The organism is Lentzea sp. NBRC 105346, from assembly GCF_030269605.1.
Taxonomy (GTDB): Bacteria; Actinomycetota; Actinomycetes; order Mycobacteriales; family Pseudonocardiaceae; genus Lentzea.
In genome coordinates, this window is record NZ_BSTQ01000016.1 from 1 (window position 1) to 56724 (window position 56724).

Consider the following 56724-nt stretch of genomic DNA (forward strand, 5'->3'; position numbering starts at 1 on the left):
CGCAAACAACGCAGGCCCAGCAAACCCAAGACAGCAAACAACAAAACGGGCCGCCGCTCACGCGACGGCCCGTTAGGGAACTCACCCCTGGTTAAAACACCAGCGCTTGGAAAGCTCCCCCCATAGCGTTCATCAGGGTGTCCAGCTCTGCACTGCCTCACCCGTGCGCGAGATCCACGACGGCGCGCCGGGTTCGCTGTTGCGTCCTTTGTGGATGAACGCGATGTTGTGATGGAACGTGATCGAGTCGATGTTCAGGTCGGTGTGCCCAGGTGTCACCGGGTGCACCTGTTCCTGGTGGTGCAGCCCGTCGAGCAACGTCTTCAGCAGCCCCATCGACTCCCCGGCGCCGTAGCCGGGCCAGTAGGACGTCTGCAGGTCCTCGATCACGTACAGCCCGCCCGGCCGCACGTGCGGGAACAGCGCGTTGAACGACGTGACGACGTGCTCGGTCAGGTGGCTGCCGTCGTCGACGACGATGTCGATCGGCCCGATGCTTTGTCCGAGCTGCTCGAGGAACACCGGGTCGTTCTGGTCGCCCTTGATGGTCTGCAGCCGTGGCTGGTCGAGGCCGGTCTTGTCGTAGATGTCCAGGCCGTAGACGAGCCCGCGACGGAAGAAGTGCTTCCACATCAACAGTGATCCACCGCCGACGTCCGGCAGGTCGTAACCGCCGATGCCGATCTCCAGCACGGTCACCCGCTTCGCCTGGTAGGCGGCGAAGTGGCGCTGGTAGTGGGGCGTGTACCAGTGCCCGCCCCACTTGTCCGTGTCGAACCGCACGGCCAGCGTGTCGAGATCCGCGTGGTAGACCGAGCACGCCTTGAGGACCTGGTGCGCGGCCTTCGTCGCCTCGGCGCGCGGGCCGAGCCAGGGGTCGTCCTGCTGCCACGTCGTGGGACCCGGTTCCTCCTTGAAGAACACGTCCCTGGTGACGTGGTCGCACGACGGCCCGAAGACCGCCTGCACCAGCTCGGCCAGGTCCTGCCGGATGACCAGCCAGGGCTCGTCGAGCCGGCCGGGCTCGATCTTGCCTTCGTTGAGCGTGACGAGGTAGCTGTTCGCTCCGAGCTCGAACTGCACCACGAACGGCTCCGCGGGCCCGTCGAACTGCGGTGCCCTGGCCAGCACCTCGCCGAGGACCGCCACGGCCACCTCGGCGGGGTCGAACTCGCGCAGGCCTGCCGCGATCTCGTCGAGCGTGCCGTCGGTCGCGGCGATGAGCCGGCCGACGAACTCGTTGCTGGCCATGAAGGTTCCTCCCGTCGCGCTGAGTTTTCCCACCGTCTCGCTTTTCGATGGTGGTGTCGTGGAGGAACGCTGAACTACGCCTCGTACGCCTTCACGCCCAGGCGCTCGCCAACGCGCTTGGCCTGGTCCTTCGGCGCCCCCATGCTCTTCTGGAACGAGCGCCACACCAGCGGCACCATCCAGCGCCGCACCTTGGCGACGTTGAGGATGCGGTAGACCAGCAGCGCACCCTTGGGGTGGTCCTCGACGGTGTGCTCGCCGCGGTACCACCAGCCGCCCTGCACGGCGAACAGCCGCCGCTTGCGGTCGACCTCGACGCGCATGCCGCCACCGTTGGGGTTCTGGTTCCCGACGTGTGCTCTGAAGACCTCGGGTCCCCCGGTCAGCGTCATGTCGGTGTTGTCACCCGCGTAGAGCATGAACGCGTTGTCCTTGCCGACCTTGCCGGGCTTCACGTTGAGCAGCAGGTCCGCGACGACGTTCGCCGCCGCCTCGACCACGATCTTGGACTGCCACAGGGGCTTCCCCACCGCACTCACCCTCTCACTATTACTCGTTATGACGCGATACTACGCGAAGCGTTCCCTCTGCGCGAGTCTCTTCTTCGCCGATTCAGCCGCGTTAGAGGAGTCTTCGAGCCCCGGGATAGAGCGTGTCCGCCGACCTTTTGTTTCGGCTTCGGCTTCGAGGAGAACTCATGCAGGACATGAACCGCCGGCGTTTCCTCGCAGTGGCGGGGGCGGCCGCCGCGGTCCCCGCGCTCGGCTCCGGGGTCGCCTCCGCTTCCGCGGATACGTTGCGAGCGGCGACCGTCCGTGTCGTCGTAACCGAGCAGAAGATCACCATGACCCCGTCGCGCGTGCCGGCGGGTCTCGTCAGGTTCGAGGTGAGCACACCGGACGCCGCGTCCATCGCGCCCGGCATCTTCCGCTTACGCGGCAGTGCCGGAATCGACAAGTTCCTCGAGTACTACGTCGCCGCGAACTCCCGCGACCTGCCGACCAAGCAGTGGGCCACCGGCATGATCGACAAGGAGGCCGAGTTCCTGGGCGGCGCCGCGGTGACGAACGTCAGCCCGATGGTGGTAACCGCGTTCTTGCGGCCCGGCAGGCACTACGTGTTCAACTACAACGCCGCGCTCACGCCGTACCTGCGCGACAGCATCCTGCCGCTGGAGGTCGGGCCGCGGTACGGGTTGTCCTGGCCGCCCGCGGTCGACGATGTGATCGTCATGCGCAACAACGCCTACGAGATGCCCAGCCGGATCCGGGGGCGTAGCACGTTCCTGGTCCACAACGCGACCGGGCAGGTCAATGAGGTGATGTTCCTCGGGCTTACGCCCGACGCTACTGCGGATGACGTTCGGGCTTTTTGGGCTGCCGTGCTTGCCGGGAAGAAACCGCCGAAGGTTGTGGTGACCAGCTTGCCTGAGGGGTTGGCGCCGCTTTCCGCTGGTGGGACGGGGATTGTGACTACCGCTCTGCCGCCTGGGAAGTACATGGTCACTACGTTCATGTATGACCGGAACACTTGGTTGAAGGGGATCTTCCAGGACTTCTGGAAGATCGTGACGGTGTGCTGAGGGATTTCGGGTTGGGCGGTGCGTGTTGCTGACGGCGGCGCGCATTCCGCTTCCGGGTGCTGGTGGACGGATTGGTCGGCGCGGCGCACCTCGCTGCGGCCGGCCGCGCGTCGGGTGACTCGCACCCCTGCAGCCAGTGGCCGGATGGCTCGTCCTGGCACCGCACCAACCAGTCACAGCGCAACCGGCAGCGCCCGGCGGACAGCTCGTCCGGGCCCCACCGCCCGCATCGCGACCACCCCCGGCGGCTCCACCTGCCAGACAACGCCCCCGCACCTCACACCCCGCGCCCCAGCACGACTGGCGCCCGGCGGCTCACGCCACACCACCGGCCAGACAACTCGCCGCCGCACTCCACCGCCCGCGCCCCGACCAGCGCCGGCGGCTCACACCCCTCACCACCAAATAGACAAGCCATCCCACACCACCGCCCCAGCGCAACCGGCGCCCGGCGGCTCACACCCGACACCAGCTGGCAAACAAGCCGCCCGCACCGCGCCCGCCTCACACCCGGCACCACCCGGCGGGCAGCTCGTCCGCGCCCCGCAACCCGCACCCGCCACCCCGTCCAGGGCCCATCGCTCTCACACCTCGTGCAACGTGCCCACCTCCGCGGCGAACAGCGCATCCGGGTCGAACCCCATCCCGTTGAAGTGCCCGCAGATCTCCAGGCTCACGAACCCGTGCACCCGAGTCCAGAACGCCAAAGCCCGGCGCCGCGTCCGTGGACTCGTCCCAGGCGCCCACTCCCCCGACAGCGCGTCGTCCTGCAGGGCGTCCCTGCCCTTGGCGACGTCGAGCGCGGCGAACGTCTCCAGCAGCACGGCCATCGCCTTGCGCGCGGCGTCCGTCGTCGTTTGCGGGGCCTCGTACCCCGGCACCGGCGTGCCCCACACCAGCAGGTAGCGGTGCGGGTTGCGCTTCGCCCACGTGCGCAGGCCGTTGGCTACCGCCGCCGGGCGCTTGCGGTCGTCCTTTTCGCGGACCGCGGCCGCGCGTAGGGCGGCGGCGATGTCGGTGTACGCGTCGGAGATCAACTCGGTCATGAGCTCGTCGCGACCGGCGAAGTAGCGGTACAGCGCCGGGCCGCTCACGCCCATCTGTTTGGCGATCGCGTTCAGCGACAGACCGGACGCCCCTGACGCGCCGATCTGCTCCCAGGCTATGGACTTCGCCTCCGTGCGGACCTGCTCGCGATAGCGATCGCGCGGTGTGGTCGTCGGCACCTTCTCGCTCCTCTCACTTGACTTCGCGAACGTTAGTGCATCAAGCTTCTGTTAGAGGTTCTAACAACAGTGAGAGCTTATCACGGAGGCGAAGGTGTCTAACGAGTGCGTTGAGGTCGTGCTGCCGGGAGTCGTTGAACCGGAAGGTCTGCAGGTCAACCGCAAGGAGCTGCCCGTGCCGGGGCCGGGCCAGGTGCGCGTGCGGGTTGAAGCGACCGGGGTGTCGTTCGCCGAACAGCAGATGCGTCGCGGGCGGTACTACGACCAGCCGCCGTTCCCGTTCGTGCCCGGCTACGACCTGGTCGGGGTCGTCGAGACGACCGGCCGGCGCGTCGCGGCCCTCACGAAGGTCGGCGCCTGGGCCAGCCACGTGGTGCTCGACGAAGCAGATCTGGTCGACGTCCCCGAAGGAGTGGACCCGATCGAGGCCGAGACGGTCGTCGTCAACGGCATCACCGCGTGGCAGATGCTGCATCGCGCCGCGAAAGCCAAGCAGGGCCAGACGATCCTCGTCCACGGTGCGAACGGCGGCGTCGGATCCGTTCTCACGAGGCTCGCCAAAGCCGAGGGCATCCACGTCATCGGCACCGCCTCGCCGCGCCACCACGAAGCAATCAGGAAGCTCGGCGTCACGCCGATCGACTACCGGGACGACGTCCCCAGGAAGGTCCGGGAGCTGGCGCCGGAAGGCGTGGACGCCGTGTTCGACCACATCGGCGGCCGCAGCGTCGTCGACTCCTGGCGCCTGCTCCGCAAGGGTGGCGCGCTGGTCGCGTACGGCAGCGCCGCCACGAAGGAGGACACCGGCGCGAAGGCGTTGCCAGTGTTGAAGATCGTGGCCAGGACGCTGCTGTGGAACGCCCTCCCGAACGGCCGCACGGCGACCTTCTACAACATCTGGGCGAAGAAGTTCAAGGCGAAGCACAACGAAGACCTCAAGGCGGTTCTCGCCCGCCTCGCGAGCGGCCACATCGACGCTACGGTCGCCGAGGTCTTCCCACTGGAGCAGGCCGCGGCCGCGTTGCGTCTGGCCGAGGAGCGCACCACCGCCGGCAAGATCGTGCTGAAGCCCTAGTCCACTTCGTACACGGCGTAGTGCGGGCCCTGGGAGCGGTCCTGGAAGGGACGCACGGCCGAGGGGTTGCCCTGGTGGTCCGGACCGTTCTGCCAGTCGCGGAACGCCTGCAGCGACGCCCATTCGCTCAGCACCGCGAACCGCGAGTCGTCTTCGGCGTTGCACAGCAGCTCCGCGGAGAGCAGCCCGTCGATCGGCGTGGTGACCCAGCTGATCTGACGGTAGGCCGCGGAAACGGCAGCCACATCGCCCTTGAGGTACACCACGACCCTCGCCCGCTTCGTCATGGACCGCACTGTCCGGCACCGCACTCGAAAGCCGATGGAGACGGTCTTTAACCGGCTTCGAGCCTTGGCGGGGACGATTTTCCTTACCTGACAAGGCTTTCGGGAGGAGATCGGGATGGAATGGTCAGCCGAGCGTGGCGTCGACCTGGGTGGCGTCATGGCGATGGCCCGCTCGTTCTACCAGTCCCAGCTGCTGCTCAACGCGGTGAAGCTGGGCGTGTTCACGGCGCTCGGTGAGGGCCCCGCGTCCGCCGAGCAGCTGCGGGAGCGGCTCGAGCTGCACCCCCGCGGGGCGCGCGACTTCTTCGACGCGCTGGTGTCGATCGGGCTGCTGGTCCGCGACGGCGAGCTGTACAGCAACGGGTCGACCGCCGCGAACCACCTCGACAAGAACAAGCCGCAGGCCTACCTCGGCGGGTTCCTCGGCCTGTCCGGCGACATCTACCCGCTGTGGGCCAACCTCGCGGAGTCGCTCAAGACCGGCAACCCGCAGGTCAACAAGGACCACATCTTCGAGATCTACTCCGGTCCCGAACAGCAGCAGCGCGAGTTCTTCGACACCATGTCGACGGTCACGCGGATGTCGGCCCCGGACGTCGCGAAGGCGGTCGACTGGTCGCGTTACAAGTCCTTTGTGGACGTCGGAGGCTCGATCGGCACACTCGCCGCGACGATCGTCCAGGCGCACCCGCACCTGCAGGCCACGTGCCTCGACCTGCCCCTGATCGAGCCGCACTTCACCCGCACGGTCAACGAGCTGGGCGTCGCCGAGCAGGTCACCTTCCAGGGCGCGGACTTCTTCAACGAGCCGCTCCCCGAGGCGGACGTCCTGATCCTCGCGCACATCCTGCACGACTGGGACATCGAACAGCGGCGCACACTGCTCAACAAGGCGTTCGAGGCGGTCCGTCCCGGCGGCGCGGTCGTCGTGCTCGACACGATGATCGACGACGAGCGCTCCGACCGCGGGCACGCGCTGCTGATGAGCCTGGACATGCTCCTGTTCTCCCCCGGCGGCAGCGAGTACACGTTCGGCGAGCTGTGCGTGTGGTTCGCCGAGGCCGGTTTCGTCCGCCCCTCCGCCCACCTCATCGCCAACGGCTTCGAGTGCCTCGCGATCGCCCACAAGCCGGCGTGAGACGTTCTAACCAGCGTGAGGCCTTCTAACAGTTCGGGCCCCTTGTCACGGTGACAAGGGGCCCGAGCTGTTAGAGGGTCTCACGAATACGACAAGGGCAAACTCTCCCACTGGGCGGCGTCGTGCCCGTGGATGATCAGGGCCTTCTTGCGCGCGGCCAGGTCGACCAGCTTGCGGGTGCTCGACCGCACGGCGTCGCCGTCGAGGTCGAACGGGAAGATCGGCCGGTTCTCGGGATCGAGAGCCACGCTCATAGGGATCGCGTCGATCGCGAGCAGCACGGGACCGGTCTCCGGCAACCGCACGAGCACCGACTGGTGCCCGAGAACGTGCCCGGAAGACTCGATCAAAGAGACCCCCGGCACGAGCTCCACGTCGCCGTCGACGAGTGTGTACTTCAGGTGCGGCAGATCCCACCGCGACCGCCCCTGCTCGAGCCGCGGCACCTCCCCCGAAACCGCGAGCTCGTAGTGCGACCGCTGCACGACGAACTCCGCGTACGGGAACAACGCGTGGTTGCCGCTGTGGTCCGGGTCGAGGTGCGAACACACCACGTACCGCACGTCCGAGACGCCGATCCGCGAAAGCTGGTCCAGCAACGAGTGCTCGGGACCGACGTGGATCGGCCCCTCGACGCCGGCGGGAAACCCGGTGTCCACCAGGATGTTCTCACCCGAGTCGGTCTCGATCAGATATGCGGGCACGGGCGCACCGAGCTTCGCCATCACGCCCAACCGCAACAGATGCAGCTTCATGAGTCCTCCGGAAGATGGCCGCTCATGGTCACGCCGAGCGCGACCAGCAGCCAGAACACGAAAACGCCCGCCGAACGCCAGCGACGGCGGAGCGCTTCCTCGCGCTCCGCCTCCGTCAGCACTGCTGTCGCCATGTCAACACGTCCCCAGAATCAGTAGTGGGCAGCGACCTCGTAGATCCCGAACGGCCGCTCCAATCGGGTATCCCGGAAGCGCCGCAGCGGCGAGGTGCTGTCCTTGTGCGACACCCCCTGCTCCCACTCGTTGAACGTGTCCAGGTCCTTCCACCGGCTGATCACGACGAACGCGAGCGGGTCGTGCACCGACCGGAGCAGCTCGTTGCCGAGCTGCCCCGGAACCGACGCCAGTTCCCGGCTCACCTGGTGGTAGGCCTCGGTGACGCCGGTGACGTCGTCGGTCGCGTGGTAGAGCACGACGCGAACTTCACCACTCATTGGGCCTTTTCCCACTCGGCATGGGTCGACGCGGTCCCCGAGGAGGGCAGGTGCGCGACGACGTTCATCGTGGTCATCGAGCCGCCGGACCGGTACGGGTGCAGCTTCTGCCGGTGCTCGAGGTGCCGGTCGGACGTCTCGAACTCACGGAAGCGCGGCTCGTCGACCCAGTCGCTGACGATGTAGTAGATCTCGCCCTCGTCCGAGGACTCCTCGGCGTGCGAAAGCCACTGCCCGAGGTTGGCCGGATGCGACGTGACGGAGTCACCGACCTCGGTCCACACCTTCTCGAACTCGGCGGCCAGGTCGGGCTTGATCGTCATGCGCAGCATCACGCGGAACATCAGGAGATCCCCCCGTCGACGTGGATGGTGGCGCCCGTGACGTACCGGGCGAGGTCGCTCGCGAGCCACAGCACGGCACCGGCCACCTCGTCCGGCGTGCCGAGCCGGCCGAGCGCGGTCTTCTCGCTGTACCGCTTGCGCATCATCGCGGCCTGCTCCGACGGCATCGCGTCGAGCGCCTCGGTCTCGATCACGCCCAGCGCGAGCACGTTGAACCGCAGGCCCGTCAAGCCGAACTCCTTGGCCAGCGAACGGGTCAGGCCACGCAGCGCCGCCTTGGTGGCGGTGTAGTGCGCCCGCCGCGGGATGCCCACCTCGGACGACTTCGAGCCGATGCTGACGACCGACGCGCCCTCGCTCAGGATCGGCAGCGCGTGCTGGATCACGAGGTGCGCGGCGGTCAGGTTGGTGTCGATCACGCGCCGCCACTCGTCGAGCGGCAGCTCGCCGTACGGCACGTGACTGATCGCGCCGGCGTTGTTGACCACCAGGTCCAGGTGGCCGAACCGCGTGCGGCACTCGCCGAGCAGCGTCTCGATCTGCTCGGGGTCCGCGATGTCGGCGCGGATCACGTGGTGCTCGCCGCCGGTCTCCTTGAGCTCACGCTCCAAAGAGGACACGAGCTCGCTGTCCTGGCGATAGCACGTGATCACGTCCACGCCCGCGTTGGCGAGCGCGAGCACGATGCCACGGCCGACGCCGCGCACACCGCCCGTCACGAGCGCCTTCTTGCCCTTCAGGCCGAGGTCCATCTCAACTCTCCTTAGGAATTCACAGCACGACGCCGAGCGCGACGCAGTTCGCCAGCAGCGCGGCCACGGCGAGGCAGCTGCGGGTCAGGTTCCAGCGCCCCCAGCTCGATCGCCTCGAGGACGGGTCGAAGCCGTCGGGCAGCCGCTCGGGATCGAGCCGCTGCACCCACTTGTTGATCGGCACGTTCTTTGTCACGGACACCAGCACCGTGATCAAAGCCAGCAAAGCTCCAACGGCGTAAAGCGCGCGCGCGTCAGGCGAAAGCACCGCCAGCGCGGCATCACCGACGACCGTCCCGACCAGACAGATCGGCATGAACGGGTCGTAGCGCGTGGAGAAGAACGCGTGCGTGTACACGTACCGGTCCGGCGGCAGGCTGGCCATCAGCGGGAACCCGCCGAGCTGGCTGCCGACGAGCACGCCGGCCGAGAGCCCGTTCATCAGCAGCACCAGCGGTACGAGCAACGCGCTCACCGGGTCACGGCGACCCGTGCCGCCGCCTCCACCTTGGTCTTGATCAGCGCCATCTGGATCGCGGTGTTCTTGTTCAGCCGCTCGGTCATGCCCGCGTCGTCGAGCGGCGCGCCGGGCTTCATCTCGAAGTCCTGCACCCACCGCATCCGCACCCCGGACTCGGTCTGCGTGTACTCCCAGAACAGCGACATGTACTTGAAAACGCCCGTCTCGACGCGCGCCGAACGGACCGTGCGCGTCACCGGATCGATCGTGCGTTCCGAGACCCAGTCCCAGATCTTGCCGTTCTCGTCCGGGTGCAGCGCGAGCCGGAATCGCACGGTGTTGCCGCGCTCCTCGATGACGTCGGCGGCGGAGTACTCGCTGAACAGCTCCGGCCAGCCCGGGACGTTGTTGGTGATGTCCCAGACGACGTCCATCGGCGCGTCGATGACGATCGAGTTGTCGGTGTGCCCTGACATGTCAGACCTCCGCGCCCACGAGCTGCCGGTTGATGTACTCGACGGCGATCCGCGGCGTCGTCATGTCGACCACGTCGTCGTCCGGAATGGACACGCCGTACTTGCGCTTGACCTGGATCGCCAGCTCCAGCAACGCGAGCGAGTCGTAACCGAGCTCGATGAACTCGATGTCGGTGATGTCGGCGTCCAGGTCGACGCCCGCTTCGACCCCCGCGCTCTGGCGCATGATCTCGCGCAGGTCGTCCAGGCTGAACGTGCTCATTGCTCTCCCCTTCGCTTGTCGTCAGGCCCGGTCGCCCCGGCCGAGCACGAGTGCGGCGGTGAACCCGCCGTATCCGCGCGCCACCACGAGCGCGGTGGACAGCGGCTGCTGTCGTGGCTGCCCCAGCACGAGATCGATCTCCATGCCGCGGGCGAGCCGCTCGGTGCCGGCGGTGTGCGGGATGACGCCGTCGCGCAACGCCAGCAACGCCGTGGCGACGTCGAGCGGCGCACCGCCGCCGTAGAGCCGGCCCGTCAGCGTCTTCGGCGCGGTGACGGGCACACCCCGTGGTCCGAACACCGCGGCCAACGCCTCGGCCTCGATCCGGTCGAGCTCTGGAGTCCCCGCCGCGTCGGCGAAAACGACGTCGACGCCGGACGGGTTGAGCCCCGCGTCGTCCAGCGCACGCCGGATCGTCGCCGCCAGCACCGGTGGCCGGCCGGTCCGTTCGGACTGGTCGAAGCCACTGGCGTGTCCCAGAATCGCTCCATACCCGCGTCCTTCAGCGCCTTCAGCTCGTTCGGCGATCAGGATCGCGCCGCCCTCACCGGGCACGTACCCGCGGGCGTCGGCGTCGAACGGCACGTACGCGCGCGCCGGATCGTCCGAAGTGGACATCAGGCCGTTGGCCATCTGTGCGACCAGGCCGTACGGACACATCGCGCTGTCCGTGCCACCGGTGACCACCAGCCGCGACTGCGTGCGCAGCAACCGCCGCGCCTGCGCCACCACGTCCAGGCCACCGGCCTGCTCGGCACAGATGACGCCACAGGGACCGCGCATGCCGTGCTGGATGGAGATCTGGCCGGTGGTGGCCGCGTAGAACCACGCGATCGACTGATACGCGCCGACCCACGACGGCCCCTTCTGGTACAGGCGCTCCATCTCACCCTGACCGAACGCCGTCCCACCCGACGAGCTGGACGTGACCACGGCCATCTCGTACTCCGGCAACGACTTCGGGTCGGCACCGGAGTCGGCGAGCGCCGCCTCGGCCGCGGCCAGCGCGAGGTGCGTCCACGTGTCGGTCTGCGGGATCAGCCGGCCCGGCACGTGTTCCCGCGCGTCGAAACCGGGCACCTCGCCCGCGAGCACCACCGGGTAGCCGCTCGCGTCGAAGCGAGTGATGTGCCCGATGCCGCTCTTGCCGTCGAGCACCGCGGTCCAGTGCTCCTCGGCGCCGATCCCGGTCGGCGCGAAGACCCCCAGACCGGTGATCACCGTGTCGGCCATGACAGACCTTCCTTCCCCAGTTCCTCAGACCCTGGTGAGCAACATCGCGGTCTGGAATCCGCCGAAACCGCTGCCGACACTCAGCACGGCGTCCATGGCGTGCTCACGCGCGACCAGCGGCACGTAGTCCAGGTCGCATTCGGGGTCCGCGTGGTGCAGGTTGGCTGTCGGCGGAACGACCTGGCGGTCGAGCGCGAGCGCGCACGCCGCCACCTCGATCGAGCCGATCGCGCCCAGCGAGTGCCCCACCATGGACTTGATCGAGCTCACCGGCACCTCGTAGGCCCGGTTGCCGAGACTGCGCTTGAACGCGGCCGTCTCGTGCCGGTCGTTCTGCTTGGTGCCGGACCCGTGCGCGTTGATGTAGTCCACATCGGACTTGTCCAGCTTCGCCCGCCGCAACGCGACGGTGATCGCCTCCGCCATCTCCCGCCCGTCCGGCTTCAGCCCCGTCATGTGGAACGCGTTGCTACGGCTGGCAAATCCGGCCACCTCGGCGTAGATGTGCGCGCCGCGCCGACGTGCCGACTCCTCTTCCTCGAGCACCATCACCGCCGAACCCTCACCAAGGACGAACCCGTCCCGCCGCTTGTCGAACGGCCGCGACGCGTGCGCCGCGTCGTGGTTGCTCGGCGAGGTCGCCTTGATCGCGTCGAAGCAAGCCGACGTGATCGGCGAGATCGGCGCGTCGGTCGCCCCCGCCAGCACGAGGTCCGCGGCGCCCTCCTGAATCAGTTGCGCGCCATGGCTAACCGCGTCCAACCCGGACGTACAGCCGGTCGAGATCAACCCGACCGGCCCCTCCGCACTGACCTCGTTGGCAACCTCGACCGCGAGCGTGCTGGGCACCATGTAGCCGTAGAGGTGCGGCACGCCATACGTGTGGTCGACAAGCCACTGGCGGCCGCCGTCGGACAACACGGCGTACTCCTCTTCGAGCCCCATCGTGCAGCCCACGGCGCTGCCGATGCTCACCGCGATCCGGCCGGGGTCGACCCCCGTGATCCCGCTGTCCCTCAACGCTTCCCTGGCACTGACGACCGCGAACTGCGCGGCCCGGTCCATCCGCCGAATCTCCCGCGCGGACAAACCAGCAGCCACCGCGTCGAAGTCCGCCTCCGCCGCGATGCGGGACCGGAACTCCGACGCGTCGAACAGGGTGATCTCCCGCGTGGCGGTGCGCCCGGCGGTGAGCGTGTCCCAGAACGCCTCGCGCCCGACACCACCGGGCGCCACCACACCAACGCCGGTGATCACGGCCTTTCTGGTCACCTCGGTCCCCCGACCTCGGGGTGCGGCTGCTCGGGCGCGGGAATGTCCTCGGTGTCCACGTGCCCCAGCTCGGGTCGCGGCGCGAGCGGCGACAGGTGGAACACGACGTGCGCGTCCTCGTTGCCCACGTTACGAAGCCGGTGCCGCACCCCGATCGGGACGAGCAGCGAGTCGCCCGGACCGAGCAGCACCGGCCCGTCGTCCAGCGACATCTCCAGCTCGCCGCGCACGACGTGCAAGAACTCCTCGGAGTACGGGTGGTAGTGCTCGGCGACGAACTCGCCCTGCGGCAGGTGCAACACACCACCGAAACCGCTGCAGCTGCCAACTGTCTTCGGGCTCAGCGTGACCCGGATGTCACCGCCGCGACGCTTGTTCGGAAACGCGTCCTCGACGTTGACCTTCTTGGACTGGAACGTGGTCACGCGATCCTCCCCTGCTCGGACGTCCAGACGTAGAACGGCGACGCCATCGCGTCCTTCGGCTCCTTCCAGTTCGGGTCGTAGGGCGACACGAAGGAGGTGAGCTTGGTGTTGATGTTCCCGTACAGCGGGTGGCTGCGCGCCTTGTAGAGGTTCGCGTTGATGTCCTCGTCCGCCTCGACCAGGTGGAAGTACAAGTCGTGGAACGAGAACAGCGTCCGCCGGGAGACCCCGATCATGTGCGGCAGCTCGGTGGCGTCGGACTCGGCGAAGACCCCGGCGATCTCCTGTGGGTCAGTGGTTTTCAACCTTGCGACGATCAGCGTGCGGTGCACGACAGGCCTCCCCGGTGTCTTTCGTTACGCGACCGCCGCAGCCTGCCAATCTCGAATGGTGACGCGCTCGAAGCGGTCTCCAGCGCGACTCCAGTGTTTGCGTTGGCTGCCGGTTCCGTGCGTGGTTGCTCGCTTGGCTGCCGGTTCCGTGGTGTTCGGTTGGCTGCCGGTTCCGTGCGTGGTCGCCTTTGTCGGCTGCCGGTGTCGTGGGGCGCTGCGTCTTCCGGGGGCGCCTTCGGCGCCGCGATTGGGGCTTGACTTGGGGCCCCTCACGGCGTGGTGGGCCGGCTCCGCCGGCAGATGCAAGATCTGCCGGCCCAACAAGGGCTACCACGCCGCACCCCAAGTCAAGCCCCAATCGCTTCCGTACGTGCCCACCAAACGCGCCCCACTCTGGGTGCGTGGTCACCTCCGATGCGGTCGCCGAACACGATGCGCGAAGCGCGAGCCACGGGACCAGGACCACAGCGCAACCGGCAGATACAACGGCGCGCGCAGCGCGCAACCAACCGGTGGTGGGCCCCTCCCGTCGCATCGCAGGCGAAGCCCTGCCGCATCCGAGACCCCAGGTCAAGCACGCTTTTCGCTTGACCTGGGGTCTCGGATGTGGCTGCCTCAGGTGCGATGCGACGGGAGGGGCACACCACCCCCACGCAACCCACTACGAAACCGGACCCCAGGGAGGGCCCCTCTTTGAGCTGAGCCGGGGTCCGGGGCGGAGCCCCGAGCACGAAAGCCACCGCGTCAACACAAACGCAACCCACCACGAAAGCCGCCGCGTCACCCCAAACCGGCAGCCGAGTCACCTATACCCGGTGGTATCCGCCGGCTTCCCAGCGTCCTGCACCTCCACGATGTACCGCCAAGCATCAGGCTGCGACCCGTCCACATCAGTAAACCCGTACACCTGAGCCAACTGCCCACTGGACAACGACTGCCCATTCCACCGAGCCACCGAAGGATCCGCAGCGAGAGCCGCCACCGCCCGCCCCACATACGCAGGCGACTCAGAAATCGCAAAGTGCGGCTGGAACCGACAGGCATCCCGCCAGTTCTCTTCAGTAACCCCGAACTCACCGAGCATGAACTCCGACCGCAACCACCCAGGCGTCAACAACACCGCAGTAGCCCCATGCGGCGCCACCTCATGCGCCAGAGCAAACGCCATCCGACTGACCGCCCCCTTGGCCAGGTCGTAGAAGAACGAGTTCCGGTAATTCACGGAGTTGTACTCGTCCGTGCCATCGGTGATCTCCACAACGAGACCACCAGGCTCCTTCAACAACAGCGGCAAAGCAAAGTGGCTGGTAATGGCGTGCGTGTCCACGGCCAGCCGCATGGTGTGCAGCCCAGCCTCCAGGTCGCACTCCCAAACAGCCTTCTGCCACTCCATCTTGGTTGTGCCCCAGATGTCGTTGACGAGCACATGCAACGCCCCCTGCTCGTCCGAGATGCGCGAGACCAAAGCCCGCACCTCCGAAGGCACCAGGTGGTCCACGCGAACCGGAATCCCCTCACCACCAGCGGCAGTGACCAGAGCAGCGGTCTCCTCAATCGTCTCCGGCCGGTTCATCTCGGAGCGCTGCGAACCGGAGCTGCGGCCGGTCACATACACGGTCGCACCCAAGGCGCCCAGCTCCACCGCGATGCCCCGGCCGGCGCCTCGCGTGCCGCCCGCCACCAGTGCGACCTTGCCCGACAACGAATCAGTCATACCAGGCACCGTAGCCCCGATCTCTCAAGCCGGACTTGAGCCGGGCGAGGCACGCTGAGCTGCATGGATGAGCGGACGATGCGCGCCTACCTCGATCGACTCGGCATCGCTTCACCCGAACGAGCTGATCTCGACACGTTGCGGCTGCTGCACCAGCGACACCTCTTCACCGTGCCGTTCGAGAACATCTACACGCGCATCGGCACGCCCGTCGAGCTCGACGAGGACGTGTACGTCGACAAGATCGTCAACAAGCGCCGCGGCGGCGGCTGCTACGAGCTCAACGGCGCGTTCCGGGCACTCCTCGAGAGCCTCGGCTACCGGACCACCATGCTCGGGGCGGCGCCGTTCAAGCCGGACGGCGTACCGATGTTCGCGCTCGACCACCTCGTGCTGCGCGTCGACCTCGACCACCCGTACCTGGTCGACGTCGGCTTCGGCCAGGGCTACGTCTTTCCCATCCAGATGGATACCGACGAGGGCCAGCAGGATCCCGCGGGCACGTTCCGCGTCACCAAGGCCGAGTACGGCGATGTCGACGTGTGGTTCGACGGCAAGCCGAAGTACCGCGTCGAGGAGCACCCGCGGCGGTGGGTGGACTTCATGCCGTCGTGGGAATGGCACCAGGACGCGCCCGAGTCGTTCTGGAACACGATGGACCTGTGCTCGCTCGCCACACCCAAAGGCCGTGTCACGTTGCACGGCAACCGTTTCCTCGAAACCGAGGACGGCGAGACCACAGAGCGCATCCTCCACGACGACGAGCTGCTCGAGGTCTACCGCACGGTGTTCGGCATCGACCTCGAGCAGACGCCGGCTAATCAGCGACGTACTTCCTGAGGTGCTGGGCGGTGAGCGTGTCGGCGGACGCGACCAGCGAAGCAGGTGTGCCGGTGAACACGACCCGGCCGCCGTCGTGACCGGCCCCTGGACCGAGGTCGATCAGCCAGTCGGCGTGTGCCATGACGGCCTGGTGGTGCTCGATCACGATCACCGTGTTGCCCGCGTCGACCAACCGGTCCAGCAACGCCAGCAGCTGGTCGATGTCCGCCAGGTGCAGGCCCGCCGTCGGCTCGTCCAGCACGTAGACGGCGGTACCGGAAGCCATGTGCACGGCCAGCTTCAGCCGTTGCCGCTCGCCGCCGGACAACGTGGTCAGCGGCTGCCCCAGGGACAGGTAGCCCAGACCGACATCGACCAGGCGATCGAGCACGACGCGCACCGCGCCGGACGGGAAGAAGTCACAGGCATCCACAACAGACAGAGCAAGAACCTCGCTGATGTCCTTGCCGCGCAACTTGTATTCCAGCACCGAAGGCGTGTAGCGCTTGCCCTCGCACTCCTCGCACACCGACGAGACACCCGCCATCATCGCGAGATCCGTGTACACCAGGCCCAGGCCCTTGCACGAAGGGCACGCGCCCTCGGAGTTCGCGCTGAACAACGCCGCCTTGACGCCGTTGGCCTTGGCGAACGCCGACCGGATCGAGTCCAGCATGCCCGTGTAGGTCGCGGGGTTGCTGCGCCGCGAGCCGCGGATCGAAGCCTGGTCCACGATGATCACATCGTCCAGAGCGGACAGTGATCCGTGCACCAAGGAAGACTTGCCAGATCCCGCCACACCGGTCACGACCGTCAGTACTCCGAGCGGGATGTCCGCGCTCACGTTGCGCAGGTTGTGCAGCGAAGCCTTCTTGATCGACAGCTTGCCCGAAGCCGAACGCACAGAAGACTTCACCGACACCCGGTGGTCGAGATAACGGCCGGTCACCGTGCCGGACGATCGCAGCCCGGCCACATCGCCTTGATAACAGAGCCGTCCACCCGAAGTACCGGCACCGGGACCCAGGTCGACCACGTGGTCGGCGATCTCGATGGTCTCCGGTTTGTGTTCGACCACGAGGACGGTGTTCCCCTTGTCCCGCAACCGGAGCAGCAGCTCGTTCATCCGCTCGATGTCGTGCGGGTGCAGTCCGACCGTCGGCTCGTCGAACACGTACGTGATGTCCGACAACGCGGAGCCCAGGTGCCGCACCATCTTCACGCGCTGTGCCTCACCGCCGGACAACGTGCCCGACTCGCGGTCCAGCGACAGGTACCCGAGGCCGATCTCGACCAGCGACTCCAGCGTCGAGCTCAGCATCGCGACCATCGGAGCAACACCACGAACACCGCGCAGCCACGCCAGGAGGTCGTCGATCTGCATCGCCGAGCACTGGGCGATGTTCTTGCCCCGGATCTTCGACGACAGAGCCAGCGGATTCAGGCGGGTTCCGTCGCAAGAGCCGCAGTGCGTGAACGTGACGACCTTGTCCACGTACGCGCGCATGTCGGGGCGCATGGAGTCGCGGTCCTTGCTGAGGTAGATGCGCCGCATCTTCACCAGCAGACCCTCGTAGGTCGTCTTGCCGTTGCCCTTCTTCTGCTTGGTGGCCTCACGGTTGAGCAGGTCGTCCCACTCACGAGCACTGAAGTCGCGCAGCTTCTTGTCCGGGTCGAAGTACCCGGACTCGACGATGATCTGCCAGTACCACGAGCCCACACCGGTGTGCGGAGCCGTGATCGCGCCCTCGTTCAACGACAACGAACGGTCGAGGATCCGATCGACGTTGATGTCGGACACGTACCCGCGGCCCTCGCACGCCGGGCACGCGCCCTCGGGCGTGTTGAAGCTGAACGCCGAGGACGTGCCGACGTGCGGCTTTCCCAGGCGGCTGAAGATGATCCGCAACATCGTCTGCGCGTCGGTCGCGGTGCCGACGGTCGAGCGCGAGTTCGTCCCCATGCGCTCCTGGTCGACGATGATCGCCGCGCTGAGGTTGTGCAACGAGTCCACGTCCGGGCGGCCGATCGACGGCAGATAACCCTGGACGTACGCGGTGTACGTCTCGTTGAGCAGCCGGCGCGACTCGGCCGCGATCGTGCCGAACACCAGCGACGACTTCCCCGAGCCGGACACGCCGGTGAACACGGTCAGCTGCCGTTTGGGAATGTCCAGCGAGACGTCGGCCAGGTTGTTGTGCCGGGCGCCGCGCACCTCGATGAAGTCGTGACTCACCGTTCTACCAGCGCCAACACTCTGGTCGGACTCCCCGATCCGCGGACGATGGGCAGCGGGGACGCGATGATCACCGCGCCGGCGGGTGGCAGCAGCGCCAGGTTGCGCAGCTGCGTCAGCCCGTACTTCCCCGCACCATGAAGGTACCAGTGGCACGGGTACGGCGGCTCGAAACCGCCCGCGAGCCCGGCGTCGGTGCCCACGGTCTCGACCCCGACGCCGACGATCGGCGTCTCCTCGGCGAGCCACCGCGCGCACTCGACGGCGATGCCGGGCGTGTGGCCCTCGTTCAGGAAGTTCTCCCGGCCGTCCCACCCCGTGCGGTACAACAACCAGCCCTCGGGCAGCGGGCCGTGCACCGAGACCCACTGCTCCACGTGCGAGCGCCGCAGCAGGAAGTCCGGGTCCGCCGCCGCCTCGGCCGAAAAGTCGAGCACCACCGCGGGACCGACCAGCCGAGCGGGTGGCACCTGGGACACGTCCTGGGATCCCTTGCCGGACAACCAGTGCACGGGCGCGTCGAAGTGCGTGCCGGTGTGCTCGGAGAGCCGGATGTTGTTCCAGTACACGTGTGGCCCGAGCGCGTCGTAGTCGCTGATCACCTCGCGGGAGAACGGCCACGGCTGGCCCCGCTCCGGCGGCAGGTTGATGATCGGTGTCTCCTCGGACAGCGGCGCGGTCAGGTCGATCACCTCGATCGACCCGCTGCTCAGCGCGGCCACCAACCCGGCGAGCACGTCACACCGCCTGGATGTCGTCGCCGTCGACCTTCAGCCCGAACTCGGGCAGCGGCTGCTTCGCCGGGCCGCTGGTGACCGAACCGTCCTTGATCGCGAACACGCTGAAGTGGCACTCGCAGGTGATCTGGCCGTCCTTGACGCTGGTCACCTTGCAGCCCCGGTGTGTGCAGATCGCGCTGAACGCCTTGAACTTTCCCGGTTCCGGCTGACACACCACCACCCCGGCGTCGGGGAAGATCTCCCCGCCACCGACCGGAATGGCCGACACCTTGCCCAGCGGCGTGCCGGAGGGCGGCGGGTCCGCGGTGCGCACGACCTCACCACACCCGGCCGCGGTCGCGGCGATCGCCGCACCGGCCCCGGCGATCACGGCTCGTCTGCTGTATTTCATGGTGCGAGTCCCTTCACGAGGTCGGCTCCGACGATGCCCGCGGCTGCTCGAACGGCACTTGAGAACTCGGTCCCATCACTGCTGGTCGCGGCCAGATGGCCGTCCGGGCGCACCAGCCACCACGACGGCAGCCCGGCGCCGTAGAACCGGTGCAGCGTGTCGTCCTCGGCCACCGCGACCGTGATCTCCGGTGACAGCCCCGAGACACCGTTGGGCACCACGGCGACCAGGTGCACCGGCAGCGCCCACGGCCGCGCCTCCATCGCCGAGACCAGCTCCTCGACCTCGTCCCGGTCGAACGCGACCACGAGACCGATGAACTCGTCGCCCAGCAGGCGCCGCAGCCGCGTCGGCGTGCCGTTGACGTACACGGGACCGTCCGGCGCGAACGCACCGAGCAACGGATGTCCCTTGTGGACGATCGGCGAGTCGGTGTAGTGGTACGGCTCGGCCATCTTGCCGCTGTTCACGTGCTTGCGCGCGATGCCGAGCAACGTCGAGAGGCGCAGCAGCACCGAGCGGGCGAGGCGGCGGACCCGGTTGGGCGGCACCATGAACCGGATGGTGGCCTCGGTGACCCGCAGGTTCTCGCGCGCCGCCGCATAACGTTCATCGTGGTAGGTGTCGAGCAACGAGTCCGGCGCCACCCCGTCGAGCACGAGCGGAATCTTCCACGCGAGGTTGTCGGCGTCCTGGATGCCGCTGTTCATGCCGCGCGACCCGTACGGCGGCAACGCGTGCGCTGCGTCGCCGGCGAAGAACACGCGGCCGACCCGGAACCGGTCGACCACCCGCTGGTGGAACCGATAGGTGCTGACCCAGTCGACCTCGTACGGAATGTCGCCGATGACGCGGCGGACCCGTTCGTCGAACCTGCCGTCAAGACGTTCGGCCTCGATGTCGGCGTCCGGCGGCAGCTGCCAGTCGATGCGCCAGATGTCGTTCGGCTGCGGGTGCATGACGAGCTGCCGGCCGGGGTTGAACGACGGGTCGTAGTGGAAATGCCGCTCCTTGGCCAGCGGCAGCTTCGCCCGGATGTCCGTGATGAGGAACCGATCCTGGTGCGAGTACCCGGTCCAGTCGACTCCGAGAAGCTCGCGCAGTCCACTTCGGACACCGTCGCACGCGATCAGGTACTGGAAGGCGAACTCGCCACCGGCCTGCACGCGCACCAGATCATCGTCCTGCGAGACAGCGGTGACCCGGTGCCCCCACCGCAGGTCGATGGCCGGTTCCGCCTCGGCGGCCTCGACCAGGATCTGCTCGATCCGGTACTGCGAGATGTTGACGAACGGCCCGAACCCGAGCCCGCGCGGGAACCGGGCCGCGCGGATCTCCTGGTTGCGCACGTAGGTCCGTGCGACGGTCCAGGTCACGCCCTCGTCCGCGATCTGCTGCGCGCAGCCGAACTTGTCCAGCACCTCGAGCACGTCGCCCTGGATGAGGCACGCCTTCGAGCCCTGCTTGACCAGGTGCGGGTCGGCCTCCAGCACGACGCTGTGCACGCCGAGGCTCGCCAGTCTCAACGCGGCGACGAGCCCGACCGGGCCGGCACCGACGATCCCGACCGGTGCTGTCATGGTGCCCCCGTTTTCTCGTTGGCCCGGAACACGGGGATGTCACGGACCGCTGCCAGGTAAGGAGTTCCTTCGGTGTAGCCGGTACCGGATGCCTCGCCGAGCATGCGCACGGCGAGCCGGTAGTGGGTCTGCCGCCAGCGCAGCAATGCGCGTTCGAAGGCGTTCATCGCCTCCGCCAACGGTTTCAGCGCGTCCCCGGCCACGACGTCAGAGTCGCAGAGCCTGCTGTAGGCCTCATCGAGCGTCGGCTGACTCCCGAGCACACGGGTCCGCACATCGGGCACCGAGTGGTACGCGGGCGAGTCGACACGGTCGGAGTCGGGCTTGCGGCACAACGACTCCACGAGCTTGTAGTTGCGCGACTGGATCGCGCTCGCGCCCTCGGTGAACTCGCGGAACGTCCGAAACGCCTCGATCTGCATGGTCGCGAGCATCGAGAACAGCGGCGCCGACTCGCGCAACGCGGTCTCACAACTGGTCACGAAGTGCACGGCCCGCTCGATCTCACCCTCGTCCAGTGCCGCGATCGCGCCACGGATCTGCGTCGAGAGCAGCGAGAACGTCGTCTCGAACGCCTGCAACACACGCAGGAACAGGTACTCGTCGTGCATCGTGTAGACGGGCAGGATGCTGAGCTCGACCGCACGCCGTTCGGCGTAGGACATGTCGCCGTACACCGCCGCGCACGCCTGCCGCGCCAGGTCGCCGGGATCGGTGGCGGTGAGCCCGGCGTCGAGCGCCATGCGCTGCAGGGCGGGCCGGATGACCCGCATCCCGTGCCGGAACCGCTTGCCCACGGCCGTCGGGTCCGGCCGCAGCAGCGGCAGCAACGTCGTTCGTCCGTCCAACGCGGACAGCTCGAACCCCAGCGCGTCGCAGACGAGCTGGGCGGTGAGCCGGTCGCACCGGGTCCGGGCGAACGGCGCCTGCTCGACCGGGTCGTCCGGGCCCGGCAGCTGTAACAGCGACAACGCGAGGTAGGTCGGGTAGTCGTACCGCTTGTCCGGCTTGTCCAGCGCGGTGCTCAGGAACGACGCGAGCGTCTGCACGTGCGGCCACGGCCCGCTCAGCTCGGGCAGCATGTCCCGCACCTCGGCGAGCAGCTCCAGCAGCTCCGGTGCGACGAAGTGCTTGCCGACCCCGTGGTACTCGCGGACGACCGCGCCGTACGGGAAGCTCTTGACGGCCGGTGTGCGCAGCCAGGATCTCAACTCGGCGGTGGACATCGCGTCACCGCCCGCTTCGGAGATCGGCCAGCGCGTCGCAGAGTGCGGCCACGTCGTCGGCGTTGTTGTAGTAGTGGAACGACAGCCGCACGAGGTCACCGCGCGGGCTGACCGTGACGCCCCGGCTCGCCAGGCCGCGCGCGACGGCGGCGGGATCGGGGTCGGCCAGCCCGATGTGCGCGCCGCGCTCGGCCGGTGCGTGTATCAGTTCGCCCTGAGCGGTCAGCCGGTCCGCGGCCAGCTCGGTCAGTTGCCGCACGTGCATACGCACCTCCGCGAGGTCGAGCGCTCCGATCAGGCCAAGAGCGGCGTTCGCCGCGTAGCACGCGGGAACCGCCGGGGTGCCGGTCTCGAACCTGGCCGCCGTGCCGGGGAAGTCCAGCGTCCTCGGGTCGAACGCGAACGGGTTCACGCGACCGAACCAGCCGGTGAGCTGCGGAAACCGTTCCGTGTCAGGCGATCTGACGTACAGGAACGCCAGCCCCGGCAGACCGGACACGTACTTCATCGCGCCGCCGACGAGGAAGTCGCAGTCCAGTTCGGACACGTCGACCGGCATGACCCCGACCGCCTGGTACGCGTCCACGAACAGCTGCGCGCCCTGGGGATCCGGCATGGGCATGCGACGGCCGTCCCGGTACGCGACCAGCGGCACGGAGACCAGCCGGGTGTGCTCGTCCGGCTCGGCGTCGAACACGACCTCGGCACCCCGTGGCCGCTGTGCCAGCCACACGTGTGCGATGGACGGAAACTCCACCGGGGATGTGACGATCTTCCACCGTTTCCCGAACTCCATGGTGGAGGCTGCCTGGTAGGCACCGACGGAAGCGTTGGGAACGAGAGCGATCTGGTCGACGTCCGCACCGATCAGCGTCGCGAACCCCTGACGCGCCTGGAGGACCTCGCGTTCGAACGAGGACCACCCGTCACCGGACAGGTCCTCGGCCATGCGCTGCAGCGCGTCGTCGAGGTCGGTGGAACGGGCGCCGAGACTGCAGCTGGCGAGATGGATCCTTCGTTCCAACGCGGGAAAGTGCTTGCGGAACACGGCAGGGGTCATGTCGTGTCACCCATCGGCCCGGTGCGGGTGAGCTCGGTCCGCACGTCCCACAGCTGCGGGAAGAACTTGTGCGCGATGAGCTTGGCGAGCACGTCGACGGGCGTGCCCTGGGTGCCCACGACCTGGTGCCCGATCACGCGCGTCGCCATCTTGTAATGCCGCACGCGCCACAGCGAGATCCGCTCGTCCCACTCGATCATCGCCTCGGCGAGCCGCTGCTCGGCGCTGTCGACCTTGCTGCGGTACAGCTCCGCGAGGTCGATGCCCCGTCGTTCGACGAGGTCGGTGAACACCCGCTCGATGCGCCTGCTGTGCTTCTGCACCGACCGCCAGCCCGGCGAGTCCGCACCGGATCCGTGCCCCAGCACGGTTCTGATGGTCTGGAAGTCCCACGGTGACAGTTCCCGCATCATCTCCAGCTGGTTCGTGACCAGCTCGATCCCCAGCGACGCCCGCTTGAGCAGGCGGATCGCGGTCTCCAGGTTGTCGATCAGGATGCACTCCGCGGCCTCGTGCACCTCCGAGCAGGCGAGCTTCAGCCACAGCTCGGTCGACTGGTGCACGACCTGGAACAGCAGCTCGTCACGATGCACCACCTCGTCCGGCCGGCGCTGCAACGACAGCAAGGCATCGGTCCGCATGTACCTCGCGTAGTCGTCACGGCCCTCGCCGCTCAACACCTGCTGGGAGTAATCCCTCATGGGGCAACGCTAAAAATCTCACGTCTCATCCAGCTCTTCAGCGGGCTCTCAATCCGTTGCCACGGGTTCGGGGCGTGGACACCATTCCCGCCATGCGCACTCGAGCACTGGCACTGGCGACGAGCGCCGTGCTACTACTGCAACCGGTCGTCGCGGTGCCCGCGGCGGCGCACTCCGACGTCCTGGTGATCGGCCACCGCGGCGCGGCCGGGTACCGCCCCGAGCACACCGTGGCGTCCTACTCGCTGGCGGCCCAGATGGGCGCCGACTACATCGAACCCGACCTCGTGTCCACCAAGGACGGCGTGCTGGTCGCGCGGCACGAGAACGAGCTCAGCACGTCCACCGACGTCGCCGCGCATCCCGAGTTCGCGGGACGCCAGACGACCAAGAACATCGACGGCTGGGACATGACCGGCTGGTTCACCGAGGACTTCACGCTCGCCGAGCTCAAGACCCTGCGCGCGCGGGAGAGCCAGCCCGAGCTGCGGCCGGCCAACACGGCCTACGACGGGCGGTACCAGATCCTGACGTTCCAGGAGGTCATCTCGCTGGCCCAGCGGCTGTCCCGGCAGCTCGGCCGGGAGATCGGCATCTATCCGGAGACCAAGCACCCCTCGTACTTCGCGTCGATCGGGCTGCCGCTGGAGCCCGCGCTGGTGCGGACGTTGAACGTGAACGGCCTGAACCGCCGGGGCGCCAAGGTGTTCGTGCAGTCCTTCGAGTCGGACAACCTCAAGGCGTTGAAGAAGCAGCTGCGCGTGCCGCTGATCCAGCTCGTGTGGGATCCGGCGCAGGTCACCCCGGACAAGCTGCGCGAGATCGCCACCTATGCGTACGGCATCGGGCCGCACGTCACCATGGTGATCAACTGGACCGAGGACGGCTCGTTGGGTGCCTCCACCGGGTTGGTGCGCAACGCGCACCGGGCCGGGCTGGCCGTGCACGCGTACACGTTCGCGGTGGAGAACCAGAATCTGCCGACGAACTACCAGAACCGGTTCACCGCATACCTCAAGGCGTACTACCGGGCGGGGATCGACGGCGCCTTCGCGGACAATCCCGACCTGGCCGTGGCGGCCCGGCGCTAAGACCCGCCTGATACGTGCGGTCTCTAGCGTCGGACGCGTGAAACTGCAGCTGACCCGGTCGCGCGTGGTCGCGCTCGCCGCTGCCGTCGTCGTACTGGGCGGCGCGACAGCGGCGTGGGCGTCCGGCGGCAGCGACCCCCAGGCGAAGTACCGCGTCGAGGACGCCTTCATCGACGTCAACGGCGTGTCCCTCGACACGAGCCTCTACCTCCCCGAGCGCACGCCCGCGCCGGCCGTCCTGCTGGCCCACGGTTTCGGTGGCGACAAGCACAGCACCGAGAAGGACGCCAGGGAACTGGCCGACGCGGGCTTGGTCGTCCTCACCTACTCTGCGCGCGGGTTCGGCGAGAGCAACGGCAAGATCGCGCTGAACGACCCGGCCCTCGAAGTCACGGACGCGAGGCAGCTCGTCGACAAGCTCGCGCAACGCAAGGAAGTCCAGCTCGACGGGCCGAACGACCCGCGCATCGCGGTGTCCGGCGCGTCGTACGGCGGCGGTCTGTCGCTGCTCCTCGCGGGCACGGACCGGCGGATCGACGCGCTCGTCCCGGTGATCACCTACAACTCGCTCGCCGAAGGGTTGCTGCCCAACGGGGTCTTCAAGAGCTCGTGGGGTGGTTTCCTCTACTCGATGGGCGTCAACGAGTCCACAGAGGACGTGTGCGGCCGCTTCACCGCCGAGATCTGCAAGGCGTGGACCGAGGTCGCCACGACCGGCACGATGAGCGAGGAGACGCTGAACCTCCTGCGCCGCATCTCGCCCGCATCGACGAACACGGGTGTCACCGCGCCCACGCTCCTGGTTCAGGGCGAGCAGGACACGTTGTTCGGCCTCGACCACGCCGACGCGAACGCCAAGCAGGTCAAGGGGCCCGTGCAGGTCGTGTGGTTCGCCGGTGGCCACGACGGGGCCTATCCCGACGAGAAGCTGCGCGCCCGGATCATCGGGTGGATCCGATACCGGCTGACCGGGCAGGGCGAGAACCCGTTCGGTGCCTTCGAGTACGACGTGCAGGGCAACATCACGCCCGAAGGGGTGCAGTCCGTCCGCACGGTGCGGGTGCCCGACTACCCCGGAGTGCACGGGAACCCCAGGAAACTCCAGCTCAGCGGCGGCGAGCAGACGATCATCACCCCGCCCGGCGGGCTGCCCGCGGCGATCAGCGGCATGCCGGCGTTGAACAGCAGGCTGGCGCAGACACCGATCTCGTCGCTCTTCGGCATGGACCTGCCCGGCCAGCAGGCGACGTTCACCTCGGAGAAGCTGACCGCCCAGCTGCTGGTGGCAGGCTCCGCGACGATCACGCTCAAGGTCTCCGCGGTCGGGACGCCGGGCGACGGCGTGCTGTTCGTCAAGGTGTACGACAAGGATCCCAACGGCAACCGCACGTTGCCCGGCAACGCCGTCGCGCCGATCAAGCTGCCACCGCTGCCGCAGGACGGCTCACCGATCGAGGTCAGCGTGAACCTCGCCGGGATCGTGCGGCCGATCGAGAACGGGCACGAGCTGCAGATCTCCGTCGCCACGACCGACCAGACCTATCGCACGCCGACGACCCCGGCGACCTACCGCGTCTCCCTCGACAGCGTCGAGGTCCCCGTGGTACCCGGTGTGGCAACGGAGTCGCCGTTCCCCGTCGGGCAGCTGCTCGGCATCGCGGGCGTGCTCGTCCTCGCCCTGGTGCTCGCGTGCATCAGGCGCAGGCGGCGCGAGGACGTCGATCCGAACCTCGAGCACACGCCGTTGGTGATCCAGGGACTGGCCAAGTCGTACAAGGGACTCACCGCGGTCGACGGCCTGTCGTTCCGCGTCGAACGCGGGCAGATCCTCGGCCTGCTCGGGCCGAACGGCGCGGGCAAGACCACGACGTTGCGCATGCTGATGGGCCTGATCACGCCGACGAGCGGCACGATCCGCGTGTTCGGCAGCCTGGTGCGGCCCGGTGCGCCGGTGCTCGGCCGGATCGGATGCTTCGTGGAGAGCGCCGGGTTCCTGCCGCACCTGTCCGGCGCGGAGAACCTGCGGTTGTACTGGGCCGCAACGGGAAGAACGCCCGAAGAGGCGCATCTCGAAGAGGCGCTGGAGATCGCGGGCCTCGGTGACGCCATCAAGCGGCGGGTCAAGACGTACAGCCAGGGCATGCGGCAACGGCTCGCGATCGCGCAGGCCATGCTCGGCCTGCCGGACCTGCTCGTGCTCGACGAACCCGCCAACGGCCTCGACCCGCCCCAGATCCACGCCATGCGCGAGGTTCTCAAGCGATACGCCGCCACCGGCCGCACGGTGCTGGTCTCCAGCCACCTGCTGGCCGAGGTCGAACAGACCTGCACGCACGTCGTCGTCATGCACCGCGGACAGGTCATCGCGTCCGGCACGGTCGACGAGATCGCCTCCGCGGGTGGTGCGACGAGCTTCGCGGTCGACCAGCCGGAACTCACGGCGACGACCCTGCGGCAGCTCGGAGTGTCCGATGTGGACATCGAGGACGACGTGGTGCACGCCGACCTGAACGGCGTGGCGTGCGGGCAGGCGATCGCCGCGCTCGTGACCGCCGGGGTGTCGGTCTCCCGAGCGGGACCGCGGGTCCGGCTCGAGGACGCGTTCCTGCAACTGGTCGGAGAGGGATCATGACCCTGGTGCAAGACCGGACGTTGCGTTTCGGCGTCGAGCTCAAACGCCAGCTCAAACGCAGGCGTACCAAGCTGCTCACGGGACTGACCGCGCTGCTCCCGCTGGTGCTGGTGATCGCGTTCGGGTTCGGCGACGCGCCGGACACCGCGAAGCGCGGCGGCACGTTCGCCGACCTGGCGATGGTGTCGGCGCCGAACTTCGTGGTGTTCGGGTTCTACGTCGCCGGCGCCTACCTGCTACCCGTGGTGGTGGCCGTGTTCTTCGGCGAGACGATCGCGTCGGAGGCCTCGTGGTCGTCGCTGAAGTACCTGCTCGCGATCCCGGTGCCGCGCCGGAGACTGTTGCGGCAGAAGGCCTGCGTCGCGGGCGGGCTGTCGGCGTTCACGCTGCTGTTGTTCCCCGCGTGCGCGTTCCTGGTCGGCGTCATCTGGTACGGCGCGGGTGACGCGACCAGTCCGTCGGGCGACGCGGTGCCGTTCGGGAAGTCCGTGGTGGCCCTGTGCATCGCGTCGGCGTACATCGTCGTGCAGCTGTCGTGGGTGGCCGGGCTGGCGCTGTTGCTGTCGGTGTCGATGGACGCCCCGCTCGGCGCGGTCGGCGGTGCCGTGATGGCGGGTGTGCTGTCGCAGATCCTCGACGCGATCACCGCGCTCGGCGACGCGCGGAAGTTCCTGCCGACGCACTACACGTTCTCGTGGATCGACGTGTTCTCGACGAACGTCGACTGGACGGCCATGGCGAACGGTGTGCTGCTGTCGCTGGGCTACTGCCTGGTCCTCACGACGCTGGCCGTGCGCCGGTTCAACCGCAAGGACATCACCAGCTGAGCGGATGCGGGGCGCGGCGGTGCCACACGAGGCCGCCCGCGTCCCCCTCCTCGGGGCTGGTCACCTCGACCACGCGGCCCAGCAGGATCGTGTGGTCACCGCCGTCGCGGACACCGTCGGGCGCGCAGATGATCCGCAGCCGCACGTCGGTCAGCTCGGGCACGGCGCCGTGCCGAACGTTCTGACCGGCGAACCGGTCGATGGGCTTCGCGAACCGGAAAGCCAATTCCTGCTGACCCGGTTCCAGCACGTGCAGGCAAACCCGCTCGGCCGAAACAACGAAGTCGTGGCTGTAATTCGTGCGGTTCAGGCACACGGCCACCAAAGGCGGTCGCGCCGAGACCGAGCACACGGCGTTGACGGTCAGCCCGATCAAGCCACCGTCCGGTGCGTAGCAGGTGAGCACGGTCAACGGTGCGGCGAGCTGGGCCATCGCGTGCCGGAAAGTGTCGGCGTCCACCGAAGGAATTGATAGCTCCACCCTCGCGACGTTAACGAATCGCCGTATCAGCGAACTCTCAAAGAAATGCGTGAGACCGAGGTGAGAGCGGCCCTGCATAGGGTCGTTTTCGGGAGGTATGCGACATGACGGTCACACATACCGGCTGGTCGTTGTCCGATCAGCTGCCGGAGCGGGTTGTGCCCAGCAGCCTGTACGACTCCGACGGCTGGCTGCGCACCTGGGAGACCAACACCATCGAGCAGCGCACGCGCCTGGCGTACGTGAGCGACGAACGCGGCGACGTGCTGCCCCTCTACGAGATCACCTCGTCGCCGTTCTGGCACGGCTACGAGGTCCAGTGCGACCTGGTGGGCCGCTTCGGCAAGCCGATCGTCTTCGCCGGCTCCACCTATTCCATGTACGGCAAGCGCGGGCCCGTGGCGCACGCGCTCGTGCGCGGCGCGTACGAGACCGCGATGGAGTGGATCGGCGACGGTCCCGCCGACGTCCTCGTCGTGCCCAACCTGACCGACGAAGGCGTCGAGGACTGGCTCGCCGTGGCCGGCGAACCGGTCGGGAAAGTGTTGCTGGAACGCACTTACAGCATCGGTGTGCACGGCACGTTCCGCGACCACCTGTGGCGCAACCTCCCCGAGAAGATCCGCAAGGACGTCGAGCGCCGGCTGCGCCGCTCGTCCGAACGCGGGCTGACCATCCGCATGGTCGAAGGCCAGGAGGCGCACGACCTCGTGCGGTTCGCCTACCCGTTGACCGTCGACACCAGCGACAAGAACGACTGGCCCGCCCTGTTCAGCGAGCAGTCCCTCAACGCCATGCTGGACGTGCCCGGCGCGATGCTCGTCGCCGCCGAGATCGGCACCGAGCTGGTGGGCGCGTTCTTCGCGTTCCGGCACGGCGACGAGGTCACGTTCATGTGCGGCGGCGTGAACTACGCCAGCCTCAAGGAGTACAGCACCTACATCGCACTGATGTACGGCTGCACGCGGTGGGCCTACGAGAACGGCATGCGCCGCATCGAGTGGGGCCGCGACAACTACCGGTTCAAGGAGAAGCACGGCCTGACGGGCACCGACCTGTGGGCACTGGTCTACGCGCCTTCGCCGAGACCCGATCTCGCGAAGGCGTTGCGCGGCATGCACGACGTGCTGTCCGCCTACATCGAGGGTGTGTGAATTGCTTTCTGGTCAAGGGCGTGCGGCGCTGCTGCTCATCGCGGTCATCAGCGTCAACGCCTCCTACACGGTCCTCATCCCGTTCGTGCCCTCGCTGGAGGAGCGGGTGGGTGCGGGGCCGCTCGTCATCGCCCTGATGTTCGCGCTCTTCGCGGCCACCAAAGCACTGTTCCAGCCGGTCGGCGGGTGGTGGGTCGACCGCTGGCGGCCGAACGCCGTGGCGTGCGTGTCACTGCTGCTCGCCGCGGTGGGCATCCTGATCACGGCGTTCGCTTCCGACTCGGTGACGTTGCTCGTGGGCCGTTCGGTGTGGGGCGTGGGCGAGGGTCTGGTTTCGCCCGCGCTGTACGCCGGGATGTCCGCGCTGTGCAAGGTGTACGGCATCTCGACAAGTCGGATGATGGGCAACTTCGGGTCGGCCGCGATCGCGGGCTTCCTGCTCGGGCCGCTGATCGCCGGTGTCGCCACACCACTGGGCCTGGAGTCGTTGTTCCTGATCGGCGCCGTGGTGACCGGCGCGACGGCCTTCGGACTGTTGCGCGCGATCCCTCCGTCCACAGTGGAGACAGTTTCGGAGTCGTCCGCTTCGCCGGGTCCGACGGGTAAGCGGTTCTGGCTCTGGGTGCTGATGCTGGGCGCTTTGGACATGTTCACGTCGATCATCTACTCGGCGCTGGAACCGGTGCTGCCGCTGTACCTCAGCGGCGAGCACGACTCGTCGGCGCGCGGGGTGATCTCGATCGTGTTCGCGGTCGGCCTCGCCACCTCGGGCCTGTCGATGTTCGTGCTCGGCCGGTACGCCGAACAGGTGCGGCTGACGACGATGATCCGGGTCGGCCTCGGCCTCCTCGCGGTCGGCCTGGCGGGAACCGCGATCAGCGCGGGTGTCGTCGCGGTCGCGTCGTGGTTCGTGGTGTTCATGGTCGGGTACGCGGCGCTGTTCCTGAGCGCGCGCCGCGGCGTCGTCGAGCTGAAGTCGGCGGCGGGCAAGGCGTTCGGGGTGTTCGGACTGATCTCCGACGTGGGCAGCGTGGTCGGCCCGATCGTCGGCGTCGTGCTGTACGAGCTGACCGGGCGGCTGTCGTTCGTGCTGCTGGGCGCGGTGTCGGGGCTTCTGCTCGCCGTGCTGGTTTTCGTGGTGGTGCCGCAACGCGATGATTGGAGAGAACATGAGCGCTCCCCCGTACCGACTGTGTGACGCGCACGTCGGCGCACATCCGTCCGCCGTGCGGCTGCTGCCCACGTTCGACGTAGACAAGCTGCTGGCGGACCTCAAGGTCCTGGACAGCCACCAGTGGTCGTTGCAGACGACGTTCGAGACCGATGGCCCGGCCGAGCAGGCGGACTTCGACTGGCGCGCGCTGCCGTTGCGCAGCCCCACGGGCAGCGAACTGCGCACCGACCCCGGCGGCGCGGGCCTGGACGACTTCGCCGACACCAAGTGGAAGGCCGAGGCCCCTTACCTGGCCTCGATCCTCGACTCGATCCCGGCGCCGCTGCGGTGCGTCCGGCTGCTGGCCCTGGGCCCCGGCGCGTGCAGCGAGCTGCACTTCGACACGAAGATCGGCTTCCCGTGGGCGAACCTGCGCCTGCACGTGCCGCTGATCACCAACCCCGGCGCGACCCTGCTGATGGACGGCGACCTGCACGTGTGGGAGCCGGGCACGTTCTGGTTCGGCGACTTCTGCCGCATGCACCAGGTGCAGAACACCGGCACCCGCAAGCGGATCCACATGGTCATCGACACGACGCTGACGCCCGAGCTGCTGTCGCTGTTCCCCAGCTCCTTCCTGGACTCCCTGGACGCGTCGGAGATCCTCTACAACCGTCCGGCGGTTCCGCTCACCGAGTCGTACTCGTGTTCGTTCGAGCTGCCCTTGTCGTTCCTGGACTTCGAGGAGGCCTTCGGCGAGTTCACCAAGCCGCAGCCCCGCGTCCAGGCCACTGTGGACGGTGACGTGCTGTCGGTCGACGGCACACCCCGGTTCCGTCTGGTCCACGTCGGCGACGGCGAGTTCCGCTTCACCGGCTGGACCGACGAACGCACCATCCAGATCACGCCGGGCGCGGTCATCCTGCGAACCCGTGAGGGCACGCGGGAGCAGCGCCTGGACGTCCCGGTATCCGTTCGCGTGTAGCACTTTTCGGGAGGCCACGAATGGACGTCGAGATCACGAACGGCCTGGCCACCGGCCTGGTGACCGTCGACGAGGCACTTCACCTCCGGTCACGTCCCGACGTGGACGTGCTGCGGGTGATCGATCCCCCGGCGTCCTCGTGGCCCCTCCTGCGCGCCGCCGGCTACGCGATCCACCCGTCGTGGATCACGTGGCTGGCGCCCGCGTGCGCGTCCGAGGACGCCTTCCTGGCCCGGCTCACGGGCAAGGAGCGCCGCAGTGTCCGTGCGGGGCAACGGTTCGTCGAGTCCGAGGGCATCTCGCTGAAGGTCGTCACTCCCCTTGATGCCCAGTCGTTCGACGCGTTCCTCTCGTTGTACGAACCCCAAATCGCCTCGATGCGGCACGGAGTTCCTTACGCCGCTATGGAACGCGACGAGATCCTCGACTCGGCCGACTCGTACTTCATGGTGCTGGCCTCGTCGGACTCCCTGGTCGGCGCGTGCGTGTGCCGGCTGCGCCCGGACATCTCGACCGTGGTGCTGCGGTTCTGCTCGACGGCGCCCTCCTCGCGGCAGCAACGACTCGTGCGAGCCATGTACATGCAGGTCTTCCAGACGGCGCGCGAGATGGGGTTCCGCGACATCTCCCTGGGCTCCGACCCGGCCCTGTACGGCCACATGGCCAAGCCGGGCCTGTTCACGTTCAAGAGCGCGCTGTCGTTCACGCCGGTGCCCTCGCGTTCATTGGGAACCATGGACGACCCGGACGAGGCGACCCTGGTGCTCCGCCTGTCCGCGCTGACCGACCCTTCACTGCTGGTGTCGTACGCCCCGGACTCCTCGCTGCGCGCCGACGTGTTCAGCTCGGGCGTTGTAGATCCGCGCGCGTACTCCGCTCCCTTCCTGTCCGACGTGGCCGTCGTTCACCCAGAAGGCGCAATGTTGAAGATTTAACTGACGTTGCGTAACGAGGCAGCTTTCGGTTCCGAAAGGCGGGTTGACGCGGCCAGAGCGCTGGCCGACCGAGGGAGGCTTCGCGTGCGCACTCTGGCCGGATACTGGACTTTCCTGGCGTACCCGCTGTTGATCACCGGTGTACTCGCCCTGATCTTCGGGGCGATACCCATGGCCCTGGCGGCGGGCATATTGCTCCTGATCACCCTCGCAGGCTGGCTGGTCGGCACGCTGCGTAACGCATCCTCTCGCCTCGACCGCATCCTGGCTTCGTCATCGCCGACCAACGTCGACGTCGATGTCGCCAGCTGATCCACCCCGCTATGTGGTGCAGGCCGACAGCATCGACACCGTCACCGTGCATCAGCCTCACCGCACGTGGCCGCTCCTCCTGCTGGCACTGGTCCTCTTCGCCGCGGTCGGCGGAATCTGGGGCTGGCAAACGCTTCAAGCCCCGTCGGTCCCCCTGACGGCGTCGATCAGCTACACCCCGGCCGTCGGCTGGGTGGTGCCCTTCCGCGACGACTCGCCGCTGCCGTACGTCGCGCAACCCTCCAACGGCATTCCCGGCCGTGCCGCGTCGTTGAGCATCACCGTGCACGGCCTGACCGACGAGGCCGTGGTGCTGGAAGGCATCCGCCTGGAAACCGTGGCGCGCCGCGCGCCGACGCCTGGCGCCTTCCTGTGGTCCGGCCGGCTCTGCCCGTGCGACGTCGTGCCGATCCGCATGTTCGCCGCCGACCTGGACGGCCTGGACCCCACCCTGAAGTTCTTCGCCGGTGAGAACAACGAGGCCGACTTCCCGTACAAGGTCACGCGTTCCGCGCCCGAGAAGATCGTCGTCAACGTGGCGACCTACTCCGACGAGTTCGAGTGGCGCCTGCACCTGACATGGTCCTCGGGCACGAAGCAGGGCTCGCTGGTGATCGACGACAACGGCCGCCCGTTCCGCCTCACGGCGATGGAGGGCTCGAAGATCTTCTGCCCGGATCCGAAGCTCAACGACATGAGCAAGCGCACCCAGTGGGTCCGCACGACGAAGGAAACGTGCGACCTGAACAGCTAAGACCGCCACCCCACCCCACCACCCACCCCACCCATCCACACCACAGAATGGGCGGCCGAGCGAAGCGAAGGCCGAAGCGGGGGTCCGGGGGCGCAGCGCCCCGGCTGGGGTCTGGGGGCTCGGCCCCCAGAAGACACGATGGAGCGAAGTGGTCTGTGCTCTCCACAGACACACCTCGCCCATTCGCGGAATGGGCGCGGCAGGGATCGAACCTGCGACCGCTCGGGTGTAAACCGAGTGCTCTCCCGCTGAGCTACACGCCCCAGACGCGCCGGGTGTCCCCGGCGCATCGAATTATGCCTTGAGCGACGAGACGGCCTTCTTCCAGGCGTCCTGATCGCGTGCCTCACCCGGTCCGTTCACCTCAGCGAACCGCACCACACCCTCGGTATCGATGAGGAACGTCCCCCGGTTGGCGAACCCGGGACCGTCGTTGAACACGCCGTAAGCCTGCGCGACGGCACCGTGCGGCCAGAAGTCCGACAGCAGCGGGAACGTGTAGCCCTGCTGCGCCGCCCACGCCTTGAGCGAGAACGGGGTGTCGACGGACACACCGATGACCTGGACGTTCTCGTCCTCGTAGACGGCCAGCTCGTCCCGCACCTGGCAGAGCTCGCCCTGGCAGGTCCCGCTGAACGCGAACGGGTAGAACACCAGCAGCACGTTCTTCGAGCCGCGGAACGACGACAGCGTGACAGGCTGCTTGTTGCCGTCGTTGAGCGTGAAGTCCGGGGCCACCGAACCGACCTCGACCGCCATGAACAAACCCTCCAGCAGATGTCAGCAACGAGCTCCCCACACGAATGGGGGAGCCCGTTACCCACCTTAGAGGACGATCAACGCTTGGCCTTCACGGACTTGGGCCACACGAGACGGACGCCGGCCCAATCGTCGGCGACGCTGATGTTGGACGTCTGTGCGAGACCCGCGGTCGGCACTGCTTCGGCGATGTCACTCGGTTCGACGTGTCCGGGGCGGCCGGTCTTCGGCGTCAGCACCCAGATCACCCCGTCCTCCGACAGGACACCGGTCGCGTCCACGAGAGCGTCGACCAGGTCGCCGTCATCCTCTCGCCACCAGAGCAAGACCACGTTGACGGCTTCGTCGGCCTCCTCGTCGAGCAGATCACTACCGATCTGTTCCTCGACGGCGGCCCTCAACGAGTCATCGACGTCCTCGTCCCAGCCCAGTTCCTGGACGACCATGCCCGGTTCGATCCCGAGCTTCTCGGCGACACCGCCCTTGGCGGCGTCTTCCGCGGCGACCACGGCTTTCACTCCTCCAACTACGCAAGAGCGGCAGCCCACCTCGACTGCCGCCAGTTCTGAGTCTTCGGGGAACAGCGAACACTGCCTGCTACCACCTGCGCAACTGTTGACCACGTGACACGCCGCAAACCGACCCCCGGCGTACGTCCCGAAACCCCCATGGTGCACGCTGCACATACCTCTTATCGCGCGCGCGTGAGCGACACGATCCAGAACTACTGATCGGTAGCGGTGCCGGATTCGCCTCCTTGCGACAACGATGGGGGTGCACAGCACCGCGAAAGACAGTCCGAGGAGACACCTTGAGCCCGCAGAACACCGGCCCCGAACGGGTGCGCGTCATCCGTGACGGCCTCGCCGCCCATCTTCCGGACATCGATCCGGAGGAGACCGCGGAGTGGCTCGAATCGTTCGACGCGGTGTTGAAGGGCGGCGGGCAGCAGCGCGCCCGGTACCTGATGCTCAGACTGCTCGAGAAGGCTCGCGAGAACCAGGTCGGCATGCCCGCGCTGACCAGCACGGACTACGTCAACACGATCCCGACCGAGCGCGAGCCGTGGTTCCCCGGTGACGAGGAGACCGAGCGCCGGTACCGCGCGTGGATCCGGTGGAACGCGGCGATGACCGTGCACCGCGCGCAGCGGCCCGGTGTGGGTGTCGGTGGACACATTTCGACGTATGCGTCGAGCGCGAGCCTTTACGAGGTCGGGTTCAACCACTTCTTCCGCGGCAAGAACCACCCCGGCGGCGGCGACCAGGTGTTCATCCAGGGGCACGCGTCGCCCGGTGTGTACGCCCGCGCGTTCCTCGAGGGACGGCTGAGCGAGCACCAGCTCGACGGGTTCCGCCAGGAGTTCTCGCACGCCGGTCCCGGCGGCGGCCTGCCGTCGTACCCGCACCCGCGGCTGATGCCGGACTTCTGGGAGTTCCCCACGGTGTCCATGGGCATCGGCCCGATGAACGCGATCTACCAGGCGCGGTTCAACCGCTACCTGCAGGCCCGCGGCTTCAAGGACACCTCCGACCAGCACGTCTGGGCGTTCCTCGGCGACGGCGAGATGGACGAGCCCGAGTCGCGTGGTCTGCTGCAGCTCGCGGCCAACGAGCAGCTGGACAACCTGACCTTCGTGGTCAACTGCAACCTGCAGCGCCTCGACGGCCCGGTGCGCGGCAACGGCAAGATCATCCAGGAGCTGGAGTCGTTCTTCCGCGGCGCGGGCTGGAACGTCATCAAGGTCATCTGGGGCCGCGAGTGGGACGCGCTGCTGCACGCGGACCGCGACGGCGCCCTGGTCAACCTGATGAACCAGACGCCGGACGGCGACTACCAGACCTACAAGGCGAACGACGGCGCGTACATCAAGGAGCACTTCTTCGGGCGCGACCCGCGCACCAAGGAGCTCGTGGCGCCGATGACCGACGACGAGGTGTGGAACCTCAAGCGCGGCGGTCACGACTACCGCAAGGTCTACGCGGCGTACAAGGCGGCCACCGAGACGGTCGGCCAGCCGACGGTCATCCTCGCCAAGACCATCAAGGGCTACGCGCTCGGCCCGCACTTCGCGGCCCGCAACGCGACGCACCAGATGAAGAAGATGACCCTGGACGACCTCAAGGGCTTCCGGGACAGCCTGCGCATCCCGTTCACCGACGCGCAGCTCGAGGCGGACCCGTACCTGCCGCCGTACTACCACCCCGGCCAGGACGACCCGGCCATCCAGTACCTGCTGGAGCGCCGCCGCCAGCTCGGCGGGTTCGTGCCGGAGCGCCGCACGAAGTCCAAGGCGCTCGTGCTGCCCGGCGACAAGGTCTACGACGGCATCAAGCGCGGCTCCGGCAAGCAGGAGGTCGCGACGACGATGGCGTTCGTGCGGCTCGTCCGCGACCTCGCGAAGGACCCGGAGATCGGCCCGCGCATCGTGCCGATCATCCCGGACGAGGCGCGCACGTTCGGCATGGACTCCATGTTCCCGACGCAGAAGATCTACAACCCGAACGGCCAGGCCTACACCTCGGTCGACGCCAACCTGATGCTGGCGTACAAGGAGTCCGAGCAGGGCCAGATCCTGCACGAGGGCATCAACGAGGCCGGCTCGACGGCGTCGTTCACTGCGGTCGGCACGTCCTACGCCACGCAGGGCGAGCCGATGATCCCGATCTACATCTTCTACTCGATGTTCGGGTTCCAGCGCACCGGTGACGGCCTGTGGGCGGCGGCGGACCAGATGGCGCGCGGCTTCGTGCTCGGTGCCACCGCGGGCCGCACGACGCTGACCGGTGAGGGCCTGCAGCACGCCGACGGCCACTCGCTGCTGCTGGCGCACACCAACCCGGCCGTCGTCGCGTACGACCCGGCGTGGTCGTTCGAGGTCGCGCACATCGTCAAGGACGGTCTGCGCCGGATGTACGGCGAGAACGCCGAGAACGTCTTCTACTACATCACCGTCTACAACGAACCGTATGTGCAGCCGGCCGAGCCGGAGGGCGTGGACGTCGAGGGCATCCTGCGCGGCCTCTACCGCTACCAGGCCGCCCCCGAGGGTGAGGGCCCGCGGGCGCAGATCCTCGGCTCGGGTGTCGGCATGCCGTGGGCGTTGAAGGCCCAGCAGCTGCTGGCCCAGGACTGGGGCGTCTACGCGGACGTGTGGTCCGCCACGTCGTACTCGGAGCTGCGCCGCGACGCCGTCGACACCGACCGGCACAACCTGCTGCACCCGGACGCCGAGCCGCGCGTGCCGTACGTGACGCAGGTGCTGACCGGCGCCCCCGGCCCGGTCGTGGCGGTGTCGGACTGGATGACGGCCGTGCCGGACCTGATCCGCCCGTACGTGCCGACCGACATGACCACGCTCGGCACCGACGGGTTCGGGTTCTCCGACACGCGTCCGGCGGCCCGGCGGTACTTCCTCGTCGACGCCGAGTCCGTGGTCGTGGCGACGCTGCAGGCACTGGCCAAGCGCGGCGAGATCGACCCGGCCAAGGTCGTCGAGGCGGCACGCAAGTACCGCATCGACGACGTTCAGGCCGCGGGTCCGTCCACCTCGGACGCGGGCCTGGCCTAGTTCACACACCGTCGGGGGCCTATTCGCTGCGTTTTACGCAGCGAATAGGCCCCCGACGGCATTCAGCAGTGGGCGATGGGGCGGGCGGCGAGCAGTTCGCCGTCGGCACGGGCGTCGAGCAGGAGCGGGATCAGGGCTCGCATCCCCTGGTTGAGCGGCACGATGCGGTCGCCGCCGCGCATGTACTGCGACCTGATGCCGTGCAACCCGAGTTCGTCCTTGATCTCGGTGTACTGGGCGGCCGTGAGGACGTAGCCGCACGGCGGGTTCGGCTCCACCTGGCCCGGAGTGGGCGCCTGGTTGTCCGCCCCGCCGAAGTACACCGGCCCGGACCGCACGGCCCGGCTGCGGGCGTTGGCGCGCTCGATCTCCGGCCCCTTCTCGGAGACGTACTTCAGCGTCCCGTTCACCGCGAGCAGGTGCGAGTCGACGCGTTTGCGTGGCGTGCCGGTGTCGTTGGTCTCCAGCAACAGTCCCATCGCGTGCTTCAGGCCCGCGGTGTTGCGCAGGATGCGTTCCTGGTGGTCGCCCGCGACCTGGCGGACCGGCTCACCGGTCACCGGGTCCACGTAGATCCCGTAGACGCCGCTGGTGCGCCCGGCGGCCTCGACCGCAGGCTTCACGTACGCGCGGGAAAGCGACTCCGACAGGTCGTGCACGGCCTTGGTGGCGTTGAGGTTGCGCGGCCACAGCCACAGCACGTCCTTGACGTAGTAGGGCTCGCTCGGGCCGAACTCGTGCAGGTCGTGGATCACGTCGGGCCGCCAGTCGCGGATCACCGCCGCGATGGCGCGGGCCTCGGCGGACTTCAGCAGCAGGTGGTCGCGGTTGATGTCGATGCCGCCGGAGTTGGTGCGCGTGTTCGCGACGCGGCCGTCCGGGTTGGCGTTCGGCACGAACAGGTACGTCACGCCGGGGCGGCGCGGGAGGTCGCGCATCGCGATCAGGCACGCCTCGCGGCCCGCCGGTTCGTCGCCGTGCTGGGAGCAGATGAACAGCACGACCGTGCGCGCTCTCGGACCGACCTGGACGAGCTGCACCGGGCGGCCCTGAGCGGTCGTGCCGATGCGTGTGGTCGGGAGGCCGAGGGCCGTCAGGTAGGCCTGTTCCTCGGACTCGGTGGTCCAGTTGCCGGTCTGCTCGAACCCGGTGCGCGGCGGTTCGGCGGCGTGAGCCGGTGTGGCACCGGCGATGATCAGTGCAAAGGCGATCAGGAGTCCCCTCATACGGGAGACGATGCCGCCTGTGTCAACCGTTTCGCGGTCCTGTTCCAGTCGAACCAGCCGTGGATCACCAAACCGGCGAACACCGTGTAGACCAAAGCGCTGAAGTACAGGTGCGACTGGATCTGCAGCGGTACGCCGACCGCGTCGACCGCGAGCCAGACCAGCCAGAACTCGACCAGCCCGAGGCCCTGCAGCGCGAACGCGAGCACGGTGCCCACGAAGATCGCGGCGTCCGGCCACGGCGCCCACGAGGCGTTCAACGCGTCCAGCACCAGCGCGAACGCGACCGTGCCGACGACGAACACCCCGACGATCGCCAGGCGCTCACGAACGGTGCCCTTGCGGACCACGACGCCGAAGATCGGGTCGCGGTGGCGCACCCACGCGTACCAGCCGTAGATCGCGATCAGCCCGACGACGACCTGTCGTGTGGCGAGTCCGCCCAGGCTCGACGACAGGTAGACGACGAAGAGCATCGCCACCGAGACGAGCTGCACCGGCCACGTCCACAGCGAGCGGCGCTGGGCCAGGAACACCACGGCCAGCGCGAGGACCTGCCCGATCAGCTCGGTGTAGGCGATCTTCTTCCCGAAGATCGTCAGACCCACCTCGTACCACACAGCCTGTTCCCCCTCGGTTCAGTCGTTGTACACCGACCGCCCCTACGTTCCCACGCATGTCATCTTCGTTAGCGCTGGCGCTGGTGCCTTTGTTCCTCGCGCCCACCGCCACCCCGGTACTCGAGCCGACCGCTGTGACACAGACGTTCGGCGAGCCCGCGGACGCGGACGACCCCGCGATCTGGGTGAACCCGGCGGACACCGAGCGCAGTGTGGTGCTCGGCACGCTCAAGGAGGGCGGGCTCGCGGCGTTCGACCTGAAGGGCCGCACCATCGGCGTGTACCCCGCGCCGCCCGCGCCGTCGCCGGACGCCAAGCCCGGCCGCTTCAACAACGTCGACGTTCTCGGTGACCTGGCATTCGTCAGCGACCGCGGGCGCGACCGGATCCGGGTGTTCCGCGTGGACGCCTCCGGCGCGCACGACGTGACGAACCCGAAGACCAAGCCGGTGTTCTCCGACGACGAGGACGAGGTCGACGAGCAGCGCAACGTCTACGGCCTGGCCGCGGGCACGGTCGGTGGCCGCGACGTCGTGGTGACGAGCCGTCGCAACGAGACCCGCATCGCGCTGCTGCACGTGGAGAAGGGTCGTCACGTCGACACGAAGGTCGTGTCCACGCTCGACCTGCCGAAGAAGTTCAAGCTGCCCAACGGTTCCACCTGGAAGCCGTGCGAGGAGCCCGGCGACGAGCCGCAGCTCGAGGGCATGGTGATCGACTCGGCCGCGGGCGTGCTGTACGCCGCGCAGGAGGACGTCGGCATCTGGCGGATTCCGTTGCGCGCCAAAGGCTTCGGCTCGCCCGAGCTGGTCGACAAGGTGCGCTCGTTCGGTGCGCCGATGAAGTACGACGAGGCAGGCGAGGAGTGCGTGGCCGACGGCCCGAACCCCGGTTTCGGCGGCCAGTGGCTCGAAGCCGACGCCGAGGGCCTGACGCTGTGGAACGACAAGCTGGTCGCGTCGAGCCAGGGCGACTCGCGGTTCGTGCTGTACCAGCGCAACGGCTTCAAGCCGCTGTCCGACTTCCGGGTCAAGGACGTCGAGCATTCGGACGGCGCCGCCATCGTGACGGGCAAGCTGAACCTGTTCGTCGTGCACGACGGCGAGCGTCCCGACGGAACCGGTTTCGCCTTCCTGCGCTGGTGATTACAGTGCCCGGATGGGGAGTCTGAGCCGGGACGAGCTGAACCGGGCACTGATCGAACGACAGATGCTGCGCGAGCGTGCTCCGTTGAGCGCGCTCGACGCCATCGAGTTCCTGGTGGGGATCCAGGCGCAGGAACCGATGTCGCCCTACGCCGGCCTGTGGTCCCGCATCACGGACTTCTCGTCCGACTCGCTCTCCTCGCTGCTGGAGTCCCGCCAGGCCGTCCGCCTGCTGCTGATGCGCGGCACGATTCACCTGGTCAGCGCCGCGGACTGCGTGGGCCTGCGGCCGTTGACGCAGGTGATCATGGACCGGCACATCGCGTCGCCGATGATCTCGAAGAAGCTCGCGGGCCTCGATCTCGACGAGGTCGTCGGCACCGCGCGCAAGCTGGTCGAGGCGCAGCCGGACACGCTCACCAACATCGGCAAACTCCTGGCCGAGCGCTGGCCCGGTTACGACCCGACGACGTTCGGCCTGCTGCTGCGGTGCGCGTTGCCGGCCGTGCAGATCCCGCCGCGCGGCGTGTGGGGACCGGGACTGCTGAAGCGTCCGGTCTGCACGACCGCCGAGGCGTGGCTCGGCCGGCCGCTGTCGGCGTTCTCCCTTTCGGACGTGGTCCTGCGGTACCTGGCCGCGTTCGGCCCGTCGTCCGTGATGGACATCCAGGCGTGGTGCGGGCTGACGAGGTTGAAGGAAGTCGTCGAAGGCCTGCGGGACCGGCTCGTGACGTTCACCTACGAGGGCCGTGAGCTGTTCGACCTGCCCGACGCACCTCGCCCGCCCGCGGACACGCCGCTGCCGGTGCGGTTCCTGCCGGAGTTCGACAACATCCTGCTGGCGCACGCCGACCGCGGCCGCGTTATCGCCGACGAACACCTGCCGCTGGTCATCGGCGGCAAGCGCACCGTGCTGATCAACGGCTACGTCGGTGCACAGTGGACGTTCAAGTCCGGTGACGTGACCGTCGACTACCTTTCCCCGCAACCGAAGAGCGTCCGCGCCGAGGTCGACGCGGAGGCCGAACGCCTGCAGGAGTTCCTCCGGACATGAACCTCGACGTGAAGTGGCACGCGGGCTGGCCGTCGGCGAAGCACGACCCGGCGCCGCCGATCCAGGTGCACTCCTACGACTCCCGGACGTTCATCCTGCGACAGAACAAGTCGGTGCACTACGAGGCGCCGTTCATGTTCCTGCTGCTGGGCACGCACACGGCGCTGCTGATCGACACGGGTGCGACCGCCGAGGAGGAATACTTCCCGTTGCGGGACACGGTTTCTACGTTGATCGGCGATCGCCGCCTGCAGGTGGTGCACACTCACGCGCACGGCGACCACGTCGCGGGCGACGGCCAGTTCACCGACGTGGTGGCGCCTACTTTGGACGCCGTGATCGAGTTCTTCGGCTTCACGGACTGGCCTTCGAACTCGGCGACGGTCGACCTGGGCGACCGGATCGTCGACGCGATCCCAGGGCCGGGCCACCAGGAGTCCGCGGTGGTGTTCTACGACCGGCAGACCGGGTTGCTCCTCACCGGCGACACGCTCTACCCCGGCCGACTCTACATCTTCGACTGGGACGCGTACGTCGCGACGATCGACCGGCTGATCGCCTTCTGTTCGGTCAACCCGGTGACCCACGTACTCGGCTGCCACATCGAGATGACCACCACGCCGGGCGTCGACTACCCGATCCGCACGACGTACCACCCGTCCGAGCCGCCACTGCAGCTGACCGTCGACCACCTGCGCGCGCTACGCGCGGCGTTGGACGAAACCGCCGGCGCCTACGGCCCGCACCCCTACCCCGACTTCATCGTGCAGCGAATGCACTGAGGGGGCCGCCCTCACGGACGGCCCCCTCAGCGGGTTCCTGCTACTCCGAAGCCGGCGGCATCGGCGTGCCCTGCGGCGGCGTAGGCGTGTTGTCCATGCCGCGCATGCCCGCGCTCACCGGCTGCTCCTGCGACCTGCGAGGCTGCGGCGCGCGACCGGGAGGCGCCTCGGCCTGCATGCGCTGAAGCCAGCCCTCCCACCGCTGCTGCATCGGCCGCACCAGACCGCCACCAACGCCGATGACGATCACGCCGGCGACCGTCGCGAGCACCGCGATCAGAACCGGCATCGTCACCGACACCGCGATGCCCAGCTGGTTCAGCGCCGCGATAACACCCAGCGCCATGATGAAGCCGTACGTGATGCCGCCCAGCATCTTCGTGTATGGCCGCGCACCCAGCGCGCCCTCGACGAGCCCGCGCATGGCCTTGCCGATGGCGGACGCGACCAGCACGAGCACCAGCGCCACGACGATGCGCGGCAGGTACGCGATGACATCGTTCAGCAACGCCGACACGGCGTTCCCGGTGCCGAACACCCCGAAGGCGAGCTGCAGCGCGATGAGCAACACGAAGTAGTAGACGATCTTGACGATCAGCCCGCTAGCGTCGATCGGGGACTGCGCCATAGCGCCGCCGAGGCCCGACTTCTCGACCAGGCGGTCGAAGCCGACCCTCTTCAGCAGGAACTCGACGCCCTTCGAAAGGGCCTTGGCGATGAACCAGCCGACGACCAGGACGAGCAAGAAACCGAGGAGCTTCGGGACGAACGTGGCCACCATGGCCCACGCCTGCCCGAGTCCTTCGGTGATTTGGGAGCCCACGGCGCCCTCCTCGGGTTCGTGTTGCGGTTGTTGTGTAGATCGTTTCGTGGTTCGACACGCCCGGCAACCGCGACACTGTGACACGAAAGGGTGGCTGACGTGGACTTACAGACGATCACCGTCCAGAGTGGAGTGACCGGTGGGGACCGGGGAGATGGAAGCGCCCGGCGCGGTCAACGCGCCGGGCGCTTCCGTTGTTCGGTGCCTTGCCTCGGCCTTGACTGCCGGTTCCGTACACGGTCTTTGGCTGCCGGTTGCGTGCGTGGTCACCTTTTGTCGGCTGCCGGTGTCGTGGGGCGCTGCGTCTTCCGGGGGCGCCTTCGGCGCCGCGATTGGGGCTTGACTTGGAACCTCAGGGGCGCTGTGTTCGATCCCTTCGGGCGGCGTGGTGGGCCGGCTCCGCCGGCAGATGCAAGATCTGCCGGCCCAACAAGGGCTACCACACCGCACCCCAAGTCAAGCCCCAATCGCGTTCCGTACGTGCCCACCAGACGCGCCCCACTCTGGGTGCGTGGTCGCCACCTTGGCTGCCGGTCCCGTGTGTGGTCGCCAGCGTTCGTGCCGGTGCCGTACGTGCCGCCTTCCCGCGCGAGTCTTACCGTCCGGACCCCCGAGTCTTACCGTCCGGCCCCCTGAGTCTGACGCTCCCGCACCCGATGCGCGCGAGTCGTACGTTCCCGACCACCGAGCCGTACCTTCCCGATCTGCGAGTCCTCAACCCAGCCCGCGCGAGCCCACCCATCCCCGCGTGTCGCCCACTCACGCCCCGGCGAGTTGCCCCTTCACCCACCAGCCAAATGCCGACTCAACCCCCGCCCATCCAGATAAGCCTGGATCGACTGCGACAAATCGGCCTGAACGGTCGGCTGCGGCGCCTCCCCATCCTTGGGCACGTCCGGCCGAGCATCCCCAGGACACTCAGAAGTCGACCCAGGCAACACCCCATCGATCAGATACCGATCGACCCGCTCATCCACACACTTGTTCCCACCGCCGTAAAGCCCGTGCTTCCCCTCATCCACAACGGTGATCAGGTTGTTCCCCAACCGGGAAGCCATAGCGGGACCGGACGCGTACTGCGTCTGGGTGTCCCCCTCCGACTGCACGATGACCCCGACCGGGTACCCGTTGCGCAGAACCCGAACAGGGGGCTCCGGCGGCACAAACGAACGGAACGTGCACGTCATAGGCGCCGCCCGGACGATGCCGAACCCGAACGGGTAGCGATCACGGAACGTTCGCATGTCCTCGTAGTAGGTCTCGACATCGGTGGGCCAGTCCGACTCACAGGTCACAGTGTCGAAGACACCGGACCGCAGGTCGGAAATCCCGGTGCGAGCCAACAAGGAAGCCGCCTTGGCACCCTCGACCGCAGGCTTCTCCCCCGCCCGCAGCTTCCCGACGATCGTGGCCAGATCAGACCACAGTGGACGGTAGCGGGCGCCGACACCGACGGCTCCGTCGAAGGACGAACGGTTGTGGTCGCCGATCGGCTTCGTCAGCAACGCCGAAGCCACCTTCTCGACCTCGGTCAGGACCTCGGCAGGAGTCTTCCCCAACGAGAAAGCCCCGTTGCGCTCGGACACCCACGCCGCCCACGCCTCGACGTCGCGGCGGTACGCGACGGCCTGCGCCTTGAACTGGTCGCGCCACACCCACTCCGGATGCACGGACGAGTCGAGCACGCTGCGGTCCAGGCGCGCCGGGAACAGCGTGCCGTAGACGGCGCCCAGGTAGGTCCCGTAGGAGTAGCCGAGGTAGTTGATCTTCGGTTCACCCAGGGCGCCTCGGACGACGTCCATGTCGCGGGCGGTGTTCGCGGTGCTGATGAACTGGCGGATGCCGCCTGCGGAACGAGCGCACGCCTCCTCCGCCTCGCGCGCCTCGGCGGCCCACTTCGGGAAGTCGGCGTCCGCCGGGCGGGAGTCGGGGGTGGCGATGACCGGGGACTCGCGGCAGTTCAGGGCCGTGGAGCCGCCCACGCCGCGCGGGTCGAAGCCGATCAGGTCGTAGACGTCACCGACGGCCGCCTTTTCCAGGAAGACGGGCATGCTCAGGCCTGAGCCTCCGGGACCACCCGGATTGGTGAACAGAACGCCACGCCTGCGGTCCGCCGCGCGGGCCTTCGAGCGGCTGATGACTAGCGAGATGCGGTCGCCGGCGGGCTTGGCGTAGTCGAGGGGTGCGACGAGGGTGGCGCACTCCAGCGCGGAGAGCTTGCCCGAGCACTGCTTCCACTCGACCTTCTGCTGGTAGAACTCGGCGAGCGGATCTGGCGGGTCCGCTGACGCGGTCGTGCTCACCAGCATGAGCGCGACCACACCGATGCCGATTGCCGAAATCCTCCGCAAGACCCAATACCTCCGCGCCGGTGAACCAAATCACCCGCGACGGTATGGCTCCCAAGGGGGCTTTTCAGGTTCTGTCACTCGACCCGGTGACAGCACCTAGGCTGTGGGAATGAGCAGCACAGCCGGGGCGCACGAGGGCACACCTGGGCTGTCCCCGCGCACGATGCGCAAGCTGGAGCGCGCGTCGGGCAACCTGGCCGCGACCAGCGTCGCGGAGATGGAGAACCGGCTGCCCTGGTTCCGGCGCATGCCCGCCGACCAGCGCGCCAGCGTGTTGCTGCTGATCCAGAACGGCGTCGCGGGGTTCGTTTCCTGGCTGCACGACCCCGAGCAGTCGATGAGCCTGAGCGCGGAGGCGTTCCGCAGCGCGCCCAAGGACATCTCCCGCTGGGTCAGCCTGCGGCAGACCGTCGAGCTCGTGCGGATAGCGCTGGAGCTGTTCGAGCAGCAGCTGCCCGTGCTCGCGGGCAACGACCAGGAGCGCATGTTCCTCACCGAGGGCGTCCTGCGGTACGGCCGGGAGATCGCCTTCTCGGCCGCGACCAGCTACGCGGCGGCCGCCGAGGCGCGCGGTGCGTGGGACGCCCGGCTGGAGGCCCTGGTCGTGGACGGGATCGTCCGCGGCGACCCCGAGGAGGCTCTCCTCAGCCGGGCGGCCGCGCTCGGCTGGGACCCCGCCGCCCAGGCGACGGTCGTCGTCGGCAACCCCAACTCGGAGGACCCGCAGGAGATCATCTACGGCGTTCGCAGCAAGGCCGCCCGCCTGGGCCGCGCCGTGCTGCTGAGCGTGCAGGGGTCACGGCTGGTCGTGGTGCTGAGCGGACCGACCGACCCCGTCGAGGAGGTGCTTGCCAAGATCGCCGAGGCGTTCGGCGACGGGCCCGTGGTCGCGGGACCGACGACCGCGAGCCTCGCCGAGGCGCACCGCAGCGCCAGTGACGCGCTCAGCGGGTTGCGGGCCGTGGTCGGCTGGCCGGGTGCGCCCAGGCCGGTGCGATCCGTCGACCTGCTGCCGGAACGGGCGCTGGCGGGTGACCCCGAGGCCGAGTGGCAGCTCGTCGACCGCGTCGCGCGGCCGCTGGAGGACGCGGGCGGGTCGCTGCTGGAGACGGTCGACGCGTTCCTCGAGGTCGGCGGGGTGCTGGAGACCTGCGCACGCAAGCTCTTCGTGCACCCCAACACCGTGCGCTACCGGTTGCGCCGCATCCACGAGCTCACCGGGCGAAACGCCCATGATCCCCGTGACGCTCTGGTGTTGCGCGTCGCACTCAGCGTTGGGCGGCTCGCCCGAGCGCGCGGACTGTGGTGAGAGGCACACCAGTCCGAACGAGTGATTGAGTCGGTTGTCAACAACGCACGACGTCGTGCAACGTTCACAACCAGGTCACTTTTGTAGGGAAGCTACAAAGACGATCGTTGTACTTCGTGGTCTGCGGCATCACTGGGAGCGCACGCGACCAGCTTTAGTGAACGCGTGATCGCACTCCTCGCCCCCGGACAAGGGTCGCAGACGCCCGGCATGCTCACCCCCTGGCTCGAAGTCGAGGGGGCCGAAGAGCAGCTCCGGAAGTGGTCGGAGATCGCGAAGCTCGACCTCGTGCGGCTGGGCACCACCGCGGAGGCCGAGGAGATCGTCGACACCGCGGTCACGCAGCCGCTCGTCGTGGCGTCCGCGCTGCTGGCCTACCACCAGCTGCGCACCCGGATCGACCTCCCCGAGGACGTCATCGTCGCCGGTCACTCCGTCGGTGAGCTCGCCGCCGCGGCGATCGCCGGCGCACTGAGCGCGGACGACGCCGTCGCGCTCGCCGCCACGCGGGGCCGGGAGATGGCCGCCGCGTGCGCCCTCGCGCCGACCGGCATGGCCGCCGTGCTCGGCGGCGAGGAGGCCGACGTGCTCGCTCGCCTCGAGGAGCTGAACCTGGTGCCCGCCAACCGCAACGGCGCGGCGCAGATCGTCGCCGCCGGTCCGCTGGAGGCGCTGACCAAGCTCGCGGAGAACCCGCCGGAGCGCGCCAAGGTGCGGGCGCTCAAGGTCGCGGGCGCGTTCCACACGCAGTACATGGCCCCGGCCGAGGAGGCGCTGCGCCAGCAGGCCGCCGGTCTGGCCACGCACGACCCGGAGAAGGCACTGCTGTCCAACGCCGACGGCGGGTTCGTCACCGACGGCGCCGAGGTGCTGAGCCGCCTCATCGCCCAGGTGACCCGCCCGGTCCGCTGGGACAGCTGCCAGGAGACCCTCGCCGCCAAGAACGTCCGCGCCGTGATCGAGCTGCCCCCGGCGGGCGCGCTCACCGGCCTTGCGAAGCGCACGCTCAAGGGCACCCCCACCCTCGGCCTGAAGACGCCGGCTCAGCTCGACCAGGTCACCGACCTGCTGAACACCGCCGCGGAGGCCGATCAGTGACGCAGTTCAGGATTCCCGTTCCCGTCGCGGGGACCCGAATCATGGGGCTGGGCAGCTACCAGCCCGAGAACGTCGTGAGCAACCACGACCTCGCCGCTCGCATGGACACCAGTGACGAGTGGATCCGCGAACGCGTCGGCATCGTGAACCGCCGCGTCGCCGACAAGGACGAACTGCTCGTCGACATGGCCGTCACCGCCGGTTCGAAGGCGATCGCGGACGCCGGCCTCACCCCGTCCGACATCGGCGCCGTGATCGTCGCCACGTGCACCATGCCGACCCCGATCCCGAACGCCGCCGCGCAGGTCGCCGACCGCATCGGTGTGAAGGAAGCGCCCGCGTTCGACCTGAACGCCGCGTGCGCCGGCTTCTGCTACGCGCTGGGCGTCGCCTCGGACATGGTCCGCGCGGGCACGGCGAAGCACGTGCTGGTGATCGGCGCGGAGAAGCTCTCCGACTGGGTCGACCCGGACGACCGCTCGACGGCGATCATCTTCGCCGACGCCGCGGGCGCCGCGGTCGTGGGCCCGAGCGACGAGGCTCACATCGGCCCCGTTGCCTGGGGCAGCCGAGGCGATCTCGTCGAGGCCATTACGATCAAGGACCGGGTGTCGTTCGTGCACCAGGAGGGCCAGTCGGTCTTCCGGTGGGCGACCACCCAGATCGCACCCGTGGCGCTTCGCGCGGTCGAACTGGCGGGCATCGAGCCGTCCGAAGTGGACGTTTTCGTGCCGCACCAGGCGAACCTGCGAATCGTCGAAGCGGTCGCCAAGCGCCTGCACGCCAAGGGGGCGCGGCAGGACATGGTGATCGCACGAGACATCGTCGAGTCCGGCAACACCTCCTCCGCCTCGATCCCCATGGCACTGGACCACATGAGGGCAGCGGGCGAGATCTCCTCCGGAGATGTGGTGCTGCTGGTCGGATTCGGCGCGGGCCTGTCCTATGCAGGCCAGGTGGTCCGGTGCCCATGAGTATCGATGACGGAAAGGGAACAACAGTGAGCAACGAGGACATCACGAAGGGTCTTGCCGAGATCGTCGAAGAGGTCGCCGGCGTCACCGCTGCCGACGTCACCGTCGACAAGTCCTTCGTGGACGATCTCGACATCGACTCGCTGTCCATGGTCGAGATCGCCGTCCAGGCCGAGGACAAGTTCGGCGTGAAGATCCCGGACGACGAGCTGGCCAACCTCAAGACCGTGGGCGATGCGGTGAACTACATCGCCGCCAACGCATGAGTTCAAACATCGACGTCGTCATCACCGGGCTGGGTGCCACCACCCCGCTCGGTGGTGACGTCACGTCCACCTGGGACGCACTGCTCGCCGGCAAGTCGGGGGTCCGCCCCCTGACCCACGAGTGGGTCGAGAAGTACGACCTGCCGGTGAAGATCGCCTCCCAGCTCGTCGTGGACCCGACCGAGGTGCTGCCTCGCGTCGAGGCCCGGCGGCTGGACCGGTCGGAGCAGGTCGCGGTCGTCGCGTCCCGGCAGGCGTGGGCCGACGCCGGTCACGGCGACGACACCGTCGACAAGCAGCGGCTCGCCGTGATCATCGGCACCGGCATCGGTGGCGCGATCACCCTGCTCACCCAGGACGACCTGCTCGAGCAGCAGGGCCTGCGCAAGGTGTCGCCGCTGACCGTCCCGATGCTGATGCCCAACGGCCCGGCCGCGCACGTCGGTCTCGAGCTGAAGGCTCAGGCCGGTGTGCACGCCCCGGTTTCGGCGTGCGCTTCGGGCGCCGAGGCGATCGCCTGGGCGTTCCGCATGATCAAGTCGGGCGAGGCCGACGTCGTGGTCGCCGGTGGCGCGGAAGCGTGCATCACCGCGATCCCGGTCGCCGGTTTCTCCCAGGCCCGCACGATGAGCACCCGCAACGACGAGCCGGAGAAGGCCTCGCGCCCCTTCGACGTCGGGCGGGACGGCTTCGTGCTCGGTGAAGGCGCCGGTGTCATGGTGCTCGAGCGGGCGGACTTCGCCGAGGCTCGCGGCGCCAAGATCTACGGCCGGCTCGCCGGCATCGGCACCAGTGCCGACGGCTACCACATCACCGCACCGGACCCCGAGGGTGTGGGGCAGTCACGGGCGATCGCCGCGGCATTGCGCAGCGGTGGCATCGACCCGGCCGACGTCGGCCACGTGAACTGCCACGCCACCTCGACCCCGGTCGGCGACGTGGCCGAGACCGTCGCCATTCGCAAGGCCATCGGCGACCACCCGGTGCTGACCGCCCCCAAGGGCGCGCTCGGTCACCTGCTCGGTGCCGCCGGAGCGGTGGAAGCCATCATCACGGTCCTCTCGATCCGTGATGGTGTCGTGCCGCAGACGCTGAACCTGGACAACCTGGACCCCGCGGTTCTGCTCGACGTCGTGGCCGGTGAGCCGCGAAAGGTCAAGCTGGACGCGGCCGTCAACGACTCGTTCGGCTTCGGCGGGCACAACGTCGCGCTCGCCTTCACCCCGGCCTAGTTCGCACTAGGTCGGGGTGAGGCCCCCTCTCTTCTCGTTGAGGAGCTTTCGCGATGACCGCTGCCCTGAAACTGGATCTCGACGCCCGTGACCCCGAGATCCGGCTAGGTTCCCTACTCGACGAGGGCAGCGTCGCCCCACTACAACCGCGTGACGACAGCGGCATGTTCGCGGTTCGCGGTCGCATCAACGGCACCAAGGTCGTCGCCTACTGCAGCGACGCCACGCGCATGGGCGGCGCACTGGGTTCTTCCGGGTGCCGGCACGTGGTCGAGGCGATCGACCTGGCCGTGCGCGAACGCTGCCCGGTGATCGGCGTCTGGCACTCCGGCGGCGCCCGCCTGCCCGAGGGCGTCGAGTCGCTGGACGGCATGGGCCAGATGTTCGCGGCGATGATCCGCGCGTCCGGCCGCATCCCCCAACTCTCAGTCGTAGTCGGACCGGCCGCCGGTGGCGGCGCCTACGGCCCGGCGCTGACCGACCTAGTGATCATGGCGCCGTCCGGCAAGGTCTTCGTGACCGGACCGGACGTGGTCCGCTCGGTGACCGGCGAACAGATCGACATGGACGGCCTCGGCGGTGTCGACGCACACGGCAAGTCCGGCGTGGTGCACGTGACGGCCTCCGACGAGCTCGACGCCTACGCGCGTTGCCGCCGCCTGGTGCGCCTGTTCGCCCAGCCCGGCCTGTTCGAGTCCGTGGCCGACGGTGTCGACCTGCGAGCTTTGCTGCCCGCGTCGCCGCGGCGCGCGTACGACGTGAAGCCGTTGGTGTCGGGGTTGCTGGACTCCGACTCGTTCGAGGAGATCCAGGCGCGCTGGGCGCCGAACATCGTCGTCGGGCTGGGCCGGCTGGGTGGCCGCGCGGTCGGCGTGATCGCGAACAACCCGATCCGCAAGGGCGGCTGCCTCGATTCGCTGTCGGCGGAGAAGGCCGCGCGGTTCGTGCGCATGTGCGACTCGTTCGGCGTGCCGCTGCTGGTGCTCGTGGACGTGCCCGGCTACCTGCCCGGCGTGGGCCAGGAGTGGGGCGGCGTCGTGCGGCGCGGCGCCAAGCTGCTGCACGCGTTCGGCGAGGCCGTGGTGCCGCGCGTGACTCTCGTGCTGCGCAAGTCCTACGGCGGCGCCTACATCGCGATGAACTCTCGGTCTTTGGGTGCCACCCACGTGTTCGCGTGGCCCGACGCCGAGGTCGCCGTCATGGGCGCCAAGGCCGCTGTCGGGATCCTGCACCGCAAGAAGCTGGCCGCGGTGGCTCCGTCGGAACGCGAGGCTCTGCACTCACAGCTGGCCGAGGAGCACTCACGCATCGCGGGTGGTGTCGAGCGCGCCATGTCGATCGGTGTTGTCGACGAGGTGATCGACCCTCGGACGACTCGGCGGCGGCTGGCCGAGGCGCTGGCGGCCGCTCCGGCTGGGCGGGGGGCGCACGCGAATATTCCGCTCTGAGCGTATTTGATCAAGGCTTACGCTTGCGGTGGCTCAAAACTGTCAGACCTCGGCGGTACGCTTAGTGCAATTTGAAGCGCGCGGGGGCAGCTACGGGCGGCGCTCGGGCAGTGCATCTGGCGCGGTGCGTTCGGAGCGGGCGCGGAAGGCAGCAGAGCGCAAGCGGGCGCGGATAGCAGCGGGGCGCGCGAGCGGAAGTGGACAGCAGCGACGGCGTAAGGCGCGGAGACAGCAAGCACGCGCGGCAGCGCCCGGCGTGCGAGGCGCGTGGGCGGCTACGGCGTCACAGCACCGCTCACGCGAGGGCAGCGACGGCGTCAAGCGACGCGAGCGAGCGCCGACGCGAGCAGTCTCAGCGCGCGAGCGGGCTCCAGGCGGGGCGGGAGCGGCCGCGGCGTCAGCGCCGACGCAGACTGTCAGACCCCGCCGGTACGCTGAGGTGAGTGCGGAAGTACGCGGGCAGCGACGGCGTCAGCACCGCTCGCGCTGGGGCAGCCCAACCTCGGCCCCCAGGTCGAGACGCAGCTCCTGGTCCTCCCACACCAGCGGGTAGACCACGCGCCAGCGGATGCAGCCCTCCTGCATGTCCGGCGGCCCCTTCGAGGGGTCCTGGGTGCTGACGAGGTTCATCAGCACCCGCACCCGGTCAGCGGACGCGTCGGACTCGATGCGCTGCACGACGATGCTGCCGTCGCGGGTGGTGGAGTACCCGCTGAGGAACTGGTCGCGGCTGGTCTTGCGGCGCTCCTTCGTGACCGTGGAGCGCCACTTGTCGTAGTCGTGCTCGTTGATCGCGTCGAAGTAGTGCTGCAGCACGGCCTGCACGCGCTGGCTGTCCGGGTGTGCGAACGCGTCCACGCTGAGCCGCACCTCGCCGTCACCGGGCAGGTCCGCGGGCGACACCGACGGGGTGGTCTGCACGATCGGCGAACCCTTGGCCTCCGGTGGCCGTTGGTACAGCTCGCGCACGACCAGGCCCGTGCCCAGCGCCGCACCCGTGATCACCACCACGGCCGGCACCAACCAGCGGCTCGTCCCCATCCTTCGAGCGTAACGGCCCTGGGCGGCCTCCCCGCCGCGAGGTACACGAAATCGCCCATACCGCAGTGCGCGAATCACGTAAACATAGCCTTTTAACCATATTTCAGGTTAAGCATTTTCCAGATTGACGAACTGACGGTTAGTGGCATACGAGATGCAACTTGCATGCAGCCGCACGTTGTTTGCGCGGGAAATTACTGAGCAGTAATCCCATACTCCGAATGAGTACGACCGTAGTAACGAATACCGCCGAAAGGCTCATTCAAACCCGCAATGGATCCCACTTGAGAACTCACCCGACCGGCCCACACACCACGCGCCGTGTTCGACACTTGCACCCACGTAACTATGCATCAGGTTTCACCTGGAATAGACCTGGTAAAGACACTAAACCAAAGTAGAACCAGAGCGTTCCGTTAGGCACGCGAAGCGTCTGAGCACCCCAAATGCCGAAATAGTAAACCTTGCATCCGGGTGATGCGGACCCAAACGCGATCACCCAGAGCGATATACCGGCGAGTAGCGCGAGCCGGAGCCCTCACGATCGGCCCATCCATATAACTCGTACGGCGGATTGGCCATTGCGGACCGATTGTGTGTGAATATGCCGCATCACCAATTGCACGGTGAAAGCGGAGGGGAATTCGGTGGATCTCAGATACGAGGCGTACTGCTTCGCGGACCGGCAGTTCTACGATCTGCAGAACGGTGCCGAATCTGAGCTGCCGAATGACGACTTCTCGCACGTTCTGCCCGATCTGCCCGACAACTGGACCCAGGTCGACCGCAACGTCTGGCGGCACCAGCACCCCAATGGCGTGACCCTGCCCAACCAGGGCTGGAAGATGCACGTCTCGGCCGGTTTGGACAACGCCGAACGCGTGCTCAAGGCCACCTACGCCTACTGCGTCGAGCGCCGGATCCCGTTCAAGTACCTGCGCACGTTGTCGATCGTGCTGGCGCGCAACTCCAAGTACGCGCCCCGCGAGGGCAGCGGCAAGCTGATCACGATCTACCCCGGCGACGAGGCGCAGCTCGAACGGATCTGCACGGAGCTCGGCGAGGTGCTCGCCGGCGAACACGGCGCCTACATCCTGAGCGACCTGCGGTACGGCAAGGGGCCGCTCTACGTGCGCTACGGCGGGTTCGTCGAGCAGTGGCTCGAGGTCGACGGGCAGCAGGTGCTCGCGATCGAGGATGCCGACGGCGTGCTCGTGCCCGACAAGCGCAAGCCCGTGTTCAGCGTTCCGGAGTGGATCAAGCTGCCCGAGTTCCTCGCACCGCACCTCGCCGAGCGCAACTCGGGCGACCGCGACGCGTTCCCGTACGACATCACGAGGTCGCTGCACTTCTCCAACGGCGGCGGCGTCTACCTGGCCACCCGCAAGTCCGACAAGAAGCAGGTGGTGCTCAAGGAAGCACGGCCGCACGCCGGGCTGGACCGTGAGGGCCGCGACGCCGTGGCGCGGCTGGAGCGCGAGCACGAGATCCTCACCCGGCTCGCCGGCACCCCAGGCGTGCCCGAGGTGTACGACCGGTTCTTCGAGTGGGAGCACCTGTTCGTCGCGATGGAGTTCATGCCCGGCATCTCGCTCGGGCAGTGGCTCGGCCAGAACTACCCGTTGACGCACAAGGACGTCACCGACGAGAAGCTCACCAAGTACCGGGAGCGCGCGCTCGCGATGGTCGACCGCGTCGAGCAGCTGATCTCCAGGGTGCACGAACGCGGCGTGATCTTCGGCGACCTGCACACCCTGAACATCCTGGTCGACGAGGACGACTCGGTGTCGCTGATCGACTTCGAGCTCTCCTCGACGATCGAGGACCCGCACCGCCCGACGCTCGGCGCGCCCGGTTTCCAGTCCCCCGCGGACCGGACCGGCTTCGAAATCGACGAGTACCCGCTGGCCGCGTTGCGGCTGTGGCTCTTCCTGCCGCTCAACGCGGTGGTGGAGCTCGCCCCGGCGAAGCTCGCCGAGCACGTCGCCGTGATCAAGCAGAAGTTCGGGCTCGGCGACGAGTACTGCGAGCGGATCCTCACCACGCTCACCCCGCGCGTCGACCCGCCCACCGACACGGGGTTCACGCCGTTCGACGACCCGGAGCCGGACTGGAAGGTCATCCGCAAGTCGATCGCGACGGCGGTGCTCGCCAGCGCGACGCCGCACCGCGAGGACCGGCTGTTCCCCGGCGACATCGAGCAGTTCGAGGTCGGCGGCACGTGCTTCGGCTTCGGCGCCGCCGGGGTACTGCACGCGCTCGCCGAAACCGGCGAGGGCCGCTACCCCGAACACGAGGACTGGCTGGTCAAGGCCGTACTGCGGGACCCGCCGAAGCAGCCCGGATTCTTCACCGGGGCGCACGGCATCGCGTACGTGCTGGAGAACTTCGGACACCACGACGTCGCGACCCAGCTGATCGAGTCATACCCGCCGCTCGTGGAGAAGACCAACGACCACGGGCTCAGCGCGGGTCTCGCGGGCATCGGGCTGAACCTGCTGCACTTCGCCGACACCCGGCGCGATCCGGCGTTCGAGGTGCGGGCGACCGAGCTCGCCGAACGACTGGCGACGCAACTAGCCGCCGCACCCCCGGCCGGCGGCAAGGCGCGGGCCGGACTGCTCCACGGCTGGTCCGGACCCGCGCTGCTCTTCCTCAGGTTGTTCCAGCGCACCGAGGAACGACGCTGGCTGCGACTCAGCGAGCAGGCGCTGGAGCGGGACCTGAGCGAGTGCGACGTCGCGCTGGACGGTTCGCTGCAGGTGCGCGACGGCAACTTCCGGACGCTGCCCTACGTCGACATCGGCGGCGCGGGCATCGCACTGGTGCTCATCGAGCTGGCCAAGGCCGACCCCGAAAACCCCTGTGCGGCAAAGATTCCCGCGCTGCTGAGCGGGTGCACCGGC

Annotated in this window: 56 protein-coding genes and 1 tRNA gene (1 of these 57 only partly in view); 24 read left to right on the forward strand and 33 right to left on the reverse strand. The window is 68.2% G+C overall.

Annotated elements, in window-relative coordinates:
* Window positions 1–132 precede the first annotated feature (132 nt).
* Window positions 133–1251, reverse strand: coding sequence for a class I SAM-dependent methyltransferase (locus tag QSK35_RS29840; protein ID WP_285750888.1), 1119 nt, complete (start codon window positions 1249–1251; stop codon window positions 133–135).
* A gap of 74 nt (window positions 1252–1325) precedes the next feature.
* Window positions 1326–1781 (reverse strand): hypothetical protein, encoded by a 456-nt coding sequence (locus tag QSK35_RS29845; protein ID WP_285750889.1) that lies wholly within the window; start codon window positions 1779–1781, stop codon window positions 1326–1328.
* Window positions 1782–1948: 167 nt separating this feature from the next.
* Here QSK35_RS29845 and QSK35_RS29850 point away from each other — a divergent pair, with 167 nt between their 5' ends.
* Window positions 1949–2833 (forward strand): hypothetical protein, encoded by an 885-nt coding sequence (locus QSK35_RS29850; protein WP_285750890.1) that lies wholly within the window; start codon window positions 1949–1951, stop codon window positions 2831–2833.
* Between the two features lie 584 nt (window positions 2834–3417).
* Here the strand turns inward: QSK35_RS29850 and QSK35_RS29855 are convergent.
* Window positions 3418–4059, reverse strand: a complete 642-nt coding sequence (locus QSK35_RS29855) for a TetR/AcrR family transcriptional regulator (RefSeq protein ID WP_285750891.1) — start codon at window positions 4057–4059, stop codon at window positions 3418–3420.
* A 94-nt stretch (window positions 4060–4153) separates the two neighbouring features.
* Here QSK35_RS29855 and QSK35_RS29860 point away from each other — a divergent pair, with 94 nt between their 5' ends.
* On the forward strand, window positions 4154–5134 hold the full coding sequence (locus tag QSK35_RS29860) for a medium chain dehydrogenase/reductase family protein (RefSeq protein WP_285750892.1): 981 nt from the start codon (window positions 4154–4156) through the stop codon (window positions 5132–5134).
* Here the strand turns inward: QSK35_RS29860 and QSK35_RS29865 are convergent.
* Window positions 5131–5421, reverse strand: a complete 291-nt coding sequence (locus QSK35_RS29865; RefSeq protein WP_285750893.1) for an antibiotic biosynthesis monooxygenase family protein — start codon at window positions 5419–5421, stop codon at window positions 5131–5133. The genes QSK35_RS29860 and QSK35_RS29865 overlap by 4 nt on opposite strands.
* Window positions 5422–5536: 115 nt before the next feature.
* Here QSK35_RS29865 and QSK35_RS29870 point away from each other — a divergent pair, with 115 nt between their 5' ends.
* Window positions 5537–6559 carry a methyltransferase gene (locus QSK35_RS29870; protein ID WP_285750894.1) on the forward strand — a complete coding sequence of 341 codons (1023 nt, stop codon included), beginning with the start codon at window positions 5537–5539 and terminating at the stop codon, window positions 6557–6559.
* A gap of 80 nt (window positions 6560–6639) precedes the next feature.
* On the opposite strand, the gene QSK35_RS29875 is transcribed toward QSK35_RS29870, so the two are convergent.
* The 13 genes from QSK35_RS29875 to QSK35_RS29935 all read right to left on the reverse strand — a co-directional run bounded on the left by QSK35_RS29875 (window position 6640) and on the right by QSK35_RS29935 (window position 15039).
* Window positions 6640–7314: an N-acyl homoserine lactonase family protein gene (locus QSK35_RS29875; protein WP_285750895.1), complete on the reverse strand. Its 675-nt coding sequence runs from the start codon at window positions 7312–7314 to the stop codon at window positions 6640–6642.
* The gene (locus QSK35_RS29880; RefSeq protein ID WP_285750896.1) at window positions 7311–7448 is read right to left on the reverse strand and encodes a hypothetical protein; all 138 of its coding nucleotides are present in this window, start codon (window positions 7446–7448) and stop codon (window positions 7311–7313) included. Before QSK35_RS29880 ends, QSK35_RS29875 begins: the two co-directional genes overlap by 4 nt.
* A gap of 18 nt (window positions 7449–7466) precedes the next feature.
* Window positions 7467–7769 carry an antibiotic biosynthesis monooxygenase family protein gene (locus QSK35_RS29885; protein WP_285750897.1) on the reverse strand — a complete coding sequence of 101 codons (303 nt, stop codon included), beginning with the start codon at window positions 7767–7769 and terminating at the stop codon, window positions 7467–7469.
* Window positions 7766–8113 (reverse strand): antibiotic biosynthesis monooxygenase family protein, encoded by a 348-nt coding sequence (locus tag QSK35_RS29890; RefSeq protein ID WP_285750898.1) that lies wholly within the window; start codon window positions 8111–8113, stop codon window positions 7766–7768. Before QSK35_RS29890 ends, QSK35_RS29885 begins: the two co-directional genes overlap by 4 nt.
* Window positions 8113–8865, reverse strand: a complete 753-nt coding sequence (locus tag QSK35_RS29895; RefSeq protein WP_285750899.1) for an SDR family NAD(P)-dependent oxidoreductase — start codon at window positions 8863–8865, stop codon at window positions 8113–8115. The genes QSK35_RS29890 and QSK35_RS29895 overlap by 1 nt, the downstream gene beginning before the upstream one ends.
* Window positions 8866–8884: 19 nt before the next feature.
* Window positions 8885–9340, reverse strand: coding sequence for an anthrone oxygenase family protein (locus tag QSK35_RS29900; RefSeq protein ID WP_285750900.1), 456 nt, complete (start codon window positions 9338–9340; stop codon window positions 8885–8887).
* Window positions 9337–9801 (reverse strand): SRPBCC family protein, encoded by a 465-nt coding sequence (locus tag QSK35_RS29905; protein WP_285750901.1) that lies wholly within the window; start codon window positions 9799–9801, stop codon window positions 9337–9339. Before QSK35_RS29905 ends, QSK35_RS29900 begins: the two co-directional genes overlap by 4 nt.
* A 1-nt stretch (window position 9802) precedes the next feature.
* Entirely contained in the window at window positions 9803–10063 is a 261-nt protein-coding gene (locus QSK35_RS29910; protein WP_285750902.1) for an acyl carrier protein, read from the reverse strand.
* 21 nt (window positions 10064–10084) lie between these two features.
* On the reverse strand, window positions 10085–11296 hold the full coding sequence (locus QSK35_RS29915) for a ketosynthase chain-length factor (protein WP_285750903.1): 1212 nt from the start codon (window positions 11294–11296) through the stop codon (window positions 10085–10087).
* Between the two features lie 24 nt (window positions 11297–11320).
* Entirely contained in the window at window positions 11321–12568 is a 1248-nt protein-coding gene (locus tag QSK35_RS29920; RefSeq protein ID WP_285750904.1) for a beta-ketoacyl-[acyl-carrier-protein] synthase family protein, read from the reverse strand.
* A complete protein-coding gene (locus QSK35_RS29925) occupies window positions 12565–12993 on the reverse strand; it encodes a cupin domain-containing protein (RefSeq protein ID WP_285750905.1) in 429 nt (142 codons plus the stop codon). The genes QSK35_RS29920 and QSK35_RS29925 overlap by 4 nt, the downstream gene beginning before the upstream one ends.
* Entirely contained in the window at window positions 12990–13325 is a 336-nt protein-coding gene (locus QSK35_RS29930) for a TcmI family type II polyketide cyclase (RefSeq protein WP_285750906.1), read from the reverse strand. The genes QSK35_RS29925 and QSK35_RS29930 overlap by 4 nt, the downstream gene beginning before the upstream one ends.
* Window positions 13326–14127: 802 nt before the next feature.
* Complete coding sequence (locus QSK35_RS29935) at window positions 14128–15039, reverse strand: SDR family oxidoreductase (RefSeq protein WP_285750907.1); 912 nt, start codon at window positions 15037–15039, stop codon at window positions 14128–14130.
* Window positions 15040–15102: 63 nt separating this feature from the next.
* Here QSK35_RS29935 and QSK35_RS29940 point away from each other — a divergent pair, with 63 nt between their 5' ends.
* Window positions 15103–15879, forward strand: coding sequence for an arylamine N-acetyltransferase family protein (locus QSK35_RS29940; protein ID WP_285750908.1), 777 nt, complete (start codon window positions 15103–15105; stop codon window positions 15877–15879).
* Here the strand turns inward: QSK35_RS29940 and QSK35_RS29945 are convergent.
* Genes QSK35_RS29945 through QSK35_RS29975 form a run of 7 tightly spaced genes read right to left on the reverse strand, consistent with a single transcriptional unit; the run spans window position 15857 to window position 23795 of the window.
* Window positions 15857–18097 (reverse strand): ATP-binding cassette domain-containing protein, encoded by a 2241-nt coding sequence (locus QSK35_RS29945; RefSeq protein WP_285750909.1) that lies wholly within the window; start codon window positions 18095–18097, stop codon window positions 15857–15859. The two genes, QSK35_RS29940 and QSK35_RS29945, sit on opposite strands and share 23 nt — an antisense overlap.
* Window positions 18094–18834: a cyclase family protein gene (locus QSK35_RS29950; RefSeq protein ID WP_285750910.1), complete on the reverse strand. Its 741-nt coding sequence runs from the start codon at window positions 18832–18834 to the stop codon at window positions 18094–18096. The genes QSK35_RS29945 and QSK35_RS29950 overlap by 4 nt, the downstream gene beginning before the upstream one ends.
* A gap of 1 nt (window position 18835) precedes the next feature.
* A complete protein-coding gene (locus QSK35_RS29955; protein ID WP_285750911.1) occupies window positions 18836–19228 on the reverse strand; it encodes a Rieske (2Fe-2S) protein in 393 nt (130 codons plus the stop codon).
* A complete protein-coding gene (locus tag QSK35_RS29960; RefSeq protein ID WP_285750912.1) occupies window positions 19225–20808 on the reverse strand; it encodes an FAD-dependent monooxygenase in 1584 nt (527 codons plus the stop codon). The genes QSK35_RS29955 and QSK35_RS29960 overlap by 4 nt, the downstream gene beginning before the upstream one ends.
* Window positions 20805–22034 carry a hypothetical protein gene (locus tag QSK35_RS29965; RefSeq protein ID WP_285750913.1) on the reverse strand — a complete coding sequence of 410 codons (1230 nt, stop codon included), beginning with the start codon at window positions 22032–22034 and terminating at the stop codon, window positions 20805–20807. Before QSK35_RS29965 ends, QSK35_RS29960 begins: the two co-directional genes overlap by 4 nt.
* Before the next feature lie 4 nt (window positions 22035–22038).
* The gene (locus tag QSK35_RS29970; protein ID WP_285750914.1) at window positions 22039–23094 is read right to left on the reverse strand and encodes an aminotransferase class V-fold PLP-dependent enzyme; all 1056 of its coding nucleotides are present in this window, start codon (window positions 23092–23094) and stop codon (window positions 22039–22041) included.
* A complete protein-coding gene (locus QSK35_RS29975; protein WP_285750915.1) occupies window positions 23091–23795 on the reverse strand; it encodes a tryptophan 2,3-dioxygenase family protein in 705 nt (234 codons plus the stop codon). Before QSK35_RS29975 ends, QSK35_RS29970 begins: the two co-directional genes overlap by 4 nt.
* A gap of 92 nt (window positions 23796–23887) precedes the next feature.
* Between QSK35_RS29975 and QSK35_RS29980 the strand changes: the two genes are divergently transcribed.
* From QSK35_RS29980 to QSK35_RS29990, 3 genes are read left to right on the forward strand one after another with little or no spacing between them, the layout of a single operon-like run.
* Complete coding sequence (locus tag QSK35_RS29980) at window positions 23888–24886, forward strand: glycerophosphodiester phosphodiesterase (RefSeq protein WP_285750916.1); 999 nt, start codon at window positions 23888–23890, stop codon at window positions 24884–24886.
* 37 nt (window positions 24887–24923) lie between these two features.
* On the forward strand, window positions 24924–27518 hold the full coding sequence (locus QSK35_RS29985) for an alpha/beta fold hydrolase (protein WP_285750917.1): 2595 nt from the start codon (window positions 24924–24926) through the stop codon (window positions 27516–27518).
* Entirely contained in the window at window positions 27515–28345 is an 831-nt protein-coding gene (locus tag QSK35_RS29990; protein ID WP_285750918.1) for an ABC transporter permease, read from the forward strand. The genes QSK35_RS29985 and QSK35_RS29990 overlap by 4 nt, the downstream gene beginning before the upstream one ends.
* On the opposite strand, the gene QSK35_RS29995 is transcribed toward QSK35_RS29990, so the two are convergent.
* Entirely contained in the window at window positions 28335–28805 is a 471-nt protein-coding gene (locus tag QSK35_RS29995) for a flavin reductase family protein (protein WP_285750919.1), read from the reverse strand. The two genes, QSK35_RS29990 and QSK35_RS29995, sit on opposite strands and share 11 nt — an antisense overlap.
* A 125-nt stretch (window positions 28806–28930) precedes the next feature.
* Here QSK35_RS29995 and QSK35_RS30000 point away from each other — a divergent pair, with 125 nt between their 5' ends.
* From QSK35_RS30000 to QSK35_RS30025, 6 genes are all read left to right on the forward strand, one after another.
* Window positions 28931–29980: a GNAT family N-acetyltransferase gene (locus QSK35_RS30000; RefSeq protein WP_285750920.1), complete on the forward strand. Its 1050-nt coding sequence runs from the start codon at window positions 28931–28933 to the stop codon at window positions 29978–29980.
* A gap of 1 nt (window position 29981) precedes the next feature.
* The gene (locus QSK35_RS30005; protein WP_285750921.1) at window positions 29982–31178 is read left to right on the forward strand and encodes an MFS transporter; all 1197 of its coding nucleotides are present in this window, start codon (window positions 29982–29984) and stop codon (window positions 31176–31178) included.
* Entirely contained in the window at window positions 31150–32118 is a 969-nt protein-coding gene (locus tag QSK35_RS30010) for an aspartyl/asparaginyl beta-hydroxylase domain-containing protein (RefSeq protein WP_285750922.1), read from the forward strand. The genes QSK35_RS30005 and QSK35_RS30010 overlap by 29 nt, the downstream gene beginning before the upstream one ends.
* Window positions 32119–32138: 20 nt before the next feature.
* On the forward strand, window positions 32139–33053 hold the full coding sequence (locus QSK35_RS30015) for a GNAT family N-acetyltransferase (RefSeq protein ID WP_285750923.1): 915 nt from the start codon (window positions 32139–32141) through the stop codon (window positions 33051–33053).
* Between the two features lie 84 nt (window positions 33054–33137).
* Complete coding sequence (locus QSK35_RS30020) at window positions 33138–33365, forward strand: hypothetical protein (protein ID WP_285750924.1); 228 nt, start codon at window positions 33138–33140, stop codon at window positions 33363–33365.
* Window positions 33352–34119, forward strand: coding sequence for a hypothetical protein (locus tag QSK35_RS30025; protein ID WP_285750925.1), 768 nt, complete (start codon window positions 33352–33354; stop codon window positions 34117–34119). The genes QSK35_RS30020 and QSK35_RS30025 overlap by 14 nt, the downstream gene beginning before the upstream one ends.
* A 191-nt stretch (window positions 34120–34310) precedes the next feature.
* Here QSK35_RS30025 and QSK35_RS30030 read toward each other — a convergent pair.
* The 3 genes from QSK35_RS30030 to QSK35_RS30040 all read right to left on the reverse strand — a co-directional run bounded on the left by QSK35_RS30030 (window position 34311) and on the right by QSK35_RS30040 (window position 35387).
* Window positions 34311–34382: transfer RNA gene (locus QSK35_RS30030), tRNA-Val, on the reverse strand.
* Window positions 34383–34413: 31 nt separating this feature from the next.
* The gene (locus tag QSK35_RS30035) at window positions 34414–34878 is read right to left on the reverse strand and encodes a peroxiredoxin (protein WP_285750926.1); all 465 of its coding nucleotides are present in this window, start codon (window positions 34876–34878) and stop codon (window positions 34414–34416) included.
* Window positions 34879–34955: 77 nt separating this feature from the next.
* On the reverse strand, window positions 34956–35387 hold the full coding sequence (locus tag QSK35_RS30040; RefSeq protein ID WP_285750927.1) for a DUF3052 domain-containing protein: 432 nt from the start codon (window positions 35385–35387) through the stop codon (window positions 34956–34958).
* Between the two features lie 302 nt (window positions 35388–35689).
* Between QSK35_RS30040 and aceE the strand changes: the two genes are divergently transcribed.
* Window positions 35690–38449, forward strand: a complete 2760-nt coding sequence (gene aceE, locus QSK35_RS30045; protein WP_285750928.1) for a pyruvate dehydrogenase (acetyl-transferring), homodimeric type — start codon at window positions 35690–35692, stop codon at window positions 38447–38449.
* A 62-nt stretch (window positions 38450–38511) separates the two neighbouring features.
* Here the strand turns inward: aceE and QSK35_RS30050 are convergent, their stop codons facing one another.
* Complete coding sequence (locus tag QSK35_RS30050; RefSeq protein WP_285750929.1) at window positions 38512–39675, reverse strand: M14 family zinc carboxypeptidase; 1164 nt, start codon at window positions 39673–39675, stop codon at window positions 38512–38514.
* Window positions 39672–40295 carry a nicotinamide riboside transporter PnuC gene (gene pnuC, locus QSK35_RS30055; protein ID WP_285750930.1) on the reverse strand — a complete coding sequence of 208 codons (624 nt, stop codon included), beginning with the start codon at window positions 40293–40295 and terminating at the stop codon, window positions 39672–39674. Before pnuC ends, QSK35_RS30050 begins: the two co-directional genes overlap by 4 nt.
* A gap of 56 nt (window positions 40296–40351) precedes the next feature.
* On the opposite strand from pnuC, the gene QSK35_RS30060 reads away from it, so the two are divergent.
* Genes QSK35_RS30060 through QSK35_RS30070 form a run of 3 tightly spaced genes read left to right on the forward strand, consistent with a single transcriptional unit; the run spans window position 40352 to window position 43276 of the window.
* Window positions 40352–41440 (forward strand): phytase, encoded by a 1089-nt coding sequence (locus tag QSK35_RS30060; protein ID WP_285750931.1) that lies wholly within the window; start codon window positions 40352–40354, stop codon window positions 41438–41440.
* Between the two features lie 13 nt (window positions 41441–41453).
* Window positions 41454–42494 carry a winged helix DNA-binding domain-containing protein gene (locus QSK35_RS30065; protein ID WP_285750932.1) on the forward strand — a complete coding sequence of 347 codons (1041 nt, stop codon included), beginning with the start codon at window positions 41454–41456 and terminating at the stop codon, window positions 42492–42494.
* Window positions 42491–43276 carry an MBL fold metallo-hydrolase gene (locus tag QSK35_RS30070; RefSeq protein ID WP_285750933.1) on the forward strand — a complete coding sequence of 262 codons (786 nt, stop codon included), beginning with the start codon at window positions 42491–42493 and terminating at the stop codon, window positions 43274–43276. Before QSK35_RS30065 ends, QSK35_RS30070 begins: the two co-directional genes overlap by 4 nt.
* Before the next feature lie 40 nt (window positions 43277–43316).
* Here the strand turns inward: QSK35_RS30070 and QSK35_RS30075 are convergent, their stop codons facing one another.
* Both QSK35_RS30075 and QSK35_RS30080 read right to left on the reverse strand, forming a co-directional pair.
* Window positions 43317–44099, reverse strand: a complete 783-nt coding sequence (locus QSK35_RS30075) for a mechanosensitive ion channel family protein (protein ID WP_285750934.1) — start codon at window positions 44097–44099, stop codon at window positions 43317–43319.
* Window positions 44100–44881: 782 nt separating this feature from the next.
* Window positions 44882–46450: an alpha/beta hydrolase gene (locus tag QSK35_RS30080; protein ID WP_285750935.1), complete on the reverse strand. Its 1569-nt coding sequence runs from the start codon at window positions 46448–46450 to the stop codon at window positions 44882–44884.
* 109 nt (window positions 46451–46559) lie between these two features.
* On the opposite strand from QSK35_RS30080, the gene QSK35_RS30085 reads away from it, so the two are divergent.
* The 6 genes from QSK35_RS30085 to QSK35_RS30110 all read left to right on the forward strand — a co-directional run bounded on the left by QSK35_RS30085 (window position 46560) and on the right by QSK35_RS30110 (window position 52777).
* Complete coding sequence (locus QSK35_RS30085; RefSeq protein ID WP_285750936.1) at window positions 46560–47759, forward strand: PucR family transcriptional regulator; 1200 nt, start codon at window positions 46560–46562, stop codon at window positions 47757–47759.
* A 165-nt stretch (window positions 47760–47924) separates the two neighbouring features.
* Window positions 47925–48857 (forward strand): ACP S-malonyltransferase, encoded by a 933-nt coding sequence (locus tag QSK35_RS30090; RefSeq protein ID WP_285750937.1) that lies wholly within the window; start codon window positions 47925–47927, stop codon window positions 48855–48857.
* A 41-nt stretch (window positions 48858–48898) separates the two neighbouring features.
* Complete coding sequence (locus QSK35_RS30095) at window positions 48899–49831, forward strand: beta-ketoacyl-ACP synthase III (protein WP_285751132.1); 933 nt, start codon at window positions 48899–48901, stop codon at window positions 49829–49831.
* Complete coding sequence (locus tag QSK35_RS30100; protein WP_285750938.1) at window positions 49828–50097, forward strand: acyl carrier protein; 270 nt, start codon at window positions 49828–49830, stop codon at window positions 50095–50097. The genes QSK35_RS30095 and QSK35_RS30100 overlap by 4 nt, the downstream gene beginning before the upstream one ends.
* Window positions 50094–51329 (forward strand): beta-ketoacyl-ACP synthase II, encoded by a 1236-nt coding sequence (fabF, locus tag QSK35_RS30105; protein ID WP_285750939.1) that lies wholly within the window; start codon window positions 50094–50096, stop codon window positions 51327–51329. The genes QSK35_RS30100 and fabF overlap by 4 nt, the downstream gene beginning before the upstream one ends.
* Before the next feature lie 53 nt (window positions 51330–51382).
* Window positions 51383–52777 (forward strand): acyl-CoA carboxylase subunit beta, encoded by a 1395-nt coding sequence (locus QSK35_RS30110; RefSeq protein ID WP_285750940.1) that lies wholly within the window; start codon window positions 51383–51385, stop codon window positions 52775–52777.
* 471 nt (window positions 52778–53248) lie between these two features.
* On the opposite strand, the gene QSK35_RS30115 is transcribed toward QSK35_RS30110, so the two are convergent.
* Window positions 53249–53818: a hypothetical protein gene (locus QSK35_RS30115; RefSeq protein WP_285750941.1), complete on the reverse strand. Its 570-nt coding sequence runs from the start codon at window positions 53816–53818 to the stop codon at window positions 53249–53251.
* A gap of 647 nt (window positions 53819–54465) precedes the next feature.
* Between QSK35_RS30115 and lanKC the strand changes: the two genes are divergently transcribed.
* Window positions 54466–56724, forward strand: the 5' portion of a protein-coding gene (lanKC, locus tag QSK35_RS30120; protein ID WP_285750942.1) for a class III lanthionine synthetase LanKC. 324 nt of this gene lie beyond the right edge of the window; the window shows 2259 of its 2583 coding nt (coding positions 1–2259); it begins with the start codon at window positions 54466–54468; its stop codon lies off the right edge, out of view.

Coding starts and splice junctions, on each gene's coding strand:
- QSK35_RS29840 (WP_285750888.1), bottom strand. CDS start 1,251: ATGGCCAGCAACGAGTTCGTCGGCCGGCTCATCGCCGCGACCGACGGC.
- QSK35_RS29850 (WP_285750890.1), top strand. CDS start 1,949: ATGCAGGACATGAACCGCCGGCGTTTCCTCGCAGTGGCGGGGGCGGCC.
- QSK35_RS29865 (WP_285750893.1), bottom strand. CDS start 5,421: ATGACGAAGCGGGCGAGGGTCGTGGTGTACCTCAAGGGCGATGTGGCT.
- QSK35_RS29870 (WP_285750894.1), top strand. CDS start 5,537: ATGGAATGGTCAGCCGAGCGTGGCGTCGACCTGGGTGGCGTCATGGCG.
- QSK35_RS29875 (WP_285750895.1), bottom strand. CDS start 7,314: ATGAAGCTGCATCTGTTGCGGTTGGGCGTGATGGCGAAGCTCGGTGCG.
- QSK35_RS29880 (WP_285750896.1), bottom strand. CDS start 7,448: ATGGCGACAGCAGTGCTGACGGAGGCGGAGCGCGAGGAAGCGCTCCGC.
- QSK35_RS29885 (WP_285750897.1), bottom strand. CDS start 7,769: ATGAGTGGTGAAGTTCGCGTCGTGCTCTACCACGCGACCGACGACGTC.
- QSK35_RS29890 (WP_285750898.1), bottom strand. CDS start 8,113: ATGTTCCGCGTGATGCTGCGCATGACGATCAAGCCCGACCTGGCCGCC.
- QSK35_RS29895 (WP_285750899.1), bottom strand. CDS start 8,865: ATGGACCTCGGCCTGAAGGGCAAGAAGGCGCTCGTGACGGGCGGTGTG.
- QSK35_RS29905 (WP_285750901.1), bottom strand. CDS start 9,801: ATGTCAGGGCACACCGACAACTCGATCGTCATCGACGCGCCGATGGAC.
- QSK35_RS29910 (WP_285750902.1), bottom strand. CDS start 10,063: ATGAGCACGTTCAGCCTGGACGACCTGCGCGAGATCATGCGCCAGAGC.
- QSK35_RS29915 (WP_285750903.1), bottom strand. CDS start 11,296: ATGGCCGACACGGTGATCACCGGTCTGGGGGTCTTCGCGCCGACCGGG.
- QSK35_RS29935 (WP_285750907.1), bottom strand. CDS start 15,039: ATGACTGATTCGTTGTCGGGCAAGGTCGCACTGGTGGCGGGCGGCACG.
- QSK35_RS29940 (WP_285750908.1), top strand. CDS start 15,103: ATGGATGAGCGGACGATGCGCGCCTACCTCGATCGACTCGGCATCGCT.
- QSK35_RS29955 (WP_285750911.1), bottom strand. CDS start 19,228: ATGAAATACAGCAGACGAGCCGTGATCGCCGGGGCCGGTGCGGCGATC.
- QSK35_RS29960 (WP_285750912.1), bottom strand. CDS start 20,808: ATGACAGCACCGGTCGGGATCGTCGGTGCCGGCCCGGTCGGGCTCGTC.
- QSK35_RS29965 (WP_285750913.1), bottom strand. CDS start 22,034: ATGTCCACCGCCGAGTTGAGATCCTGGCTGCGCACACCGGCCGTCAAG.
- QSK35_RS29970 (WP_285750914.1), bottom strand. CDS start 23,094: ATGACCCCTGCCGTGTTCCGCAAGCACTTTCCCGCGTTGGAACGAAGG.
- QSK35_RS29975 (WP_285750915.1), bottom strand. CDS start 23,795: ATGAGGGATTACTCCCAGCAGGTGTTGAGCGGCGAGGGCCGTGACGAC.
- QSK35_RS29980 (WP_285750916.1), top strand. CDS start 23,888: ATGCGCACTCGAGCACTGGCACTGGCGACGAGCGCCGTGCTACTACTG.
- QSK35_RS29990 (WP_285750918.1), top strand. CDS start 27,515: ATGACCCTGGTGCAAGACCGGACGTTGCGTTTCGGCGTCGAGCTCAAA.
- QSK35_RS30000 (WP_285750920.1), top strand. CDS start 28,931: ATGACGGTCACACATACCGGCTGGTCGTTGTCCGATCAGCTGCCGGAG.
- QSK35_RS30010 (WP_285750922.1), top strand. CDS start 31,150: ATGAGCGCTCCCCCGTACCGACTGTGTGACGCGCACGTCGGCGCACAT.
- QSK35_RS30015 (WP_285750923.1), top strand. CDS start 32,139: ATGGACGTCGAGATCACGAACGGCCTGGCCACCGGCCTGGTGACCGTC.
- QSK35_RS30025 (WP_285750925.1), top strand. CDS start 33,352: ATGTCGCCAGCTGATCCACCCCGCTATGTGGTGCAGGCCGACAGCATC.
- QSK35_RS30035 (WP_285750926.1), bottom strand. CDS start 34,878: ATGGCGGTCGAGGTCGGTTCGGTGGCCCCGGACTTCACGCTCAACGAC.
- QSK35_RS30050 (WP_285750929.1), bottom strand. CDS start 39,675: ATGAGGGGACTCCTGATCGCCTTTGCACTGATCATCGCCGGTGCCACA.
- QSK35_RS30060 (WP_285750931.1), top strand. CDS start 40,352: ATGTCATCTTCGTTAGCGCTGGCGCTGGTGCCTTTGTTCCTCGCGCCC.
- QSK35_RS30065 (WP_285750932.1), top strand. CDS start 41,454: ATGGGGAGTCTGAGCCGGGACGAGCTGAACCGGGCACTGATCGAACGA.
- QSK35_RS30070 (WP_285750933.1), top strand. CDS start 42,491: ATGAACCTCGACGTGAAGTGGCACGCGGGCTGGCCGTCGGCGAAGCAC.
- QSK35_RS30085 (WP_285750936.1), top strand. CDS start 46,560: ATGAGCAGCACAGCCGGGGCGCACGAGGGCACACCTGGGCTGTCCCCG.
- QSK35_RS30095 (WP_285751132.1), top strand. CDS start 48,899: ATGGGGCTGGGCAGCTACCAGCCCGAGAACGTCGTGAGCAACCACGAC.
- QSK35_RS30100 (WP_285750938.1), top strand. CDS start 49,828: ATGAGTATCGATGACGGAAAGGGAACAACAGTGAGCAACGAGGACATC.
- fabF (WP_285750939.1), top strand. CDS start 50,094: ATGAGTTCAAACATCGACGTCGTCATCACCGGGCTGGGTGCCACCACC.
- QSK35_RS30110 (WP_285750940.1), top strand. CDS start 51,383: ATGACCGCTGCCCTGAAACTGGATCTCGACGCCCGTGACCCCGAGATC.
- QSK35_RS30115 (WP_285750941.1), bottom strand. CDS start 53,818: ATGGGGACGAGCCGCTGGTTGGTGCCGGCCGTGGTGGTGATCACGGGT.